This is a genomic window from Mycolicibacterium pyrenivorans (assembly GCF_025821625.1).
Lineage (GTDB): Bacteria > Actinomycetota > Actinomycetes > Mycobacteriales > Mycobacteriaceae > Mycobacterium > Mycobacterium pyrenivorans.
Genome location: NZ_JACKSH010000260.1, coordinates 1 through 57671, shown reverse-complemented (window position 1 = coordinate 57671; position 57671 = coordinate 1). Strand labels below are relative to the sequence as shown.

The following is a 57671-nucleotide window of genomic DNA, read 5'->3' as shown; positions in this document are numbered from 1 at the left end:
CGAAACCCCGGTACACAGCGATTATGGGATTCGCCTAAAATGAGAACGACACTATCTAGCACCATGCCCGACAGAGACCCCAGATAGAGCCGAAGCAGCGCTCCTGTTCGTCGCGCCAGCTCATCAGCCGAGGAGGACCATTGGCCATCGAGCCCGGAGAGCCCCAGTTCGCCGACCGCACCCTGGTCATCTCGGGGGGCAGTCGCGGGATCGGACTGGCCATCGCGCTGGGCGCCGCCCAACGCGGGGCCAACGTCGTGCTGCTGGCCAAGACCGCAGAGCCCCACCCGAAGCTGCCGGGCACCGTGCACACCGCCGTCGCCGAGGTGGAGGCGGCCGGCGGTCGGGGTCTGGCGGTCGTCGGTGACGTCCGTAAGGAAGAGGACGTGCAACGCGCGGTCGACGCCGCAGTCGAGCGCTTCGGCGGTATCGACGTCGTCGTGAACAACGCCAGCGCGATCTCGACCGAGCGCACCGAGGATCTGTCTGCCAAGAAGTTCGACCTGATGATGGACATCAACGTCCGCGGCACGTTCCTGCTCACAAAGGCGGCGTTGCCGCACCTGCAGAAATCCGGCAACGCGCAGGTGCTGACCATCTCGCCGCCGCTGAACATGAACCCCCACTGGCTCGGTGCGCATCCGTCCTACACGCTGTCCAAGTACGGGATGACGCTGCTGAGCCTGGGATGGGCCAACGAATACGGCGCTGCGCAGGACGGAACGGGAATCGGATTCAGCTGCCTGTGGCCCCAGACCTACATCGCGACGTCGGCGGTGACGAACCTGTCCGCCGGTGACGAACTCGTGCAACGGTCCCGCAGCGCCGACATCATGGCCGACGCGGCGGTGGCGATCCTGAGCAGGCTCGCCGCCGAGGTCAACGGCGAATGCTTCATCGACGCTGACGTCCTCACCGCTTCCGGCGTGACCGACCTGTCGCGGTACGGCGGTGGCGACGACCCCATGTGGGATATCTTCCTGGACAAATCATGAGTATCTCGCTGCTGCTGGAAATGGCCCTGTCGGCCGACCCCGACCGTACTGCGGTGGTCGACGACGACATTCGGCTCACCACCGACGAATTGAACGCGCTGGCCGACGGCGGCGCGGGCGTCATCGCGGCCTCCGGGTCGCAGCACGTCGCGTACGTGGGCACCGGCGGAGCGATGCTGCCCCTGCTGTTGTTCGCGTCGGCGCGCACGGCCGTGCCGTTCACACCGCTGAACTACCGGTTGTCGACCGACGGCCTGCGGGCGCTGCTGGACCGCCTGCCCGATCCGCTGGTGGTGGTCGACGAGGAGTACCGCGACGCGGTCGGCGGCGGGTACCGGACGCTGAATTCCGAGGAGTTCCTCACGCAGGCCCGCACCGCCGAACCCGCCGCCGAGTTCGCCGACCCGGACGCCGTCGCCGTCGTGCTGTTCACCTCGGGCACCACGTCCAAGCCGAAGGCCGTCGAACTCACGCACAACAACCTGACCAGCTACGTCACCGGCACCGTCGAGTTCGCCTCGGCCGACCCCGACGACGCCGCGCTGATCTGCGTGCCGCCGTATCACATCGCGGGGGTCGGCGCCGCGCTGTCGAACCTTTATGCGGGACGAAAGATGGTGTACCTGAGACACTTCGACGCGGCCGAATGGGTGCGGCTGGTGGTCGACGAAGGGGTCACGTCGGCGACGGTGGTGCCCACCATGCTCGACCGCATCGTCACCGTGCTGGAGGCGCGCAACGCCACCCTGCCGACCCTGCGCACGCTGGCCTACGGCGGGTCGAAGGTCGCCCTGCCGCTGGTACGCAAGGCGCTGTCGCTGCTGCCGGACGTCGGATTCGTCAACGCCTACGGCCTCACCGAGACCAGCTCCACCATCGCCGTGCTCACCCCGGACGACCACCGCGCCGCGTTGAGCACCACCGACGAGGCAGCGACCCGCCGCCTCGGCTCGGTGGGCCAGCCGGTGCCCGGTATCGAGGTCGAGATCCGCGCCGAGGACGGCACGGTCCTCGGCCCCGGTGAGCCGGGCGAACTGTTCGTCCGCGGCGAGCAGGTCTCGGGCAAGTACACCGACATCGGCTCGGTCCTCGACGAGCAGGGCTGGTTCCCCACCAAGGACGTCGCCTACCTCGACGCCAACGGCTACCTGTTCATCGGCGGCCGCTCCGACGACACCATCATCCGCGGCGGTGAGAACATCGCGCCCGCCGAGATCGAGGACGTCCTGGTCGAGCATCCGCACGTGCGTGACTGCGCGGTCGTCGGCGCCGAGGATCCCGAATGGGGCCAGATCATCGTCGCGGTCGTGGTGCCCCGACCCGACACCCAGCCAGATGTCGAAGACCTGCGCACCCACGTCCGCTCACAGCTGCGTGGATCCCGCACCCCTGACCGGGTGGTGTTCCGGGACGAACTGCCCGCAAACGCGACCGGCAAGGTGCTGCGCCGCGAACTCGTCGACGAACTCAACGCACCGTCAACCAAGGAGCCCGCATGATCAAGAACGGCACCCGCCTGCAGAGCCAGGTCTGCGACACCCAGGTCATCGTGGTGCGCAGCGCCGACAGCCTCGACGACCTGCGCGCCGGTGGAGCACCCATGGTGCCGATCGGCGACCCTGTGGACGGCGGCTTGTCGCTGGACGACGCGCTGTCGGACGGGAACCTGATGGGCAAGCGCTACGTCGACGACGGAGGCGCCGAGGTGCTCGTCACCAAGGCGGGCAAGGGAACGCTCAGCATCGGGTCGACACCGCTGGCACTCAAGGAGGCCAAGCCGCTGCCCGCCAGCGACTGACCTTGTCCGGGCCCGCCTCGCCGCGCCGGGTCGCGGTCGCGAGCTTCATCGGTACGACCGTTGAGTTCTACGACTTCCTGATCTACGGGACGGCTGCAGCACTGGTCTTTCCGAAGCTCTTCTTCCCCAACGCTTCTCCCGCGTCCGGGGTGTTGCTCTCGTTCGCCACGTTCGGCGTCGGGTTCTTCGCCCGGCCGCTCGGTGGTGTCGTGTTCGGGCACTTCGGCGATCGCGTCGGGCGGCGACGGATGCTGGTCTACTCGCTGGTGGGAATGGGCGTTTCGACCGTGCTCATCGGCCTGTTGCCGACCTACGCCCAGATCGGGCTGGCCGCACCGATCCTCTTGACGCTGCTACGGCTGGCGCAGGGGTTCGCGGTCGGCGGCGAGTGGGGCGGCGCAACGCTGATGGCGGTCGAGCACGCAACGGCCGCGCGGCGCGGGTTCTACGGCGCCTTCCCGCAGATGGGTGCGCCCGCGGGCACGGCCGCCGCGACACTGGCGTTCTACCTGGCCGCACAGCTGCCCGACGAGCAGTTCCTGTCCTGGGGGTGGCGCATCCCCTTCCTCGTCAGCGCGGTGCTCATCGTGATCGGTCTGGTGGTGCGGCTCACGGTGAACGAGAGCCCGGATTTCGCCAAGCTGCGGCGCCGTTCTGGGATCGCCCGCACCCCGATCGTCGAGGCCTTTCGCAAACACTGGCGACAGATTCTGCTGGTTGCCGGTTCGTACCTGTCCCAGGGTGTGTTCGCCTACATCTGCGTGGCATATCTCGTGTCGTACGCCACGACAGCGGTCGAGATCCCCCGTGAATGGGCGCTGTTCGGGGTGTTTGTCGGCGCCGTGGTGGCGGTGCTGACCTATCCGTTGTTCGGGGCGCTGTCGGACCGGATCGGGCGCAAGCCGCTCTACCTCCTCGGTGTCGTGACGATGGGGCTGGCCGTGGTGCCTGCCTTCGCGCTGATCAACACCGGCAGGCCTGCATTGTTCGTGGCAGCGCTGGTGCTCGTGTTCGGTCTGGCGATGGCTCCCGCCGCTGGAGTGACGGGGGCGCTCTTCTCGATGGCGTTCGACGCCGACGTCCGGTACAGCGGGGTCTCGATCGGCTACACCCTGTCGCAGGTGCTCGGGTCTGCGTTCGCCCCGACCGTCGCGGCCGCCCTGTACGCCGCGACCAAGTCGAGCGATGCGATCGCGGCGTATCTGATCGCCGTGTCGGCGGTGTCCGCCGTCGCGGTGTGCTTCATGCCGGGTGGGTGGAAGCGACCGGCCGACACAGGGCAGCCAGAAGCCGAGCCGGTCCCGGCACGCGACTGATACCTTCGGCCGTGTGAGGCCACGCAGCCTGCTCATCAGGTACGCCGCGGGTCTCACGTCGGCGTATGTGCTGACGCTCGCCGAGGTCGTCGCCATCGTGGTGTCGCTCGCCGGCCGCAGCGTGATCGCCGTCAGCAACGTGATCACGCTGACGGCGGTCGGCCTGGTGGGCACGGTCACGGTGGCGCTGGGAGCCGTGCTGATCGTCCGGCCGTCGCTGCGTTGGTTGGACTCCGGCAGACCGCCCGCCCCCGCCGAGATCCGGACGACGGCGAGGACGATGCGCCGCCAGGCCGCCATCACCCTCGCGCCGTGGCTGTTGACGGCGGCGATCCTGGTGCCGCTAAACCTGCATGCCCCGGCCACCGTGTTCGTGGTGCTCACCACGGCGTTGCTGTTCGGCGCGATCGCCACCGTCAGCACCGGGTTCCTGTTCACCCTGCGCACGATGCGGCCGTTGCTCGCCGGAGTGCCCGCCGACGCCGAACATCCCGTTGCACCGGGCGTGCGCACCCGGCTGCTGCTGATGTGGCTGGCCTGCACGGCGCTGCCGGGATTGGCGATCGCCGTTCTGGTGATGCTGCGGTCGCGGAACTGGTTGCTCAATGAATCGTCCCCGATCGAGCTTGCCCTTGTGGTGCTGGCTCTGGTCGCCGTGGTCCTCGGCCTGCGCTCGATGCTGGTGGTGTCGATGTCGATCTCCGATCCACTCGACGAGGTGGCCGACGCGATGGCCGACGTCGAGAAGGGGAAGCTCGACCGCACCATCGACGTCTACGAATGGTCCGAGATCGGGCGACTGCAAACGGGTTTCAACCGCATGGTCGCGGGCCTTCGGGAGCGTGACCGGCTCCGCGACCTCTTCGGACGGCATGTCGGCCAGGAGGTCGCTCGCCGCGCCGTCGAACAGAACGAATCGCCTTCGGGAGACGAGCGCGGCGTGGCGGTCCTGTTCATCGATCTGGCCGGTTCGACGCAACTGGCCCTCGTCCACCAACCCCACGAGGTGGCCCGGGTGCTCAACGACTTCTTCCAGATCGTGGTCGAAGCCGTCGACGAACGGCACGGGTTGATCAACAAGTTCCAGGGTGACGCGGCGCTGGCCGTGTTCGGCGCGCCGTTGCGGATCGCCGCACCCGCGTCGGCGGCATTGGCGACGGCGCGCGCATTGGCGATCGAATTACGCAGACTCCCGGTCGACTTCGGTATCGGTGTGTCGGCGGGACCGGTCTTCGCCGGGAACATCGGCGCCGAGAACCGCTACGAGTACACAGTCGTCGGCGACCCGGTGAACGAAGCGGCGCGATTGGCCGACTGCGCCAAGGAGTTCGACAACAGGGTGCTGTGTTCGGGGGCGGCGATCGCGCAGGCCGATGCCACCGAGCGGGCGCACTGGGCGCCCAGGGGGCAGGCCATGCTGCGCGGAAGGTCCGACGCCACCGACATCTTCGTGCCCGCGTCACACACTGACAGCCGACGGCGTGCGATCGATTCCTGACAACCAGTTATCTCAGCCGCGCAAATGGGAATGCACGCGTATGCACACGGCAACGGTTCGTGCCGGAAACGATGCCGCCGACGCCCGCAGTGGCATCCGCTCGGGCCTGAATACGGGCCCTACCAGTGATACTGCTCGCGCAGTGATGATGCTTCCACCAGTGGAGGAGGTAGACCATGACCGCCGAGCAGGCTGACCTGCACCGCAAGGCCGCACCCGGCGCGGTCAGGAAGGCGGTCAGGGGTGCCGCGATCGGCAACACCGTCGAGTGGTTCGACTTCGCGATCTACGGTTTCCTCGCCACGTATATCGCGGACAAGTTCTTTCCCCCAGGCGACGACACCGCCGCGCTGCTGAACACGTTCGCCATCTTCGCGGCGGCGTTCTTCATGCGCCCCCTCGGAGGCCTATTCTTCGGACCGCTGGCAGACCGCATCGGCCGCCAGCGCGTGTTGGCGTTGGTGATCCTGCTGATGTCGGCGTCGACGCTGGCGATCGGTCTGGTACCGAGCTATCAGTCCATCGGGGTGCTGGCGCCGATACTGCTGCTGTTGCTGCGGTGCCTACAGGGATTCTCGGCGGGCGGCGAATACGGCAGCGGCGCCTGCTTTCTGGCCGAGTACGCGTCGGACAGATACCGCGGGTTCGTGGTGTCGTTCCTCGTGTGGTCGGTCGTCGTGGGCTTCCTGCTCGGATCGGTCACCGTCACCGGCCTGGAGGCGCTGCTCTCCGAGAGCGCGATGAACTCCTACGGCTGGCGGATACCGTTCTTGATCGCCGGTGCGCTCGGGGCAGTGGGCCTCTACATCCGGCTGAAGCTGCGCGACACCCCCGAGTTCGAAGCGCTGCGCGACGAGGGCGAGGTATCGTCCTCACCGCTCAAGGAGGCGGTCACCACCTCCTGGCGGTCCATCCTGCAGATCATCGGCCTCGTCGTCATCCACAACGTCGGCTTCTACGTCGTGTTCACCTTCCTGCCAAGCTATTTCACTGAGACCCTCGAGTTCAGCAAGATCGACGCGTTCGTCTCCATCACGGTGGCCAGCGTGGTCGCGATCGTCCTGATCCCGCCGCTGGGCGCGCTGTCCGACCGGATCGGACGCAAACCGTTGCTGATCAGCGGCGCGATCGGATTCGCCGTGTTCGCCTATCCCCTGTTCCTGCTGCTCAACACAGGATCGTTGCCTGCGGCGATCACCGCTCACGCGGCGCTCGCCGCGATCGAATCCGTCTTCGTGTCCGCGTCGCTGGCGGCGGGTGCGGAGTTGTTCGCCACCAAGGTGCGCTCCAGCGGCTACTCGGTCGGCTACAACCTGTCGGTGGCGGTGTTCGGCGGAACCGCGCCCTACGTTGCGACGTGGCTGGTGGCTCGCACCGGCAATGAGCTGGCACCGGCGTACTACGTGATCGCGGCGGCGGTCGTCACGCTGCTGACCGTGATGACGATGCGCGAGACCGCGCGTCGTCCGCTGCGGAAGCTGTTGACCGCCTAAGCACTTCGACCAGGAATTGTCGTACCCCTCTGCGATGATGGCGACATGTCTTCGACCACCTCCTCTGTGGCCGCTGGGGTGCGTCCTGACCAGCGTCTTGAGGTGTTGTTCGAGGAGTTGGCGGAGTTGGCCGGTCAGCGCAACGCGATCGACGGGCGCATCGTGGAGATCGCCGCCGAAATGGAGCGCGACGAACTGTGCGGCGCCACGGGCGCGCGGTCGATCGCGGCGCTGCTGGCCTGGAAAACCGGCACCTCACCGAACAACGCCCAAACGGTCATCACCGTCGCGCGGCGCCTCGAACAGTTCCCGCGCTGCGTGGCCGGTTTGCGGGAGGGCCGGCTGTCACTGGATCAGGTCGGGGTGATCGCCGAGCTGGCCGGCGAGGGATCTGACGCCCACTACGCGCAGCTGGCCCAATCGGCGACGGTCAGCCAGCTGCGCACCGCGGTCAAACTCGAACCCCGACCCGACCCCGACCCCAAACCGCCANCACCGCCGTCGATCACCAAGACCAGCGAGGACGAGTTCACCTGCTACCGCATCAAACTCCCGCACGACGACGCGGCGAAGGTCGACGCCGCCCTGCAGGACGAGTTCACCTGCTACCGCATCAAACTCCCGCACGACGACGCGGCGAAGGTCGACGCCGCCCTGCAGTCTCATCACGATGCGCTGATCACCGAGTGGAAACACGACCACGACACCGGCGAGCNGGTATCCGATCAGGCGCCCCCGCTGCCGGGCACCGTCGAGGCGTTCATGAGCCTGGTCGAGGCGGGCTGGGACACCGAGGCCACCCGCCGCCCCCACGGGCAACGCACCACCGTGGTCGTGCACCTCGACATCACGCAGCGCATCGCCGCGCTGCACCTNGGCCCGCTGCTGACTGCTGCCGACCGCCGCTATCTGCTCTGCGACGCCACCTGCGAGGTGTGGTTCGAACGCGACGGCCAACCCATCGGTGCCGGGCGGGCGACCCGAACGGTCGGCCGCCGGCTGGCCACCTGCGAGGTGTGGTTCGAACGCGACGGCCAACCCATCGGTGCCGGGCGGGCGACCCGAACGGTCGGCCGCCGGCTGCGTCGCGCCCTGGAGCACCGCGACCGCANCTGCGTGGTCCCCGGCTGCGGNGCNACCCGCGGCCTGCACGCCCACCACCTGCNGCACTGGGAAGACGGCGGACCCACCGAACTGGACAACCTCGCGCTGGTCTGCCCTNACCACCACCGGGCACACCACCGCGGCGTCATCACCATCACCGGACCCGCCCACNACCTCACCGTCACCGACAACACCGGTCGAAAACTCAGCGCGGGATCACTGGCCCGCCCNCACCCACCACACCCCCACCCGCAGTACCCCCATACCCCGGGCCCACCGGCGAACGCGCCGACTGGTGGTGGTACCAACCCTTCCAGGCCCAGCCGATTAGCGACTAGCCACCTGAAGTCGAATCGGGCTCGGCCCTCCCCCATCGCCGCGGCGCTCACCCACGACGCACCGGCGACGAGTGCCCAGGGACCGTACATCTGCGCGAATGTCACGGGCCACCCACTGTCCGGACGAGCACCGTGGTGAACCGACGTCGCGCCAGACGCCACCCGTTGTCGGTGCGGACGAACTCGTCGTCGTAGAAACCGGCCGCGTTGACGCCGGAACTGTTGTCCTGCGCCATGATCAGCGCGTCGACGTAGGCACGCGAGGTGGCGGTGTCACACTCCACGGAGACGACCTGGTTGGTGATCCGGTGCATCGTATGCCCCGCCATCTCATGTGCCGCGACCATGAATTCGGTGACCGCGTCGACGCCGCTCCACGTGCCGATGTCGCCGTAGTCAAGTTCGCAGTCGTCGGTGAACACGGTGCGGAACAGCGTCCAGTCACGTCTGTCGATGCCGGTCGCGTAACGCACCAGCACATCGCTGATGTCCTGGATGTCGGATCGTTCGGTCATGTGATGTCTCCGTTCCCTCAGCCATGCGCCGGTCGATGTCTGCCCCTACGAGCCCTCAGCCGGCTCGTATCGCAACATCGTCACGTCGTGCTCGGGATAGTCGCAGAACACCGGCCTGACCCGCATACCGACCTCGATGTCCTCGGGCGCGACGTTGACCAGTTCGGTGGAGAAGCGCGGCCCCTCATCCCATTCCACGATGGCGAGCAGTTGCGGCACCGCGTCGACGAAGTGCGGTCCCACCGGGCGGCGCGCCACCGTGAACGAGTACACCGTCCCCATGCCGGAGATCTCCCGCCACTCCAGGTCGTCGGCGAGTGTCCTCGGCGCGCGCACCCGCGGATAGAAGACGTAGGACTGCGACGACGGCGAATACTGGATGACCACACGATGCTCGGCGAGGGCATCCCAGAACGGCGCGCTGGTGGGGGTCTTGACCGGCATCGGCCGCTGGAACATCGAACTGGTCAACGTCAGTCCCCTTCCAGGACGAGCGTGGTCTGTTCGGACAGGATTCCGCCGTTGCCCGAGACGAAGGCCCGGTCGCAGGCGTGGCCGTTCTTTCCTCCACGCGTGCGGGCCACCTGGGCGGCACCGGCGCGGCCCATGATCTGGCGGGTCGCGTCGCAGACGTGGTGCATACCGCCGGCGTTGGCTGCCTGTCCGAAACCGAGCTGACCGCCCGCGGTGTTGAGCGGGAAATCACCGCGGAACGTCAGGTCGTGCTGGGCGACGAACTCCATCCCCTTGCCCTTCTCGCAGAAACCCGCATCCTCGAGGCTCAACAGGACGGTGATCGTGTAGCAGTCGTAGATCGACACCATGTCCATCTGTTCGCGGGTGAGACCCGACATCGCGAACGCGGTCTCGGCTGCCCGGATGATCGGCGTCTGCAGCAGGTCCTCGGCGTACGTCGGCGTCTTGTAGGGCACCTGCTCACCGAAACCCTTGATCCACACCGGCCGATTCGCCGAACGGGCTGCGACATCAGCGCTCGCGACGACCACGGCCGCGCCGCCGACGCACGGCATGACGATCTCGAGCATGTGCAGCGGATCGGCGATGACGGGACTGGCGAGCACGTCCTCGATCGTGAGGGTCTTGTCCTTCCAGATCGCCCCGTCGGTGTGGTTGGCGTTGACGCGCTGATCCACCACGATCTTGGCCATCGCGCGCTCGTCGTAGCCGTACACCGAGGCGTAACGCTGGGCGACCTGACCATAGGGACCGTTCTGACCCAGGTTCCCGTAGGGGATCTCGAATTCCGCCTGCGGGGAACCGTACTGGTTGCTCGACGCCCCGAAGAACATCGCGTCGACCAACGGCCTCGGCTTCTTCTCCGACGTCGGAGTGATGTAGCGGGCGGGTATCGCACAAAGCACCACATCGCAGATCCCCAGCTCGATCGCCGCGGCCGCGCGCCACACCATGCCCACCGCGCTGGCGCCGCCGAGATCGACCAATTCGGCGAAGTTCGCCCGCACACCGAGGTATTCCGCCACCGTCGACGGGACGAAGATCTCCGACTCGGCCAGATGTGTGGTGACGATCCCGTCGACCGACTCGCCCGGAAGCCCCGCGTCGGCCAGCGCCGCCGCGCCTAGCTCGGCCCATTGCTCCAGCGTGAACGGAGCGGGGGTGGCCTTGTTCAGCCGCTCCGGGGGCAACTCGACATAGCCGACGATCGCGGCGTCACCGCGCAAACCCATGGTCACTCAGTCCTGTCGACGTGCATCACTTGCGGGGCAGCCCGAGAATCATCTGCGCGATGATGTTGAGCTGAATCTCCTTCGTTCCCCCGCCGATCAGCTCGGCAGGCAGATGGAAGTACGGCTCGATGATCGCCGGGTCGGAGTCCTCGATCAGTGCCGACGGCGCTGTCAACTCGAGGGTGGCCTTGAAGATCCGGCGCAGCATCACGTTCATCGCGACCTTGGCAATGCTGGAGGCCGGACCCGCCGCCTGCCCGTCGAGCAACCGCAGCACCTCGCGCACCGCCAGCACCTTGATGGCATTGGCGTACGCGTCGGCCTCCCCGAGCGCGCACAGCACCCGGCTGTGGTCTGGTCTCTCCTCGTCGGCCAGCCGCCGCAGGATGCTGGCACGGTCGAAGTTGACGTATCCGCTGATGGCCACCCGCTCCTGAGCCATCGTCGCGATCGCCTGGCTCCATCCATCGGTGGGCCCACCCAGCAGCATCTCGTCGGGGACGAACACATCGGTCAGGAACACCTCGTTGAAGTGCGCCTCCCCGGTGGCCTGCCGGATAGGTTGCAGCTCAATGCCTTCAGACCGCATGTCCACGATGAAGTAACCCAGGCCGCGATGCTTGGCGGCGTCGGGGTCGGTGCGCGCCAGCAACGCCCCGAAGTCGGCGGTGTGGGCCGAGGAGGTCCAGATCTTGTGGCCGTTGATCCGCCAGCCGCCGTCGACCTTCGTCGCCCGCGTCGTCAGCGAGGCGAGGTCGGACCCGGCCCCGGGCTCGCTGAACAGCTGGCACCAGCCGAGTTCACCGCGCTGCGTCGGCGGGATGAACCGCTGCTGGAGGGTCTCGGGGGCCGAGCTGATCAGCGTCGGCAGAATCCATTCGGCGATGCCGAGGGACGGTCGGACCAGATCGGGCCTGCGGGCGAACTCCTCGTCGATGATGAGCAGCTGCAGTTGCGAGGCGTTCACGCCCCACGGTCGCGGCCAGTGCGGGGCGATCAGGCCGGCTTCGGCGATCAGCGTGCGTTGCGGCCCGGTGGCGAGGTTCTCGTAGTCGCCCTGCCGGCCGGGCCGGTCGTTACGCAGAGTCCCAGCCTCGTCGAGCAAGGCCGCCACACTGCGCCGGAACTCCGCGTCGACGTCGCCCAGTTTTACTGCGACGTCGCGGTTTTCGGTGCGGGTGAGATCTCCGAGTGCCTCAGCGAACCGCCCAGCCGGACCGATCGACGCCGCCAGACTGGTGGTCTTGCGCCAGTAGAGGTGTAGATCGTGCTCCCAGGTGTAGCCGATCGCCCCGAACATGGTGAGCGCGTCGAGGACGAGTTCGGGTGCCGGGGACACCGCCATCAGCGCAGCACCCGCCGCGGCGATCCTGTTCTGCACCGGCCCCTCGGACGCCGACCTCACCGCATCCCAGGCCGCCGAGGTCGCCAGCTCACTGTTCACCAACAGCATGGCCGCCTGGTGCTGCAACGCCTGAAAGGCACCGATCGGCCTGCCGAACTGCTCCCTGGTGCGCAAATGAGCGGTGACGGCGTCGACGCACCACCGGACCGCCCCGGAGGCCGCACTGGCCGTCAGCGCCACCGCAAGGCTTCGTGCTCGGTCGTCGTCGATACCTGTGAGCACCGAATCCCGGGCGCAGCGATATCCGTCCAGTCTCAGCACCCCGACATCAGTCGTCTTGTCGGTGCCGTTGAGGACATCGATGCCGACCTCTGGGCGGGACGGGTCCAGCGCAAACCACACGGTGCCGTCCCCCAAGGCCTTGGCGCCGTCGTCGGCGGTGGCCGCGGCCACCAGGATCACCTGCGCCGAGCACAGCCCGAGCGTCGCCGTCGACGCACCGCTCACCACCCACCCGGCATCCGTCGACGTTGCGCGAAGGCCACGGTCATCGGGCAGGATCACCGCGGCGGAGACGCCGTCGGCCAGTCGCCCCCACAACGTTCGGGTGTCGGGCGTGTCGTCGGCCAGCATCGCGACCGCACCCGCTGTCACCGTGGGCACCACAGGGCCGGGCAGCAACGCTGTCGCCGCCGCCTCGACCACGCAGGCGGTGTCGGTCAACGTGCCGCCCTGGCCACCCACATCCTCGGGCAGGTGCACCGCGTGAAAGCCGTTGGCGACGAAGTCATCCCACCACAGGGGCAGGTCGCCCGCAGCGAGCGCGTCGAAGGTCTTGCGCGTCTTCTCGATCGGCGCGTGCCTGGCGGCGAACTGCGCGACGGCTTCGGCCAGCTGCCGCTGCTCGGGCATGAGTCCGATCGTCATCGGCGCTCCTGAGCGGACACCGGCCTGCGGTGGCCTTCGCGGAAGAAATGCGCCGCTGCAACGATCGACTCGGGGGTGGGTCGTGGTTGCCAGCCCAGCTCCCGGACGGCCTTGGAATGGTCGAGCGGGGTCATGATGTGCATCAGGCGGATGTTGAGCGGCGTCAGCTTGGTGTCCGTGCCCCGCAGGCGTGCGAAGACCCCGTTGACGTGGGCGGCCACCGACAACAGCCGGATCGGTATCCCCCACTTCGGTGGTGCGACACCGACTGCCGTGCAGCCGATCTCGTATACCTCGCGGGTGCTCATGAATCGCTCGGACACGATGTAGCGTTCACCGATCCGCCCCCGTTCGCCGGCGAGGACCATCGCCTGTGCCGCGTCCTCGATGCCCACCACCTCAGCCTCGTAGCCGTCGATGTAGAACGGCACTTTTCCGCGCACGGCGGCTCTGAGCAGGCCCCCGTGGGGCGTCGGCAGCCAGTCGCCGGGACCGTAGGTGTTCGCGACGCACATCGCCACGCCGGGCAGGCCTCTCTGACGGCAGGCGCGCAACACCAACTCCTCGGCCGCCACCCGGGAACGGATGTAGTCGCCGCCGACGTCGAGCCAGTTGTGGACGGTGCCCTCGTCGGCGAACCCCTCCTCGGACCGACCGATGGTGCCGATCGAGCTGGTGAACACGAAGCGCTTCAGATCGGCCTCGACCGCCACATCGAGGACATTGGCAAGGCCCTCGACATTGGTGCGCCACATCGGCGCGGTGTCCAGCAGCCACGGACGCGCGTCGACCACGCAGTAGTGGACGACATCGCATCCGTCCATGGCGGCGCGAAGCGCGGGGGTGTCGAAGATGTCGCCGTGGCGGATGTCGACGGGCAGCCCGTCGATGCCGCGCGTCGAGCTGGTGGCGCGAATCAGCACGCGCACGTCGTCGCCCTGCGCGACGAGCTGCTTGGTGACATGGGATCCGAGGAAGCCGCTGGCTCCGATCACCAGCTTCGTTCCCGCCATCAGCCGAACACCAGTTTCGTCCTCCGCAGGTCTTTACGAGACGCAACGTCTCGTCTTGTGGCAGACTACGGGCGATGTCCCAGCGTGTAAAGCCGGGGGTCCGCTGATGGCCACCCAGATCACGACGCCCAGGAGGCGCAGTGAGAAGTCACGCATGGCCATCGTGCGCGCCACCCGGGAACTGCTGCTGGAACGCGGCTTCGACAAGCTCAGCATCGAGGCGGTCGCCGCCCGCGCCGGCGTCGGCAAGCAGACCATCTACCGCTGGTGGCCGAGCAGGCACGCGCTCGTCGCCGATGTCATCCTGGAGGACGCCGACAGGATCCTGCGGCCCATCACACCGACCGACGACGTCGCCGCCGACGTCTGTAGGTGGGCGGTCGACCTCGCGGCGGCCTTGACGACCGCTCGCGGGAACGCCATGTTGCGAATCCTCACCACCGCCGGGATGGAGCATCCCGACACCGCAGCCCGCTTGCGCGCGGGGTTCAGCACGCCGCTGCACGAAACCGTGCGAAGCCGGTTGCTGGCCGCGGGTTTCGACCCTGCGGTGGCCAAGGACGCTGCCGATGCGATCGTCGGCGGTGTCGTCTACGCGATCCTGAGCGAGGGGCGATCCTTCGCACGCGGGCGGGCCGAGTCGATCACCCGCACCGTCATCGGCGGCGTCCGCACACCATGACCTGGCGGCGCCGTACCCGACGGGGTTGGATGGGGTGATGTCCGACGTCAGCCACTCCCGAACGATCGCAGCCGAGCCCGAAGCGATCTGGGAGGTGCTGGCGGACTTCGGTTCGCTCAGCGCGTGGGCCGACGGCGTCGACCATTCCTGCGTGATCCACAACGGCGAGGGCGTCGACCCGCTCGGCATGACCCGCCGCGTGCAGATCGGCCGCGACGCGTTCGTCGAAACGATCGTGGCGTTCGCCCCGCCGAGGCTTCTCGCCTACGACATCTCCGGCCTGCCCAGGGGGATCTCGGCGTCCAACCGGTGGAATCTGAGACCCCAGCGCGCCGGCCGGACTACCGTGACGCTCACCAGCACCGCCCGGACACGCACGGGGCCACTGCGACCGATAACCGACCGAATCGCCGCACGCCTGGTGGCGAGGCGCTCCTTGCCCCTGCTCGACTCGCTGGCCACGCACTGTGAGGAGACCCGATGAGTTCCCCTTCGAGCGCCGACCGCCCCGACATCGTCATCGTCATGACCGACGAGGAACGCGCCACTCCGCCCTACGAGACCGCGGCGGTCAGCGCGTGGCGGGACCAGACCCTGCCCGGCAGAAGGTGGTTCGACCAGCACGGCGTCAACTTCGTTCGGCACTACACCGGCTCACTGGCCTGCGTGCCCAGCCGCCCGACCATCTTCACCGGGCACTACCCCGACCTGCACGGGGTCACCCAGACCGACGGCCTCGGCAAGGCCGCGGACGACTCACGGTTGCGCTGGCTGCGTCGCGGCGAGGTCCCCACACTCGGCAACTGGTTCCGCGCCGCGGGTTATGACACCCACTACGACGGCAAGTGGCACGTCTCTCACGCCGACCTGATCGATCCGGCCACCGGGAAACCATTGGCCACCAACGACGACCACGGGGTCATCGACGCTGAGGCGGTACGCCGCTATCTGGTGGCAGATCCGCTTGCGGCATACGGCTTCTCGGGATGGGTGGGCCCGGAACCGCACGGCGCAAGCCTGGCGAATGCCGGCATCCGCCGCGACCCGCTGATCGCCGACCGGGTGGTCGCGTGGCTCGAGGACCGCTATGCGCGACGTCGCGCAGGAGACGCCGACGCACTCCGGCCGTTCCTGTTGGTGGCCAGCTTCGTCAACCCGCACGACATCGTGTTGTTCCCGGGCTGGGTGCGGCGCAATCCGGTCAAGCCGTCCCCACTGGACCCGCCCCACGTCCCGCCCGCTCCGACAGCCGACGAAGATCTGACCACCAAACCGGCCGCACAGATCGCCTTTCGCGAGTCGTACTACTCCGGTTACGGTCCGGCGCGGGCCATCGAGCGGACCTATCGGCGAAGCGCGCAGCAATACCGGGATCTCTACTACCGACTGCACGCCGAGGTCGACACCCCCATCGACCGGGTGCGTCGCGCGGTCACCGACGGCGGATCGGGCGAGGGACCCGATGACACCGTCCTGGTGCGCACCGCCGACCACGGCGACCTGCTCGGCGCACACGGCGGACTGCATCAGAAGTGGTTCAACCTGTACGACGAGGCGACCCGCGTCCCGTTCGTCATCGCCAGGATCGGGCAGCACCCGACCCCCGCGCGCACGGTGACCGCGCCGACCTCGCACGTGGACCTCGTCCCGACGTTGCTCTCGGCGGCGGGTGTCGATGTCGACGCCGTCGCGGCCGAACTGGGCCGGTCGTTCTCGGAGGTGCACCCCCTCCCGGGATGTGATCTGATGCCCGTCGTCGACGGCGCGCCCGCCGACGACGAACGCGCGGTGTACCTGATGACGCGCGACAACGTACTCGAGGGCGATACCGGCGCCTCGGGGATGGCGCGGGCACTCAAGCTGACGACCAACCCGCCTGCGCCACTACGTATCCGGGTACCCGCCTATACCGCCGCCAACTTCGAGGGCATGGTCTTGCGGGTCGACGAGGACACCGCGGCCGGTGGCGCCGGGCACCTGTGGAAGCTGGTGCGCACGTTCGACGACCCGGGAACCTGGACCGAGCCCGGAGTGCGTCACCTCGCCGCCGACGGGTTGGGCGGGCCGATGTACCGCAGCGATCCCCTCGACGACCAATGGGAACTCTACGATCTCACCTCCGACCCCGTCGAGGCGCGGAACCGATGGACCGATCCCGACCTCCACGAAGTGCGCGCCCATCTGCGGGCGCAACTCAAATACGTTCGCACCGAATCGATTCCCGAGCGCAACCAGCCCTGGCCGTATGCGGTCCGGCGGCCGCCGAACGCCTCGCGGTGGTCACCGCTGCGAGCACTCCGCAGCCGATTCGACTGAGCCTCAGGTGCGGGCCAACTGCTTCTCGTTGTAGAGGCGGGCCCACTCGGCGCGCGGCCGGATCGAGACGTCGACGTCGGCGCCCTTGGCGCGCAGCGCGGCGACGGTGGCCTGGTCCTTCGGCGTCAACTTGAACGGGTCCCAACCGAAGAACCGGCAGGAGTTCTCCCAGGTGATCTTGTTGATGTCCGATGCGTCCGCGCCTGCGGCGTTCAGTTCGGCCAGAACCTGCTCGGGGGCGTCGGGCCAGAAGCAGTCGGAGTGCGGGTAGTCGCACTCCCAGGCGATGATGTCGATGCCGATCTCGTGCCGCAGTTTCAGCGAGGTCTTGTCGGTGACGTAGCAGGCCAGCGAATGCTCGCGGAAGACGTCGCTGGGCAGTTTGTCGCCGAAGTCGCGGCGCAGCCACTTCTGGTTGGTGTAGTGCCGGTCGCTGCGGTCGAGATAGAACGGGATCCAGCCGATGCCGCCCTCGGAGAACGCGAATTTGAGGTCGGGGTACTTGCGCATCGCCGGACCCCACAGCAGATCCTGTGCACACATGGCCGACACCTGAGTGGCCAGGATGATGAGGTTGTCGATCGGCGCGTCGGGCGCCATGCTGATCGCGCCGAAGCCGGTGCCGATGTGCAGGCACATCACCACGTTCTCCTCCGACAGCGTCTGGAACACCGGGCCCCAGTACCCGTCGTCGTGGTAGCTCGGCAGGCCCTCGAGGTGCGGCAGTTCCGGCATGGTCACCGCGCGGCAGCCCTTGGCGGCCACCCGGCGGATCTCGGCGCACATGGCCTCCGGGTTCCACGTCGGCAGCACCGCGATGGGGATGAAGCGATCCGGGTAGGAACCGGCCCATTCGTCGATGTGCCAGTCGTTGTAGGCCGACACCATGACCAGCGTGACCTCTTCGCGGTGCATGTTGAGGTGGCGTGCGGAGAACCCGGTGAACGTCGGGAAGCACATCGACGCGAGGATGCCGTTGCGGTTCATGTCACGCACCCGCTCGTGGACGTCGTACACACCGGGCCGCATCTCGGCGAAACCGGCGGGGTCACGGCCCCACTCCTCAGGCGGCCAGGACACCACGGCGTTGAGTCCGCTGACCCCCTGCGGCCGGCCCTGGTACATCCACTGGTCGACGCCCTTGTCGTCGGTCACGACGACGGGCGCCTCCGCCTTGTACTTGGCCGGAACATGGTTGAGGAACATGTCGGGCGGCTCGACCACGTGGTCGTCGATGCTCACCAGAATCAGGTCATCAGGGGTCATGTCTGCGCTCATAACCAAGTAGTACCGTGTGACGGCATGACCGTCTCTGCGTCTTCGGACAGACTCTTGTCCGAAACGGCCAACATGGCGGCCCGCCCCGCCGGTGTTCCTTCCCACCGCCCCGCCGGTGTTCCTTCCCACCGCCCCGCCCGCAGAACGATCGACCTGCGCCGGGGCGGATCGGCGCTCGGCGGCAGCTACCTGTACGAGGGCGATGCGCTGATCACCGGCTGGCACTCCCACGACGTGCACCAGATCGAGTACGCGCTGCACGGGGTCGTCGAGGTCGAGACCGACTCCGCGCACTACCTGCTCCCACCGCAGCAGGCGGCATGGCTTCCGGCGGGGCTCGCGCACCAGGCGGTGGTGAACCCTGACGTCAAGACCGTGGCGGTGATGTTCGACCCCGCGTTGATCGCCGACGCTGGTGACCGGGCGCGAATCCTGGCCGTCTCCCCGCTGATCCGCGAGATGATGATCTACGCGCTGCGCTGGCCGATCGACCGACGCCGAGGCGCCGCCCAGGATGAGGATGTCTCCGACGGCTTCTTCCGCACGCTGGCCGCCCTCGTCTGCGAGGCACTCGAGCACGAGGCGCCGTTGAGCCTGCCGACGTCGGACCACCCGATCGTCGCCGCGGCGATGGCCTACACCAAGCAGCACCTCGATACCGTGACCTGCGAGCAGGTCAGCCGCGCGGTCTCGGTGTCGGAGCGCACGTTGCGTCGGTTGTTCGCCGACACCCTCGGGCTGCCGTGGCGGACCTACCTGCTGCACGCCCGCATGCTGCGGGCGATGGCGCTGCTCGCCGCCCCGATGCAGTCCGTACAGGAGACGGCCACCGCGGTCGGGTTCGACAGCGTCAGTTCGTTCACCCGCGCATTCGCCCAGTTCTGCGGCGAGACACCGTCGGCCTACCGCAAAAGGGTTGCCGGCGTACCGGATTGACTCAGCTGGTGCCGGGTTGTCGAAACAGCCCTTCGCGCAGCAGAGAGTCGACGGAGGCCTGCCATCGGCGCAGTTGCGCGGGCGTGATGAGCGACTCGGGCAGGTGGCGTTCGATGTGCGTGCGCAGGCTTACCCCGCCGAGACCGAGCACCAGGGCGTTCAAGGCCGCCCACGTCAGATCGATGTCGGGGCGGGTCTCGCCGCGCTCGGCACGCAGTCGCCAGCGGGCGTAACCGACCTCCATCAAGGTGTCGAAGATCGTCGCCCCCAGCGGGCTGCCGTCCACCAGTGCCCTGCCCACGTACGCCGCCACGTCCGGCTGCTCGGCAAATATCCGGGTCACCCGGTTGCCGATTTCGGAGACCGAGTCCGCGACACGCTCTGGGATCGGTTGCGCCAGGGGTGTGACCACCTGATCCAGGACGTAGTCGTCGACGGCCTTGATCAGACCCGCCTTCGTGGCGAAGTGGTGCTGCACCAGCCCGAGAGAGACACCTGCTGCTGCGGCGACTCCGCGCAGCGTCGTCGCCGACGTCCCGTGAGCTGCGAAGCTCTGCAGCGCCGCCGCACGGATTCTCTCGATATTGCGCGGCTCTTCCGCACCCGTCCGACCAGATTCCGCCCTCACATGGCCACCGTAGACAACGTCGCACCACAAACCCGAGTCGACAATACGTTCGTATCGTCATTACGATACAAACGTATTGTTGCCGGCGAAGGGAGGTGCGGTGTATCCGATCACGATCGACGAGGAACCGTGGACCGCGCCGTGCACGCGCGATCCCGACCGGTGGACCACCGCAACAGCCGACGACGGCGCCAAGGCGCTGTGCAGAGCCTGCCCACGCCGTTGGCAATGCGCTCGAGAGGCGTGCACGACACCGGGCGCAGAGGGCTTGTGGGCAGGGATCGTGCTACCGCAGAGCGGCCGCAGCCGCCAGTTCGCCCTCCGGCAGTTGCGCTCCCTGGCCGAGCGCAACGGCTTCTCGGTCCGCACGGGATGAGCCGAACGGCGGGTTGAACAGGGCCGACACGGTTCGGAGGTTTCAGAGCGGTACGGGTGGGTAACAACGACGCATCACGCCGGTACGCCCACTAGGAGAACCCATGGCCACGATGGCCGAGAGCACCCTCACCTCCGACGATCCGTTCAACGAGGCCGTCGCCACGACCGGTCTGTTCCTCATCATCACCGCGATCATCGCCGTCGTGGTGGCCTTCGCGAGTTGGGGAGCCGATGAGCCGCTGATCGCCGCCGTCGCCGGGATCGCGGCGCTGGTCGGTTTCGCGGCGAGCATCATGTGCTTCAAGTCCGAGGCGCCCGACCGCACCCCGGCCGAGGTAGCTGCCTGATCGCCACGACTCCCTCGGCGTAGCCAACGAGGTCACGCCGACCGGGCATATGACGAGCGCAGCCTGTCGCAGGCCTGCACGAAGCGGACCCACTCGTCATCGGTCGGACGGGTGAGACCATCGAGCACCGCGTCGGCCGACACCGTGAATCCCGGGGCTGCCCGTGAGAGCGCCTCCGCCAACGACAGCGCCTCGGCCGCCGGGCCGTCCCAGCGACAGTGGAAGATCCGCTCGCGGATCAGCTCCCGCGCATCGCGGATCGATGCGTCGATGTCCAGGGCGGGCACGCGCAGTGCGGCCTCGCAGCGCGCCACCTGCTCCTCGTAGCGGTCGTCCCAGTTTTCGACCGCCCACCCGCTCCACAGCTGCGGCAGCCCGTCCAAAGCAGCCGTGGGTTCTCCAGTTGTCCACACACCCAAGGCCTTTCGGGGGACGTCCACGTGCACGCCGCCGGTGGGGAACGCGCGCAGGACCACTTTTTTGGATCCTCGCCCCGGAAGCGAGTCGATGAGCGCGGGCCCGCGTGAGGCCGGGAGCGAGTACGGGGTCAGCGGCCAGATCCGTGGACTCCCGTCGCCGGCGACGACGGACACCAGCTGACAAGGCCAATGCCGGCCCCGGGACAGTGCGAGAGGCGCGGCGCGATCCCACACCTCCGGCGCAGGGTCGACGCCGACATATCCGGCGATCTCGGGCATCCCGCCGTAGGCCCAACCGACCTCGAACCCGGTCCAGACGTCGGGCAGTACTTTGAGCATCGCCCTGCGGTGCGGTATCTCGGCCATCAGGTCGTCCCCGAAGAACAGGAGCCGCGATCGGTCGAAGTCGATGACCGCTCCGCTGTAAGACGGGTACACCCCTGCCCACTCGCCCTCGGTGCACCGTTGGAAGGTGGCTACGTGTCGCCGGGCCAACTCCGGGCCACCGATGAGCATGTCGAGAATGCGGCGATCCGCCCAATGCCAGTAGTACCGATGCCAGTCGCCGTTTTCGACGACGACCACATTCCCCTCAGGATCCATTTCGCTCCCCTTGTCCTGGACACACCGTGGAGTGCATCCCTTTGACCGCAGTGTGCGACAACGGTCCGACACGTTCGGGTGTGCGAGGGTCTCCCGAGCGACAACCGAGCGTCGCACGGCACTCGCCGGCGGCAGCGGGGACGACTGGGGCGCCGAGTGTGGATCTCCCAGCGGTCGACGCAGATGTGCTGCGCCACAATCACAGTCGACTATCAGATGGTGCGGGCGGGGGGATTCGAACCCCCACGCTCTTTCGAACACGGACACCTAAAGACCGCGCGTCTACCCTTCCGCCACGCCCGCAACGGGGTTGATCGTACCAATCTCAACACGTCGGACTCCGTCGCTGCTTTGCCCGCAGCGCGGGGCTCCAGTGATCGGTCCGACGACGAGTTCATCAGGGCCAAGGGCCGCGCGGTACCGTGGGAAGGTGTCCACTACGCGGCGTAGGAGGCCGGCGCTCATCCTTCTGGTGACCGCCGCTGCCGCCGGCTGCCTCGCGTTGGCGTGGTGGCAGTGGACCCGGTTCGAGTCGACCTCGGGCAGTTTCCAGAACCTCGGCTACGCGTTCCAGTGGCCGCTGTTCGCCGGCTTCTGCGTGTACGCCTATTACAAGTTCGTCCGCTATGAGGAGGCCCCACCGGCGCCCCATCCAGGGGACACTGTCACCGAGATCCCTGCCGGACTTCTCCCCGAGCGGCCGAAGCCGGCGACGCAATCGGAGGGTGACCAGACACTGCGTGAGTACAACGCTTATCTGGCCGAACTCGCCGAGGCCGACAAGACGACTCGAGACACTGACCCGAGACCGACACGAGACGGACAGGAACCCGGTACGTGACCGCACCCGAGACCCCTTCGCCCATCACACCTGTCGAGACCATCCGCAAGGCGCTCCTCGGTTACCGGGTGCTCGCCTGGGCGACAGGCCTCTGGTTGATCGCCCTCTGTTACGAAATGGTGTTGAAGTACGCGTTCAACGACGACTCCCTCGGCTGGATCGCGGTCGTGCACGGCTGGGTCTACTTCATCTATCTGCTGTTCACCGCCAACCTCGCCGTCAAGGTCCGCTGGCCGATCGCCAAGACCGTCGGCGTGTTGCTCGCGGGCACGATCCCGCTGGTCGGGATCATCGTCGAGCACTTCCAGACCAAGAGCATCAAGGATCAGTTCGGGCTCTGAGTAGCTAGACTCGGTTCCGTGTCAGCCAGCCTCGGGGTGCGCTGCGGCGCCGGCCCGGAGGGTCGTCCGAGCGCGGCGTCGTCCCGCCTTCCCGCCCTCACCGGCCTGCGTGCCGTCGCCGCGTTTCTGGTCGTCGGCACCCACGCAGCGTTCGCCACCGGCTACCTCACTCACGGCTACCTCGGGGCCATGTCCGCCCGCCTGGAAATCGGCGTCGCGGTCTTCTTCGTGCTGTCCGGATTCCTGTTGTTCCGACCGTGGGTGCGCGCGGCCAGGGACAAGGCACGGGGCACGCCCGCGCCGTCGGTACGCCGCTACGTCAAACATCGGGTGCGACGTGTCGTGCCGGCCTACGTGGTGGTGGTGATCGCCACATTCGAGATCTACACCGTCTTCACGCCCGGCCCCAACCCCGGGCAGACCTGGCACGGATTGCTCCGCTACCTCACCTTCACTCAGATCTACACGACCGACTACCTGGCGACGATGCTGCACCCCGGCCTCTCGCAGATGTGGAGCATGGCGGTCGAGGTCGCTTTCTACGCGGCGCTTCCCGCGTTGGCCTACGTGCTGCTGCGGGTGCTGTGCGGCGGCGAGTGGCGACCCCGCCGGGCGCTGGCCGGGCTTGCCGTCCTCGCGGCGGTGACCCCGGCGTGGCTGGTCCTCGTCACCCTCAGCGATGCGCTGCCGAACTCCGCGGGCATGTGGCTGCCCGCCCACCTCGCATGGTTCGTGGGCGGGATGGCGCTGGCGGTCCTGCGGGCACTCGGCACCCGCTGCCCCGCCAGGGTCGCGCTCCCCGTCGCGGCGGCCCTGTACCTGGTGGTGTCGACGCGGGTCGGCGGCGCCATCCTCGGCCCGGACCCGGCATGGGTGCCGGTGGCGAAGTCGCTGCTGTACGCCGCGATCGCGACGCTCGCGGTCGCCCCGCTGGTACTCGGCAGCCAGAACCGGTACTCGCGCTTCCTGGCCAGCAGGCCGATGGTGTGGCTCGGTGAGATCTCCTACGAGATCTTCCTGCTGCACGTCGTGATCATGGCGCTGGTGTTGCATCTGGTGCTCGGATGGCCACTGTTCACCGGATCCATGCCGGGGCTGTTCGCCACCACGCTGGCCCTGACGATCCCGGCCGCGTGGGCGCTGCACCGGGTGACGAGGCCTCAGAGGCCTCAGACCAGCGTTCGCAGAGAGGGCACCAGCGCCGCCAGCGCCCTGGCCCGGTGCGACGCCGCGTCCTTCTCCTCCGGCCCGAGCTCCGCGGCGGTTCTCACGTCGTCCGCAGGCAGGAACACCGGGTCGTAGCCGAATCCCCCGTCGCCGCGGGGTTCGCGCACGATGCTGCCCGCCCACTCGCCGCGCACCACCGCGCTGTCACCCTCGGCTGCGCCGAAGACCAGCGCGCACGCCGACACGAAGGCCGCGCCGCGGCGCTCCTCGGGGATGTCGCCGAGCTGGGCCAGCAGCAGCGCGGTGTTCGCGGCGTCGTCGCCGTGCCGCCCCGACCAGCGCGCGCTGAGCACCCCCGGCATCCCGTTGAGCGCATCGACTTCCAGACCGGAGTCGTCCGCGACGGCGGGCAGGCCGGTGGCCGTGAACGCGTCGCGGGCCTTGGCCAGCGCATTGTCCTCGAAGGTCGCCCCCGTCTCGGGAGCCTCGTCGAAGGGCGGCACATCGTCGAGCGACAGCAACGTCAGGCCCGACAGTCCAGCGGCGTCGAGCACCCGGTGCAACTCGGCCAATTTCTTCCGGTTGCGCGTGGCCACCAGCAGCCGCGGCATCCGACTCAGCTTCCGAAGGACTTCTTGGCCGATTCGCCGGACTCGGGCAGCACACCGGGATACGGCAGTTCCAACGCCTGTCGCTGAATGTCGAACAGCTGGTCGCAGGCCACCATCGCGACGTCGAGCATCTTGTCCAGCGTCGACCGGGGGAACGTCGCGCCCTCGCCGGTGCCCTGGATCTCGACGAGGGTGCCGGTGTCGGTGGCCACGACGTTCATGTCGACCTCGGCGCGGGAGTCCTCGGTGTAGGGAAGGTCGACACGGATGCGCCCGTCGACGACGCCGACGCTGACCGCGGCGATCGCGCAGGACAGCGGTCGCGGATCCGAGAGCCTGCCGGCAGCGGACAGGTAGGTGACGGCGTCGGTCAGCGCCACGTACGCGCCGGTGATCGCCGCGGTCCGGGTGCCACCGTCGGCCTGCAACACGTCGCAGTCGATCGCGATGGTGTTCTCGCCCAGCGCGCCCAGATCGATGCAGGCGCGAAGTGACCGGCCGACCAGTCGGCTGATCTCCTGGGTCCGGCCGCCCACGCGCCCCTTCACCGACTCCCGATCGGACCGGTCATGGGTAGCGGCGGGCAGCATCGCGTACTCGGCGGTCAGCCAGCCCTGACCGGAACCCTTACGCCAGCGCGGTACGCCCTCGGTCACGCTGGCGGTGCACATCACGCGGGTTTCACCGAACTCCACGAGCACCGATCCGGCGGGATGGGAGGTGAAACCGCGGGTGATGGTGACCGGTCGCAGTTCGTCGTCGAGCCGGCCGTCTTCTCGTCTGGACACGGGCCAACACTAGCCGGTCGCCCGGTCGGCACAGGGCCGCGGTTGGGGACTCTACGAGGTCAGGAGTGTGTGACGTCGAAGGACTCGTTGCAGACCACGGCGTGCACCGGCCCGTCGAACTCGGCCTTCGCCTCGCTGATCACATCCTCGCGCGACGTCCACGGCGGAATGTGGGTCAGCAGCAGTTCGCCGACGCCCGCGCGGGCGGCGGCCCGCCCGGCCTCGGTGCCCGAGAGGTGAAGCCTCGGGGGCCGTGACGGCGAATGCGTCCACGACGCCTCGCACAGGAAGACGTCGGCACCGCGGGCCAGATCGATCAGGGCGTCGCAGTACCCGGTGTCGCCGCTGTACACCAGCGTCGCGTCGGACGGATCGGTGATCCGCATGCCGTAGGACTCGGTCGGATGGCACACGAGGCGGGGCACCACGGTCAACGAACCGATCTCCACCGGTTGGTTGTCCACCCAGTGCCGGACCTCGAAGATGTCGGTGAAGTCGTCGATCTCACCGCCTTCCGGCGATGACGCCGCGCCCAGCCGGGCCCAGGTGTTCGCCGGGCCGTAGACCACGCCGCGTTTCTGTGCGGGGCTCGGGTGGTAGCGCCGCCAGACGAACAGGCCCGGCAGATCCAGGCAGTGGTCGGCGTGCAGATGCGACAGGAGGACGTGCACCGAGTTGGGGTCGGCGTGGCGCTGAAGTGCGCCGAGCACCCCGCCGCCGAAGTCCAGGACCAGCGGGGGTGTGCCGGGGGCGGTCACCAGGTAGCCCGAGGCAGGCGAATCAGGACCGACCACACTGCCGGAGCAACCCAGTACGGTGATTCGCACGCCCACTAGCTTGCCATGCCCACGATCCGCGTGACGAAAACATCGCAGCTTTCGGCGACCAACGTCATGTTCGCGCGCCGAGGTGACGCTGAACAGGCCGGACGCCCTCGACGGTGGGGCCGAGAAATCGTGCCGCCAGCGCGGTGAACGCCTCGGGATCGCCGGTCGCCTCGAACACCCGCCGCGGCGGCGGTGCCGTCGGTTCGGGATGCGGCCTTAGCAAGTCCTCCTCGGTGAGCACGCGCAACAGATCCTTTGCTGTCTCCTCAGCGCTGGACACCAACGTCACGCTGTCGCCCATCGCCAGCTGGATCAGACCCGACAGCATCGGGTAGTGGGTACAGCCGAGCACCAGCGTGTCCACCTCGGCGCGCTGCAGCGGCTCCAGATAACCCTCGGCCAAACCGAGCACCTGTCGGCCGCTGGTCACGCCCCGTTCGACGAAGTCGACGAACCGGGGACACGCCACCGCCGACACCTCGACGTCCCGCGCTGCGGCGAACGCGTCCTGATAGGCGCCGGAGGCGATCGTGGCGGCCGTGCCGATCACCCCGATGCGCCCGCTGCGGGTGGCCCGCACCGCGCGGCGCACCGCGGGCAGGATCACCTCGACCACCGGAATCGGCGCATAGCGCTCCCGGGCGTCGCGCAGGCAGGCCGAGGACGCCGTGTTGCAGGCGATCACCAACGCCTTGACCCCGCGCCCCGCCAGGTCGTCCCCGATCGCCAGGGCATGGGCCCGGATCTCGGGGACACTCAGCGGGCCGTACGGGCCGTTGCCGGTGTCGCCGACGTAGATGATCTCCTCGTCGGGCAACTGGTCGATCACGGCGCGCGCCACCGTCAGCCCGCCGACGCCAGAATCGAAGATCCCGATCGGGCGTGATGCCGCGGACTTCACGTGTTCAGCGAGGGCGGCCGCACCGGGCGCCGCAACGCGCGCGTCTTGCGCTCCGGTCCGGACAACAGATAGGCGGCGAACAGACCCGCGATCGCTCCGCACAGGTGCCCCTGCCAAGAGACTCCGAACGTCCCCGGCAGGACGCCGAGCAGGATGCTTCCGTAGATGAAGAGCACCACGATGCCGATGGTGATCTCCCAGACGTTGCGGGTGAAGAACCCGAACACGATCAGGAAGGTCAACCAGCCGAAGATCAGGCCGGAGGCCCCGATGTGGTTGGTCTCGACCATCATCCCGTTGTACGTCTGCGCCCCCACGTTGCCGATCAGCCAGGTGCCGAGTCCGCCGAGGATCCAGATGATGGCGGTCGCGTAGACGAACCGGGACAACCCCGCCAGGGTCACCAGGAATCCGAGCACCAGCGCCGGCCCGGTGTTGGCCATCAGGTGTTCCCAATTCGAGTGCAGCAGCGGCGCCGTCAAGATGCCCGTCAGGCCGTCGGTCTCCAACGGACGAATGCCGTTGCTGTCGAGTCGATGCCCGGTCAACGAGTCGAAAAGCTCGATGACCCACAGCAACACGACGAACGTCACGATCGTGGCACCGCCGACGAGCCACGCCGGACGTTTCTTGGGCCGTGCGGGCGGCCCCGTCATACCGGGGTAACCACCCGGCAGATTCATGTGTGAACCCTCAAGCCCATAGCTGCCCTTCCAGCGCGTCCTCCGCGTCATCCAGGCTACCGGCGTACGCGCCGGTCGACAGATACTTCCAGCCTGCGTCGCACACCACGAACGCGATGTCGGCACGCTCACCGGCCTTCACCGCCTTGGCGGCCATCCCCAACGCCGCATGCAGGATGGCTCCGGTGGAGATGCCCGCGAAGATCCCCTCGACCTGGACGAGCTCGCGGGTGCGCTTGATCGCGTCGAACGAGCCGACCGAATAGCGCGTGGTGAGCACCTCGGGGTCGTAGAGCTCGGGGATGAAACCCTCGTCGATGTTGCGCAGCGCGTACACACCCTCGCCGTAGCGCGGTTCGGCGGCCACGATCTGCACGCCGGGAACACGCTCACGCAGATAGCGTCCGGTGCCCATCAACGTGCCCGTCGTGCCGAGACCCGCGACGAAATGCGTGATCTCCGGCAGGTCCGCCAACAGCTCGGGACCGGTTCCGTCGTAGTGCGCGGCCGCGTTGGACGGGTTGCCGTACTGATACAGCATCACCCACGACGGGTGTTCTGCGGAAAGCTCTTTGGCGTGCGCAACGGCCGTGTTGGATCCTCCCTCGGCGGGCGAGAAGATGATCCGGGCACCGTAGAGCTCCAGCAGCTGACGCCGTTCGACCGACGTGTTCTCCGGCAGCACGCAGATCATCTGGTAGCCCTTGAGCAGCGCGGCCATCGCCATCGAGATGCCGGTGTTGCCGCTCGTCGGCTCCAGGATGGTGGCACCAGGCTGCAGCACGCCGCTGCGTTCGGCGTCCTCGATCATCCGCAGCGCGGGCCGGTCCTTGATCGACCCGGTCGGGTTCCGATCCTCGAGCTTGGCCCACAACCGGACATGGGGTGAGCCGTCTTCGCCACCGTTCCAGGAGGGCGAGAGCCGCTGCAGCCCGACCAGCGGCGTGTTGCCGAGGGTCTCCAGCAGCGAGTCGTATCGAGTCATAGGACTCCCACTCACCCGCCGGCGACGGCGGGCAGGATCGTGACCGAATCTCCTTCGGAGATCGTGGTCTCCAGCCCGCCGGAGAACCGCACGTCCTCGTCGTTGACGTAGACGTTGACGAAACGGTGCAGTTTGCCCGGGTTGTCCTTGTCGACCAGCCGCTCGGTGATCCCCGAGAAGTTGGCCTCGAGATCGTCGATGACCGCGCCCAACGTGTCGCCGGAGGCGCTGACGCGCTTCTCGCCGCCGGTGTGGGGACGCAGGATGGTCGGGATCGAGACGGTCACAGCCATGTGCAGGCTCCTTTGCTAGTACTGCTCGACGATGTTGACGGGCTCTTCGGTGACGACGCCGTCCACGATGCGGTAGCTGCGCACCTCGTGCGCCTCCGGGTCGCGCGTAGACACCAGTACGTAGTGGGCATCGGGTTCGGAGGCATACGAGATGTCGGTGCGGCTCGGGTACGCCTCGGTGGCGGTGTGTGAGTGATAGATCACAACCGGTGCGTCGCCTGCCTCCTCCAAGGACCGCCACACCTTCAGCTGCTCCATGGAGTCGAATCGGTAGAACGTCGGCGAGCGCTCCGCGTTGACCATCGCGATGAACCTCTCGGGACGATCCGACCCCTCAGGTCCAGCGAGGATGCCGCACGCCTCGTCCGGATGATCGGCGCGGGCATGACCGACCATCGCGTCGACCAGGTCAGCACGGATCGTCAGCACACTCGTTCCCTTTCACTCGAACGCTCCCGGCAACAGGCCACGGTATGTGGGTATTCCGGCAACGCCCTCGGCGGCCAGCACGCCCACGAGCACGGCGCGGGCCAGACAGTCCGCAGCGGCCGCCCCGACGGCCGTGATGAGCGGCACCTCGGGCGACATCGACGCCGGGGTCGTCGGGTCCGGATTCACCTCCACTGCACCGGTGGCCAGCGCGAACACCGTATCGCCGTCCAGCGGGGTGTGGCACGGGCGGATGGTCCGCGCCAGGCCGTCGTGCGCGGCCACCGCCACCCGGCGACAGCCGGCGGGGCTGAGCGCCGCGTCGGTGGCCACGACCGCGATGGTGGTGTTCAACGGGCTGAGCTCACCGCGCCGGTCGGCGTAGGCGGCCAGCTGCGCGGCCGGCGGGTGCACGAGGCCGAACTCCTCGATCTGATAGGCCAGCCACGGCAGACCGGTGTCCGGATCGACGACGTCGCCCGCCGAGTTGACGACGACGACGGCGCCGACGGTGACACCCGAGTCCAACGTCACCGAGGCGGTGCCCACCCCGCCCTTGAGCACCCCGGCCCGCGCGCCGACGCCCGCGCCGACGGTGCCGATGCCGACATCGGTGCCCGCGCCCGCTGCCGCGAGATAGCCGAACTCCGCGTTCGGCCGACACTTCCACCCTCCGACCGGCAGGTCGAAGATCACTGCGGCGGGAACGATGGGCACCACACCGCCGTCCATCGCGACGCCGCGGTCACGCTCCTCGAGCCAGGTCATCACGCCGTCGGCAGCGGCGAGTCCGAAGGCGCTGCCGCCGGAGAGCACCACCGCATCGACATGGCGCACCGAATTGCTCGGATCCAGCAGGTCGGTCTCCCGGGTTCCCGGAGCCCCGCCGCGGCCGTCGACCGCGCCCACGGTCCCCGGGGGCGTCAGCACGACGGTCGTGCCGGTCGCCCACCCGGAGCCCAGTTCCGCGTCGGGATCGATCTTGTGGTGATGACCGACGCGGATCCCACCCACATCGGTGATCGCGCCGCTCACGCTGCCCTGTTCTTCGCGCAAGCGCTCATCACGACGATCCGTTCTTCGCGCACGCGCTCATCACGACCCCCGCATCAGGCTGAGCACCAAGTACTCCTGCAAGACGGTCAGCCACTGGTAGACGTCGAGATGCCCGGCCATCGGATGGTCGGAGGGCAGACGGTCGGGCCCGTCGGCGCCGATGTCGAGCATCGTGCCGAGAGCCAGGCGCACGTCGTTGACGGCCGACGCCCAGGCGTGCGCGTCGTCCTCGGTCAGCTCGAACTTCCCGCCGCCCTGCGGAACGGTGTCCAGTACGCGTTGCGCTGCTTGGCATTTCGCATCGATGATGGCCGGCTCATGCAGCCCCCGCAGCGCGCTGTTGAGGCTCTCGGCGGTACCCGACCCTGCCGGGTGGTCGGTTGCCGGACGGTAGAAGTCGGGCAACAGGCGCTTCATCGTATCGTCTTGCGGCGGAACAGAATTGCCGGGCCTGATGCCGGTGATGTCGGCGAGTTCGTCTGCCGGGGCCGACGACTGCCGATCCTCGAGCATCCCGAGCAGCGACGTGACCAGACTGCTCAACAGCTCCGCCTCGTGAGCGGCCAGCGCCGACCGGAACCGCGGACCGTCGGAGGCCTCGACCCGCTTCCACTTACGCACCGCGGGGTCAGCGGTCCTGTTGCAGCGTCGCCCACAACCCTGCGGCGTGGAGCTTGGACACATCGACCTCCATCGATTCCCGGCTGCCCGCCGAGACCACCGCCTTGCCCTCGTTGTGCACCTGGAGCATCAGCTTGGTCGCGTGCGGTTCGCTGTAGCCGAAGAGCTTCTGCAGCACGTACGTCACGTAGGTCATCAAGTTCACGGGATCATCCCAGACGAGGGTCACCCACGGGGCATCGGTGGCGACGTCGTCTTCGGGCACGGTGGCGACGTCGGTGTCTTCGCGGGTTCCCGGTCGGGACTTCGCCGGCGTAACCATGTGGGCAAGAATACCGGGGCCGTCGTGCTGCTTCGAACGCGCTCCGAACCGATACGGTTGGCCTGTGACTGGATCGTCCCGGGCGTCGTCTCTCGGTCAGCCCGTGTCCCTGCTGACCGACAAGTACGAACTGACGATGCTCGCCGCGGCGTTGCGGGACGGCACCGCGCACCGGCGGGCCACGTTCGAGGTGTTCGCCCGGCGCCTTCCCGAGGGCAGGCGCTACGGGGTCACCGCGGGCACTGCCCGCTTTGTGGAAGCGTTGCCCGAGTTCAGATTCGACGCCGCGGAGCTGAGCTCACTCGCCGAGTTCCTGGACGCCGACACCCTCGACTACCTGGCGGGGTACCGCTTCGCCGGCGACGTCGACGGCTACCCCGAGGGCGAGCTGTACTTCCCGGGGTCGCCCGTGCTCTCGGTGCACGGGACATTCGGCGAATGTGTGCTGCTCGAGACGCTGGCGCTGTCGATCTTCAATCACGACAGCGCCATCGCCTCCGCCGCCGCCCGCATGGTCGGCGCCGCCGACGGCCGCCCGCTGATCGAGATGGGTTCGCGGCGCACGCACGAGTGGGCGGCCGTCGCCGCGGCGCGTGCCGCCTACATCGCGGGTTTCACCGGGTCATCGAACCTCGAGGCCCAGCGCAGCCACGGCATCCCGGCGCTGGGCACCAGCGCACACGCCTTCACGCTGCTGCACACCGTCGACGGCCAGTCGGCGTCGGATTGGGAGAAAGCGGCGTTCCGTGCCCAGGTCGACGCGCTGGGTGTGGACACCACGCTGCTCGTGGACACCTACGACATCACCGCGGGCGTCGCCAACGCGGTGGCGGTCGCGGGCCCGCACCTGGGAGCGGTGCGCATCGACTCCGGCGACCTCGGCGTGCTGACCCGGCAGGTCCGCGAACAGCTGGACGGTCTCGGCGCGACCGGCACCGGCATCGTGGTCTCCGGCGACCTGGACGAGTTCGCCATCGCCGCGCTGCGCGCCGAACCCGTCGACACCTACGGCGTCGGCACCTCGGTGGTCACCGGATCAGGAGCACCGACCGCGGGCATGGTGTACAAGCTGGTCGAAGTGGACGGCATTCCCGTCGAGAAACGCAGCAGCCGCAAGGAATCCCACGGCGGGCGCAAGCACGCCGCCCGGCTGGCCAAGCCGTCGGGAACCATCCTCGAGGAGGTCGTCTACCCGGCAGCCGAACCGCCGCAGACACCACCGGATCTCGACTCGCGGCAACTGACGGTCGCGCTGGTACGTCAAGGTGAGCCGGTCGCCGATCTCGGCCTGGAACCGGCACGCCAACGCGTCCGCCAGGGTCTGCGCAGCCTGCCCTGGGACGGCCTGAAGCTCTCCAAGGGTGACCCCGCGATCCCGACGCGGATGATCGCCCCGACGCGCACAGCGGGTGGCCGTCCGGGTGGCTGACGTCACCGAGTTGCTGGCCACTGCGGTGGCGGCGCTGGGCGGCGCCGAGCGCGACGGCCAGATCGAGATGGCGCAGGCGGTGGCGCACGCATTCGAGCGCGGCGAGCACCTCGCCGTCCAGGCCGGGACGGGCACCGGCAAATCGCTGGCCTATCTGGTGCCGGCGATCGCCCACTCGCTGAACGACAACCGCCCCGTCGTCGTCTCGACGGCGACGATCGCGCTGCAACGACAGCTGGTCGACCGCGACCTGCCGCGGCTCGCGGACTCACTGGCTGCGGCATTGCCCCGCAGGCCCGAGTTCGCGCTCCTCAAGGGTCGCGGAAACTACCTGTGCCTGAACAAGATCCACAACGGCGCCCAGGCCGGATCCGAACCCGACGACCGGCCGCAGGAGGAACTCTTCTCACCTGTCGCGGCCAGCGCCCTCGGGCGCGACGTACAGCGTCTCGTCGAATGGTCGTCGAACACCGAGACCGGCGACCGTGACGAACTCACCCCGGGGGTCCCGGACCGGTCCTGGTCGCAGGTCAGCGTGTCGGCGCGGGAGTGCATCGGGGTGTCCCGGTGCCCGTTCGGCACCGATTGCTTCGCCGAACGCGCCCGCGACCGTGCCGGCCGCGCAGATGTCGTCGTGACCAACCATGCACTGCTGGCCATCGACGCCATCGGGGAGGCGAACGTCCTCCCCGAACACGACCTGCTGGTCGTCGACGAGGCACACGAGCTGGCGGACAGGGTCACCGGCGTCGCGACCGCAGAGCTGTCGGCGACCTCGCTGGGCATCGCGCAGCGCCGCGCCGCCCGACTGGTGGAACCCGAGCTCGCCCAGCGGCTCGAAGGGGCGGCCGCGACCTTCGCGTCGGCGATCTTCGATGCCCGCGCGGGCCGCATCGACGTTCTCGGCGAGGAGATGGCGAGTCACCTGACGGTGCTGCGCGACGCCGCGAGCAGAGCCAGGTCCGCGATCGACACCGCACCCAACGACCCGAAGACCGCGGCCGCACGCACCGAGGCCGCCAACGCGCTCACCGATGTCAGCGACACCGCGTCCAGGATCCTGAGCTCGTTCGTTCCCGCGATCCCCGACCGCACCGACGTCGTGTGGGTCGAGCACCCCGAAGCGTCCCGGCCGGCCGCCGAAAGTCGCAGCGTGCTCCGCGTCGCGCCGCTGTCGGTGGCAGGTCTGTTGCGCGCCAGCCTGTTCGGACGCTCCACGGCGGTGTTGACGTCGGCGACGTTGACGATCGGCGGCAGCTTCGACGCGATGGCCGCGGCGTGGGGACTGGACCGCGTCGGCGACCGCGCCGACACCGAAGTCACCTGGCGCGGGCTCGACGTGGGGTCGCCGTTCGACCATGCGCGGTCGGGCATCCTGTACGTCGCCGCCCATCTGCCGCCGCCGGGCCGCGACGGCACCGGGTCCGCCGAGCAACTCGACGAGATCGCCTCGCTGATCGCCGCCGCCGACGGGCGGACGCTCGGCCTGTTCTCGTCGATGCGGGCAGCCAAGGCCGCCGCCGAGATCATGCGGGATCGCCTGGACACCCCGGTGCTGTGCCAGGGTGACGACAACACCTCCACCCTGGTGCAGCGCTTCGCAGCCGACGAGCAGACATCACTGTTCGGGACGCTGTCTCTGTGGCAGGGCGTCGACGTTCCCGGTCCGTCGTTGTCGCTCGTGCTCATCGACCGGATTCCGTTCCCGCGCCCCGACGACCCGTTGCTGACCGCGCGGCAGCGCGCCGTCGCGGCGCGGGGCGGCAACGGCTTCATGGCCGTGGCCGCCAGCCACGCCGCGCTGCTGCTCGCCCAGGGCGCGGGGCGCCTGCTGCGCCGTGTCGATGACCGCGGCGTCGTGGCTGTCCTCGACTCTCGGATGGCGACGGCCCGCTACGGCGGGTTCCTGCGCGCCTCACTGCCGCCGTTCTGGGCGACGACCGACGGGGCGTCGGTGCGGGCCGCGCTGCAGCGGCTTCGGGCGCCGGATCGAGAGCCCTAGCGTGCAATCCCCGCGCGATCGGCCCGGCCGACCGTGCCGGTCACTATCCTGACAGCGGAGTTCCGGTGCGCGCCGCCCAGGCCGCTGAGTGACCACCGAAAGGCGGCGTCCATGAGACGGTCCACGGGTCCGTCAGCGAAGCGGCGTCAGCTCGTCAGCGCCACGATCGCGACCTTCTCGGTGCTCCTCGGCACGGCGTGCTCGACGACGCTGCAGGGCAACCCGGTGTCGGTGTTCGACGATCCGTTCAGCGTGGCTGGCATGCCCGCCACCGACGGCCCCACCGGGTTGCGGCCCAACGCCGAAGGACCCACCCGCGACGTCGAGGGAACCGACGGCGGCGACATCGACCAACTGGCCGGAAGTGCGATCAGCGACATCGAGCAGTATTGGGAGACCTACTACCCGGAGACCTTCGGTGACGATTTCAGCCCGGCGAAAGCGCTGGTCTCCTGGGATGCCGAGGGCTTCGACGGTGAGTTCTGCGGGGACGACACCTACGGGCTGGTCAACGCGGGATTCTGTTACTCCGACAGGACGATCGGCTGGGACCGCGGCGAGTTGCTGCCGAGCCTGAAGCGCGCACACGGTGACATCGGCGTGGTGATGGTCCTCGCCCATGAGTACGGCCACGCCGTCGCGCGGCAGGCCGGCCTGTCCAGCAAGAGCACGCCGACCCTGGTCGGGGAGCAGCAGTCCGATTGCCTCTCGGGCGCCTACATGCGCTGGGTGGCCGAGGACGATTCACCGCGGTTCACCCTGAGCACCGGCGAGGGCCTCAACAATGTGCTCGCCGGTGTCATCTCGTTCCGCGATCCGCTGCTCAACGAGGGCGATCCCGACGTCGGGCTCGACGAGCACGGCTCCGCGTTCGAGAGGGTCTCGGCGTTTCAGAGCGGTTTCACCGACGGGCCCTCGGCGTGCGCGGGAATCGACCTCCGCGAGATCGGGCAGCGGCGCGGCGACCTGCCGGTGCTGCTGCCCGAGGACCAGACGGGCGAGCTGCCGGTCACCGAGGAATCGGTACGGTCGATCGTCGACGCGATGGAGGTCCTGTTCGCGCCCACCGATCCCCCGGCCCTGAGCTTCGACACCGCCGACGCCGAGGATTGCGCCGATGCGCGGCCAAGCCCGCCCGCGTCGTTCTGCCCGGCGACCAACACCATCGTGGTCGATCTCCCCGGCCTCGAGGAGTTGGGCACCCGGGACGATCGCCAGGACGTCAGCAGCCTCGCGACCGGCGACAACGTCGCGTACTCGGCGCTGGTGTCCCGCTACATGCTGGCCGTCCAGCAGGAACACGGCGGCGTGGAACTGAACACCGCAGGGGCGGCGTTGCGCACGGCCTGCCTCACCGGGGTCGCGACGGCCAAGATGACCAGAGAGGTCACCACCCCTGACGGCAACACCGTCGCTCTCACCGCGGGCGACGTCGACGAGGCGGTGTCGGGCATCCTCACCAACGGGCTGGTGGCCAGCGACGTCAACGGTGAGTCGGTGCCGTCGGGCTTCTCCCGGATCGACGCGTTCCGGGTCGGCGTCCTCGGCGACGCGGAGCGCTGCTTCAAGCGTTTCCGCTGAGCGTCACGCCAGAGCGACGAGTCCGAACTCGTTGTCGCCGGCCAGTAGCCGGTGGTGCGGCAGCACCCGGACCGTGTACCCGACCGGACCGGTGATGGGCAGCGGCGTTGTCGCGGTGAAGATCTCGTTGCCGCTGTCGGAGGTTCCGGCGTGCGTCATCGCCACTTTGACGGGATCGATGAGCCTGTCGCCGGCGTCGACCCGGCCGAGCACCGCCTGCACGGTGACCTCGTCCGCCTGCAGCCCGGCAAGATGGACCTGCGCGGTCAGCGTCAGCTCCGAACCCAACAGCGGTATGTCGGGCAACCCGTAGCTGTCGACGTCGGTGATCGCGATGTGCGGCCAGGCGCGCGCGACGCGGTGTCGGTAGTCCGCGAGTTCGCGGGCGGCCCCGCACGGCGCATCGAACCCTTCGGCGCTGGACCGCCCCGGCTCGATCGACCGCCGCAGCGACTGTGCCGCAGGCACGTAGTACTTCTCGGTGTAGTCACGCACCATCCGCGAGGCCAGTACCTTCGGCCCGAGCACCTGCAGGGTGTGCCGGACCATCTCGACCCACCGCGTCGGAACGCCGCGTTCGTCGCGGTCGTAGAACTTGGGCGTCACCGACCGCTCGAGCAGGTCGTAGAGCGCCGACGCCTCGAGGTCGTCGCGCCGGTTCTCGTCGGCCAGCCCGTCGGCGGTCGGGATCTCCCATCCGTTCTCGCCGTCGTACCACTCATCCCACCACCCGTCGCGGATCGACAGATTCAGCCCGCCGTTGAGCGCGCTCTTCATGCCGGAGGTGCCGCACGCTTCGAGGGGCCGCAACGGGTTGTTCAGCCAGACGTCACAGCCGTAGTAGAGCTGGCGGGCCATCGACATGTCGTAGTCGGGCAGGAACGCGATGCGGTGACGCACTTCCGGGCGGTCGGCGAAGCGCACCACCTGCTGGATCAGCGCCTTCCCCCCTTCGTCGGCGGGGTGCGCCTTGCCAGCGACGATCAACTGGAGCGGTCGTTCGTCGTCGAGCAGCAGCTTGGTCAACCGATCCGGATCGCGCAGCATCAGGGTCAGACGCTTGTAGGTCGGCACCCGGCGGGCGAATCCGATCGTCAGGACACCAGGATCGAAAGCGGTTGCGATCCAACCCAATTCGGCGTCAGCAGCGCCACGCTCGTGCCACGAGCGCCGCAACCGGGCGCGGACGTCCTCGATCAACGCCTGGCGCAGTTGCGAGCGAATCGACCAGATGCGCTCGGGGTCGATCTCGTGCATCCCCTCCCACGTCTCGGGCTCACGCAACGAGGTCAGATCCGCACTGCCGAGCACCTCGCGCCCCAATTCCAGCCATTGCGGCGCCGCCCAGGTGGGCGCGTGCACACCGTTGGTGATCGAGCCGATCGGCACCTCCGCCTGATCGAACCCGGGCCACAGGTCGTTGAACATCCCGCGGCTGACCTGCCCGTGCAGCAGCGACACGCCGTTGGCGCGCTGAGCCAGCCGCAACCCCATGTGAGCCATGTTGAACTTCGTCGGGTCGTCCTCGTCGCCGAAGGCCACGATGCGCTCGAGCGGCACCCCGGGCAGCAGCCGGGAACCGGCCCCGCCCGGCTCGGGACCGAAGTAGCGCTCCACCATCTCCACCGGGAACCGGTCGATGCCGGCAGGCACCGGGGTGTGGGTGGTGAAGACCGTCGACGAGCGGACGACGGTCAGCGCGGTGTCGAAGTCGAGTCCGACCTCGATCAGTTCGCGGATGCGTTCGGCGCCGAGGAATCCCGCATGACCCTCGTTCATGTGAAACACCTCGGGCGACGGCAGACCCTCGATCTCGGTGAACGCCCGGATCGCCCGCACCCCACCGATGCCTGCAAGGATCTCCTGCCTCATCCGGTGCTCCTGGTCGCCGCCGTAGAGGCGGTCGGTGACCCCGCGCAGCTCGTGGTCGTTCTCCGGGATGTCGGAATCGAGCAGCAGCAACGGGATTCGGCCCACCTGTGCGATCCAGATGCGTGCGGAAAGCTGCGCTCCGTCGGGCAACGCCAGCCCGACCAGAACCGTCTCGCCCCCGGAGTCGGTGAGCAGGCGCAGCGGCTGGCCCTGCGGATCCAGCGACGGGTAGGTCTCGTGTTGCCATCCGTCAGCGGTCAGGGACTGCCGGAAATATCCGGACCGGTACCAGAGCCCGACGGCGATCAACGGAAGCCCGAGATCCGAAGCGGACTTCAGGTGATCACCGGCGAGGATCCCCAGACCACCGGAGTAGTTCGGCAGGACCTCGGCGACCCCGAACTCCATCGAGAAGTAGGCGATTCCGTTGGGCAGACCGTCGGGTTCGACACCGTCGTTGCCGGCAGGCTCGCCGGTCCCGGCGGCGCGCTGCTGGTACCACAACGGCCTGGTCAGGTAGTCGTCGAGTTCGGCAGCGAGGGCGTCGAGACGCTGGACGAACGATTCGTCGCGGGCGAGCTCCTCGACCCTCGTCGGGCTGACCTGCCCGAGCATCGCGACGGGATCGCATCCGACGTGCTTCCAGATCTCGGGATCGACGGCCTCGAACAGGTCCTGGGTCGGTTTGTCCCATGACCACCGCAGATTGATCGAGAGCCGCTCCAGAGCGGACAGCCGCTCGGGGAGATGGGCGCGGACGGTGAACCGGCGGAGAGCTTTCACGCGAGTTCACCTTACTGACCGCCGCCCCGGAACAGCGCGGTGCGCGCAATCCCGCGTCCGTGACGGTGGACGCAACGACCTGCCGGGGGGTTGAGCCTGACACTACGGTGGGTATAGGCGCGAGAGGGCTGAAAAATCCGGGCAGTTGAGCGAGACCAGACAACGGCTCGCGCGGCATCCGCCGCACAGGGTGTAGTGAGTGATCAGGACTATTAGGAGTGTTGTGGTGACCGCCGGTCGTATCGAGATCGATGACGTACAGCCCGTGGTGTCCGGTGGACGGTTCCCGGCGAAGGCGGTCGTCGGCGAGGTGGTCCCGGTGACCGCGACGGTGTGGCGGGAGGGCCACGACGCGGTCTCGGCCACCTTGGTCGTGCGCTATCACGGCACCACTTATCCACCGTTGGCCGACGAACCACCGGGGCGGGTGCGCCCCGCCGAACCCGTGCCCATCCAGCAAGTGGTCAGCCCCACCCAGCGAGTCCGGCCCCTCACCACGCCCATGCTCCAGGGCCGCACCCCCGACGTCTTCCACGGCCAGTTCAGCCCGGATGCGGTGGGCCTGTGGACATATCGCGTCGACGGGTGGGGTGATCCGATCGCCACCTGGCGCAAGAACGTCGTCGCCAAGCTCGAGGCCGGCCAGAGCGAGGGCGAACTGTCCAACGATCTGTTGGTGGGAGCGCGGCTGCTGGAACGTGCGGCGACCGGGGTGCCGCGTCAGATGCGGTACCCGGTGATCGCCGCCGCGGACAGGCTGCGCGAGCCGGGCGATCCGTTCTGGCGGGCAGGCGCGGCACTGGCGCCCGAGGTCACCGAACTGATCGACCAGTACCCGCTGCGCGAACTCATCACCCGGGGCGAGCAGCACGGCGTGTGGGTGGATCGACCGCAGGCGAAGTTCAGTTCCTGGTACGAGTTCTTCCCCCGGTCCACGGGCGGCTGGGACAGTGCAGGCAACGCGGTGCACGGCACCTTCGCGACCGCGACCAAGGCGCTGCCGCGGGTTGCCAGGATGGGCTTCGACGTCGCCTATCTGCCGCCCATCCATCCGATCGGCTACGTGCACCGCAAGGGGCGCAACAACAGCGTCACCGCGGCCCCCGACGACGTCGGTTCACCGTGGGCGATCGGCAGCCACGAGGGGGGTCACGACGCTGTGCATCCCGCCCTCGGGACCATCGACGATTTCGACGACTTCGTCGCCGCCGCCCGCGACGAGGGCCTCGAGGTGGCCCTCGACCTGGCGCTGCAATGCGCGCCGGATCATCCGTGGGCGCGCGACCACCCGGAGTGGTTCACGGTGCTGCCCGACGGCACCATCGCCTACGCCGAGAACCCCCCCAAGAAGTACCAGGACATCTACCCGCTGAACTTCGACAACGACCCCGCGGGCATCTACGAGGAGGTCCTTCGCGTCGTACGGTTCTGGATGTCCCACGGCGTCAAGATCTTCCGTGTCGACAACCCGCACACGAAGCCGCCCAACTTCTGGGCCTGGTTGATCGGCGAGGCCAAGAACATCGACCCCGACGTCCTGTTCCTGGCCGAGGCCTTCACCCGGCCCGCGCGGCTCTACGGCCTGGCCAAGCTCGGGTTCACGCAGTCCTACACGTACTTCACGTGGAGGACCGCCAAGTGGGAGATCACCGAGTTCGGGCAGCAGATCGCCGAGCACGCTGACCACGCGCGCCCCAACCTGTTCGTGAACACGCCCGACATCCTGCACGAGAGCCTGCAGCACGGCGGGCCGGGTATGTTCGCGATCCGCGCGGCCCTGGCAGCGACGATGAGCTCGGTGTGGGGGGTGTACTCCGGATTCGAACTCTTCGAGCACCGGGCGGTCCGGGAGGGCAGCGAGGAATACCTCAACTCGGAGAAGTACGAGTTGCGGCCCCGCGATTTCGACGCCGCGCTGGCCGATGGGGAATCCCTCGAACCATTCCTGACCCGGCTCAACGAGATCCGACGCCTGCACCCCGCGCTGCAACAGCTGCGCACCATCACGTTCCACGACGTCGACAACGACGCACTGCTGGCCTTCAGCAAGTTCGACCCGGTCACCGGGGACCAGGTTCTGGTGGTGGTGACGCTCAACCCGTTCGGCACAGAGGAAGGCACCGTGTGGCTGGACATGAGCGCGCTGGGGATGGACCAGCAGGATCACTTCTGGGTGCGCGACGAGATCACCGGGGACGAATATCACTGGGGCCAGAGCAATTACGTGCGACTCGAGCCCGCCCGGGCGGTGGCACACGTGCTGAACATGCCCCAGGTACCCGCCGACGAACGACTGAACCTACTGCGTAGGGAGTGACGACATGACCAAAGCGTCCAACCTGACCCACCAGGCCGAGAGCCCGCACCTGCGGCCGCACACCGCCGACCTCAACCGCATCCTGGCGGGCGACCACCACGATCCGCACTCGGTGCTCGGCGCCCACGAGTACGGCGACCACACGGTCATCCGTGCCTATCGCCCGCACGCCGTGGCGGTGGACGCGGTGATCGGCGGCAAGCGCCACCGCTTCGAGCACGTCGAGGCCGGATTGTTCGCCGTCGCGTTGCCGTTCACCGACCTGGTGGACTACCGCCTGGAGATCAGCTACGACACCGGTGGCCAGAGCCCGCACGTGCACACCGTCGCCGATGCCTACCGGTTCCTGCCCACCCTCGGCGAGATCGACCTGCACCTGTTCTCCGAGGGGCGACACGAACGCCTCTGGGAGGTGCTCGGTGCCCATCCACGGAGTTTCACCACCCCCGACGGTGTCGTCGAAGGTGTGTCCTTCGCGGTCTGGGCACCGAATGCCAAGGGCATCAGCCTGATCGGGGAGTTCAACCACTGGGACGGTGTCGAAGCGCAACTACGCGCGCTCGGCTCGACGGGAGTGTGGGAGCTGTTCTGGCCCGGCTTCCCGGTGGGCGGGCTCTACAAGTTGCGGGTGCACGGCGCCGACGGCGTGGTCACCGAACGCGCGGACCCGATGGCGTTCGCCACCGAGGTGCCGCCGCAGACCGCGTCGAAGGTCACCCGCAGCGAGTACACCTGGGCCGACGACGACTGGATGGCCGGCCGCACGTTGCGCAACCCGGTGTTCGAGCCGATGAGTACCTACGAGGTCCACCTCGGGTCGTGGCGACCCGGGCTCAGCTACACCGAACTGGCCGACCAACTCACGCAGTACGTGGTCGAGCACGGTTTCACCCATGTCCAGATGCTGCCCGTCGCAGAGCACCCGTTCGGCGGATCGTGGGGTTACCAGGTCACCTCCTACTACGCACCGTCGTCACGGTTCGGCACGCCCGACGAGTTCCGCCATCTCGTCGACACCCTGCACCGGGCCGGTATCGGCGTGCTGGTGGACTGGGTGCCTGCGCACTTCCCGAAGGACGCGTGGGCGCTCGGCCGCTTCGACGGCACCGCGCTCTACGAGCACGCCGACCCGCGACGTGGCGAGCAGCTGGACTGGGGCACTTATGTTTTCGACTTCGGTCGGGCGGAGGTCCGCAACTTCCTGGTCGCCAACGCCCTGTACTGGTTGCAGGAGTACCACATCGACGGTCTACGGGTGGACGCCGTGGCGTCGATGCTGTACCTGGACTACTCGCGGCCCGAGGGTGGCTGGACAGCGAACATCCACGGTGGCCGGGAGAACCTCGAGGCGGTGCAGTTCCTGCAGGAGATGAACGCCACCGTCCACAAGATCAACCCCGGCATCGTCACCATCGCCGAGGAGTCGACCTCCTGGCCGGGCGTCACTCGCCCGACCAACCTTGGCGGCCTTGGCTTTTCGATGAAGTGGAACATGGGCTGGATGAACGACACGCTCGAATTCATCAAGCGTGATCCGATCCACCGCAGTTACCATCACCACGAGTTGACGTTCTCCCTGCTGTACGCGTTCAGCGAGAACTTCGTGCTCCCCATCAGCCACGACGAGGTGGTGCACGGCAAGGGCACGCTGTGGGGCCGGATGCCCGGCAACGACCACATGAAGGCCGCCGGTATCCGCAGTCTGCTCGCTTACCAGTGGGCGCACCCCGGAAAGCAGTTGCTCTTCATGGGCCAGGAGTTCGGTCAGCGTGCCGAGTGGTCGGAGGAGCGTGGGGTCGACTGGTATCAGCTCGACGAGGGGGGTTTCTCGGACGGGATTCTGCGGATGCTGTCGGACGCCAACGGTGTCTACCGCCGCAGCCGGGCGCTGTGGTCGCGGGATACGCAGCCGGAGGGCTACTCCTGGATCGACGCCAACGACTCGGCCAACAACGTGTTGAGCTTCCTGCGGTTCGGCGATGACGGCTCGATGATGGCGTGCGTCTTCAACTTCTCCGGCTCCGAGCACTCGCGCTACCGGCTGGGCCTGCCGCACGCGGGTATATGGCGTGAGGTGCTCAATACCGATTCCGACAGCTACCACGGTTCGGGCATCGGCAACTACGGCGCCATCGAGGCGACCGACGAACCGTGGCATGGCAGGCCGGCATCGGCGGTGATGGTGTTGCCGCCGCTGTCCGCGCTGTGGTTCGAGCCCGAGAGGCCCTAGGCCCCCACCGCCGAACGGTCAGTACAGCGCGTTGGCCAGATTGCGGCGGCCCGCGATCACCTCGGGATCGGCGGGGTCGAAGAGGTCGAACAGCTCGATCAGGCGGGTCCGCACCTTCGTGCGGTCGTCGCCCGCAGTGCGCTTGACCAGGGCGGTCAGCCGCCGAAAGGCGGCTGCGACGTCCTGCGCCAGGATCTCGACGTCAGCGGCGGCGAATGCCGCGTCGATGTCGTCCGGTGCGGCATCGGAGATCGCCACGGCATCCGTGGGATGAGTGGTCGCCCGCTGGAGGAAACCGATCTGGCGGACCGCGCCCTTGGCCTCGGCGTGGTTGGGATCGGCGTCCAGGATCGCCTGGTATGCGGCGCGGGCGGCGTCGAAGTCGCCGTTGTCGAGATGCGCGCGGGCCTGCTCGACCTCCGGGTCGAGTTGTTCGGGCTGGTCGGTTTCTCCCCCGCCGCTGAGCTTCCCGGCTGTCGCATCGAGCAGTGAGTCGATCCACCGTCGCAGCTGGTCGGGCGGTTGCACCCCCTGGAAGCTCGACAGCGGTTGGCCGGCCGCCAGCGCCACCACAGTCGGAACCGCCTGGACGCCGAACATCTGGGCCACCCGCGGCACGGTGTCGACGTTCACCGTCGCCAGCGACCACTTCGGTCCATCGGCGGCGGCGAGACCGGCGAGCACCTCGACGAGCTGGATGCTCGAGTCGCTGCGCGGCGACCACAACAGCACCACCACGGGTACCTCGTTGGAGCGGGCCAGCACCTCGGCTTCGAGGTTCGCCTCGGTGATCTCGACGCCGCCGGGGGTGCCCGAGCCGGCACCGGGCGGTGCTGGGCTGTGAGCGGGAGCGGCGGCCCGCTGCTTGAGTGCCGACAGGTCGACTGCACCGGCCATGGCAGGCGCAATTGGGGGTCGAGGACGAGTCACGCGGACAAGTCTGTCACGTTGTTTCGGGTACCGGCCGCCCTGGTTGCGCGGTGCCTGGCACCGCGCCTGCGCGATTGGCCGCCACGACCCCCGCGGGGACCGCAGCAGGTTCCATTCGTCCGGTCCGATCAGCCCATATGAGGAAAATCACACTGCCGAGGGGCACGATACTGCCCAGCAACGCCAGCAACCATGTGCCGATTCCCCACCGGTGCGCGATACCGACCAGTAGGGCCGCGGCGACGAAGGCGACGAAGATCCCCCCGTGCACGGGACCGAACACCTTCACCCCGACCTCGGTGGGCCGGGAGGCCAGGTACTTGAAGTACATGCCGATCAGCAGACCGACCCAGCTGACCGCCTCCGCGAACGCGATCAATCGAAACCAACTCGCCGCGCTGCGAACGTCGAATGTGCTTGTCATGGCTGCCATTGTGCCCGACCGCCCGGCTGGCTACTACGCCGCGTCGTTGATCGATGCCGCTGTCAGGGGCGCCGGAGAATCAGGGCGTCGCCCTGACCGCCTGCACCGCAGAGCGCGGTCACCGCGTAACCGGAGCCGCGGCGCGCCAACTCGAGCGCCGCATGCAGGGTGATCCTGGCGCCGGACATGCCGATCGGGTGTCCGATCGCGATGGCGCCACCGTCGGTGTTGACCTTGGCCTCCATCGTCTGCTCGTCCAGACCCAACTCCCGGGCCGAGGCGAGCGCGACGGCCGCGAATGCCTCGTTGATCTCGATGACATCGAGGTCGTCGAGACTGATGCCTTCCTTGGCCACGGCCTTGCGGATCGCGTTGGCAGGCTGGCTCTGCAGTGTCGAATCGGGCCCGGCAACCACACCGTGGGCACCGATTTCGCAAAGCCACGACAGTCCCAGCTCTTCGGCTTTCGCCTTGTTCATCACCACCACGGCGCATGCACCGTCCGAGATCTGGGAAGCCGAGCCCGCGGTGATCGTGCCGTCCTTACGGAATGCGGGCTTGAGCCCCGCCAGTGAATCCGCGGTGGTGTCGGCCCGGATGCCCTCGTCCTCGGTGAACTCGATGGGATCGCCTTTGCGCTGCGGGATCTTCACCGGGACCACCTCGTCGGCGTAGACGCCGTTCTTCCAGGCGGTGGCCGCCTTCCGGTGCGACGCCGCGGCGAACTCGTCCTGCTCGGCGCGGGTGAACTGATCGACGTCGTTGCGCTGTTCGGTCAACGCCCCCATGGGCTGGTCGGTGAACACGTCGTACAGGCCGTCGTACGCCATGTGGTCGAGCACGGTGACGTCCCCGTACTTGTAGCCTGACCTGCTGTTCATCAGCAGGTGCGGCGCCTTGGTCATCGACTCCTGGCCGCCGGCCACGACGACGTCGAACTCCCCCGCACGGATCAGCTGGTCGGCCAGCGCGATCGCGTCGATGCCGGAAAGACACATCTTGTTGATGGTCAGCGCCGGCACGTCCCAGCCGATCCCGCCCGACACCGCGGCCTGCCGCGCGGGCATCTGCCCGGCTCCGGCGGTGAGCACCTGACCCATGATCACGTACTCGACCAACGACGCCGGATCTTCGACATCCGGGAAGGCCTTCTCGAGCGCGCCCGCGATGGCGACGCCCCCCAGATCGCTGGCGGAGAAGTCCTTCAGCGAACCCATCAGCTTGCCGACCGGCGTACGGGCTCCAGCAACAATCACAGACGTCGTCATGCCTACCTCCAAGCGGGTTTCAATCGGCTCCCGTCAGGCTATACATCCGCACCGATCTATTCGAAACCGATCTCGTTAGGTTACCTTTGCGATATGACCGCCGAGCAGACTGATGCCCGTCCTGTGCTGGCCACCGCGCTGGTCACCGCCATCGACCACGTGGGCATCGCCGTGCCCGATCTGGACGCGGCGATCAAGTGGTACCACGACCACCTCGGCATGATCGTGCTGCACGAAGAGGTCAACGAGGACCAGGGCATCCGCGAGGCGATGCTGTCGGTGCGCGGCGCCCCGGTCGGCAGCACCCAGGTGCAGCTGATGGCCCCGATCGACGACAGCTCGACCATCGCGAAGTTCCTCGACAAGCGCGGCCCGGGCTTGCAGCAGTTCGCCTACCGGGTCAGCGACCTCGACGCGCTGTGCGATCGACTGCGCGAGCAGGGCGTCCGGCTGATCTACGACGCACCGCGGCGCGGCACCTCGAACTCCCGGATCAACTTCATCCACCCCAAGGACGGCGGCGGTGTGCTGATCGAGCTGGTCGAGCCCGCCGACCACGGCGCAGACCACTAGGACCATCTGCGGGTCGGACCACGCGTAGCCCGGTGCGTCCAACACGGGCTGTGCCAGTGCCGCCGCTCCTCGACGTTGTCCGGGCCCTCCGCCGGCCAGGCCACCACATGCGCTGTGCCAGGCCTGATCTCGTGGTCGCATCCGGGACACCGGTAGGCCTTGCTCGCTCTCGACGCAGGCACCGGCCGGACCTCGTAGTCGAAGCCGTCGGCGCCCACCTCGATGCGCCGCGTCGCGGGCAGCGGGCTTTCACTGTGCCTTTTCGGCCCCGCGGCCCCCGACCGACGACGCCTCGCCATCAGAACAGCCGGAACTCGTCGCTGTCCATGCCGCGCATCTTGTCGTAATCGAGGATCAGACAACGTATCCCGCGATCGAGGGCGAGCGTGCGCGCTTGCGGCTTGATCTGCTGGGCGGCGAACACACCGGCCACCGGTGCGAGCACGCTGTCCCGGTTGAGCAGTTCCAGGTAGCGGGTGAGTTGCTCGACGCCGTCGATCTCGCCACGCCGTTTGATCTCCACCGCGACCGAACGGCCCTGTTCGTCGCGGCAGAGCAGATCCACTGGGCCGATCGGCGTCATGTACTCGCGACGGACCAGCGTGTAACCGGTGCCGAGCAATTCCACGTGCTCGGCGAGCAACGCCTGCAGATGGGCCTCGACACCGTCCTTCACCAGTCCCGGGTCGACACCGAGCTCGTGGCTCGAGTCGTGTTCGATGCCCTCGACCGTGATGCGGAGTTGTTCGCCCGCCTTGTTCTCGACGACCCACACCCGGGCGGCGCCGTCGCCCTCCTCGACCACCCAGCAGGGCGGGGACATCCAGTTCAACGGTTTGTAGGCCCTGTCGTCGGCATGCACGCTGACCGAACCGTCGGCTTTGAACAGCAGAAGCCGGCGGGCCGTGGGCAGATGGGCGGTCAGCCGACCGATGTAGTCGACGGTGCACTGGGCGATCACGAGACGCACCCGAACCACCTTAAAGGTCGAACAAGCTTGTAGATCCCACACGGTTACTAGGCTGGCGCCACGATGACCGCGAACAGGACGGCACAGCGGTTGGGCCGCGTGTTGGAACGGGTGACCAAGCAGAGCGGCAAGGTGCCGGCGACCCCCGAATACGGTTCCTGGATCCTCGGCCGCGTCTCCGAAAGCCAAGACCGCCGACGGGTCCGGATCCAGATCATCCTGACCGTCTTCGTGGTGATCGCCAATCTCATCGGTATCGGCGTGGCGATGCTGGTGGTCACCGTCGCGTTTCCCACTCCGAGTGTCTTCGATCCCTCGGTCGCCAAGATCACGTTCATCGCGGTGCCGATCTACTTGGTGACCGCGCTGGTGGTCGGCGTGTTCTGGGCCACCCGCCGGGTGATGAACAACGTCCGATGGGCCATCGAGGAGCGCGCCCCGACCCGCGAAGACCAACGCAACACCTTCCTGGCGCCATGGCGCCTGACCCGGGTCCTGTTGGCGCTATGGGGTCTCGGGACGGTGGTGCTGACGACCCTGTACGCGGCGCAGAACACCCTGTACATCCCGAAGTTGCTGCTGGGCGTGAGCTTCCCCGGCATCGTCGTCTCGGCCAGCTGCTATCTGTTCACCGAGTTCGCGCTGCGGCCGGTGGCAGCTCAGGCGCTGGAGGCGGGTAAACCGCCGCGGCGGTTCGCCGAGGGGTTGATGGGCCGCACGATGCTGGTGTGGGCGCTCGGATCGGGCGTCCCCGTGCTCGGCATCTTCCTGGCGGCGGCCATCACGTTGGCGCAGCGCAATCTCACACCGACGCAGTTCACCGTCGCGGTGATGATCCTGGCCGCGTTCGCCCTGTTGTTCGGGGCCATCCTGATGTGGATCCTGGCCTGGCTCACGGTGACACCGGTCCGCGTGGTGCGCTCGGCGCTGAATCGGGTCGAGCGCGGTGACCTGGACACCAACCTGGTCGTCTTCGACGGCACCGAACTCGGCCAGTTGCAGCGGGGCTTCAACGCGATGGTCCACGGACTCCGCGAGCGTGAGCGGGTGCGCGATCTGTTCGGGCGTCACGTGGGTCGGGAGGTCGCGGCGCTGGCGGAGAAGGAGCGGCCCGAGCTGGGCGGCGAAGACCGCTACGCCGCAGTCATTTTCGTCGACATCATCGGCTCGACAAAGCTCGTCACCAGCCTGCCGGCGGCCGAGGTCGTCGAACTGCTGAACCGCTTCTTCGCCGTGATCGTCGAGGAGGTCGACCGGTACCACGGTCTGGTGAACAAGTTCGAAGGCGATGCCGTGCTGGCGGTGTTCGGGGCGCCGGTGTCCTTGCAGCATCCCGAGGACGAGGCGCTGGCCGCGGCGCGCGAGATCAGCCGACGCCTCCGCGAGGCGGTACCCGAGTGCGAGGCGGGCATCGGCGTCGCGGCGGGAACTGTGGTCGCGGGCAACGTCGGTGCGCGGGAACGCTTCGAGTACACGGTCATCGGTGAACCGGTCAACGAGGCCGCCCGGCTGTGCGAACTGGCCAAGGACGTGCCCGCGCGACTGGTGGCCTCGGCGGAGGCGGTGCGCAATGCGACCGAAACCGAGCGTGCGCACTGGACTCTGGGCGAGACCGTGACGTTGCGCGGCCACGACGAGCCGACCCGGCTCGCCACCCCCGTCAACGCGGACTGACGCGCTGCCCTCTCGTCTTCGACGTGCCGCCTCGGCTAGCGGGGCGCCGGCCACACCGGGGCACCGAGTTCGCGCGACACCGTGCGTGCAGCGTCGCGCAGCGCGTCGATGTCGGCGGGCTCCATCGGCCACCTGGCGGCGGGAACGACAAGGCCGATCGCTCCGATGGCCTCACCCGAAGAGTCGAACACCGCGGCAGCACAAGCACATTCACCGATCACCGCTTCCTCGACCTCGTCGGCGATGCCGGTGGCGCGCACGGTGGCGAGTTGCGCGGCCAACACCGCGTGGTCGGTGATCGTCTCACCGGTCATGCTGCGCAACGGCCCCGGGGGGACGTCCTCGGCGGCGAACGCCAACAGCGCCTTGCCCAGCGCGCTGGCATGGGCGGGGATCACGATGCCGACCTCGGGCATCTGGCGGGTCCCATCGGGTCGGGGTTCGTGGGCGACGACGACGATCTCGTCGAACAGCAACACGGCCGTCCGCACCGCACAGCCGGTTCGCCGCGCCAGCCCCTCGGCCCAGATCGCCACCCGCGCGCGCAGTTCCAGCGTCTCCAGGTAGACGTTGCCCAACCGCAGCGTCGCCGGACCGAGACGGTAACGCCCCGAATCGACTTCCTGCTGGACCATCCCATGCGCGAGCAGGGTGCGGATCAGCCCGTGCACGGTCGACGGTGCCAGGTCGATCGCCGCCGCGATCTCCCCCAGGCTCATCCTCCGCCCACCCTGCAGCACGGTGAGGATGCGTAGCGCCCGATCGACCGCCTGGATCATCTACTCCCGCTTTCTGTCGAGCGCACCCCTTGTGCCCCTCGAAGCATAAGCGTATGGTCCAGATCACATTCGACATTATCGAATGCAATCCGATATCGCCGACAGGTGAACGGCAGTTGTCACAGTTCCGGCGACTCGTGCCGACTCAGAGGAGAGCAAGTATGGACGAGCCTTCACTCCCGCAGATGCTCGTGGCAGAAGCACTCGGCACCGCCTTCCTGGTGTTCATCGGCGTCGGTGCCGTGCCCGCCACCCTCATCGTCAACGGTGACGCCCCGTTCACGATGGCGGACCTGGGGATGATCTCCTTCGCGTTCGCCACCATCGTGGTGGCGACGATCTACGCGCTGGGCCACATCTCCGGCAACCACATCAACCCCGCGGTCACCATCGGCCTGGCCGTCACCGGTAAATTCTCCTGGGCGCGGGTACCCGCCTACATCGGCGCGCAGGTCGTCGGCGCCATCGCCGGTGCGGCCGCGATCATCGGGGTACTCGGCATGGCCGCCAGCGATGTCGGCCTCGGCGTGGCCGCCTACTCCGGTGAAACCCCGGCAATCCAGGCCTTTTTCGCCGAGTTCGTGGGTACGTTCATTCTCGTGTTCACCGTGTTCGGCGTGATCCATCGCAAGGCGTCGGCGGGGTTCGCCGGGGTGGCGATCGGCCTGGTGGTCTTCGCCGCGATCATCCCCGTCGCGCCCACGACCGGAGCCTCGATCAACCCGGCCCGCACCTTCGGGCCGATGTTCATCCAGCAACTCGCCGGCGGGGAGGTGTCGTGGGGCCAGCTTCCGGTCTACCTCGGCGCGGAGTTCCTCGCCGGCATCGTCGCCGCCCTGACCTACGTCGCGATCTCCCGCACCCGCACCGATTCCGCATCCGCGGACCCGGTCACCGTGCCCGCCGAGCCCACCCCCCAGACCACCAGCGCAGCCTGAGGAGCCACCGCCATGAAGAAGCTCATCAACGACCCCGGTGATGTCGTCGCAGAAGCATTGCGCGGCATGGCACTTGCCCACCCGGGTCTGCGCGTCGACCACACCAACCGGATCATCTATCGCGGTGACGCCCCGGTGTCGGGCAAGGTCGCGCTTGTCTCCGGCGGCGGTTCGGGCCACGAACCGCTACACGGCGGCTTCGTCGGCGCGGGCATGCTGGACGCGGCATGCGCAGGCGAGATCTTCACCTCGCCGGTGCCCGACCAGATGCTGGAGGCGACCAAGACCGTCGACGGCGGCGCCGGCGTCCTACACATCGTGAAGAACTACACCGGCGACGTGATGAACTTCGAGATGGCCGCCGAACTGGCCCAGGACGAAGGCATCGACGTCCGGTCGATCATCGTCGACGACGATGTCGCGGTGCAGGACAGCACGTACACCGCCGGCCGCCGCGGCGTCGGGGCGACGGTGCTGGTGGAGAAGCTGGCCGGAGCCGCGGCCGATGAGGGCCGCAGCCTCGCCGAAGTGGTGGGCGTCGCCCGGCGGGTCAACGACTCCGCCCGCAGCATGGGAGTGGCGCTCACGTCGTGCACGGTCCCGGCCGTCGGCCATCCCACTTTCGATCTGCCCGAAGACCAGATCGAACTCGGCATCGGAATCCACGGCGAGCCCGGCCGGCAGCGGCTCCCACTGCAATCGGCGCGGGCGGTCGCCGAGCTGCTGCTCGAGCCCATCCTCGCGGATCTCGACTTCGCCGACGGCGCCTCCGGCACGGGTGTCATCCTGTTCGTCAACAGCATGGGCGCGACGCCGCCGCTCGAGCTCTACGTCATGTACTCCGAGATCGCGGCGATCCTGGAGAAGGCCGGCGTGACGGTGGCCCGGTCGCTGGTCGGGCCCTACATCACCAGCCTGGACATGGCGGGCTGCTCGGTCACCCTGCTGCGCACCGACGACGACCTGTTGCGCCTGTGGGATCACCCGGTCAACACCCCCGCACTGCGAAAGGGCTGCTGAATGAGCGCCGACCAGGACATCGACACCACCGTCGTCACCGAATGGCTGCGCGAGTTCGCGCGGGTGATCGCCGAGAACGCCCAGTACCTCAGCGATCTCGACGCGGCGATCGGTGACGCCGACCATGGAATCAACATGGACCGGGGAATGTCCGCCGTCATCGCAGCGCTCGACGAAGCGCCGCCCGCCGACCTGCCCGCGCTGTTCAAGAAAGTCGGCATGACATTGGTAAGTTCGGTCGGCGGCGCCAGCGGACCGCTGTACGGGACGCTGTTTCTCCGGATGGCGACGGCCTTCGGTGCCGGCTCCGCGGGCGCAACCGAGTTGGCGAAGGCACTGCGTGCCGGCGTCGACGGCGTGGTCGCACGCGGCCGGGCCGAGGCAGGCGACAAGACGATGTTCGACGCGCTGGCACCCGCGCTGGACGCCCTCGACGGTGCGCTGGCGTCGGGCGCAGCCCTCGCGACCGCCCTGCGCGAGGCAGCGGCGGCCGCCGACCAGGGTCGCGAGGCCACGGAATCGATGGTCGCGCGCAAGGGCAGAGCGAGCTACCTCGGGCAGCGCAGCGTCGGACACATCGATCCGGGCGCGACCTCCTCGGCGATGCTGATCACCGCTGCGGCAAAAGTTTTCGGAGTGGGCGGATGACCGCCGCCGGGTTGGTCGGACTCGTCGTCGTCTCCCACAGCCGAGCGCTGGCGCGAGCGGCCGTCGGGCTTGCGCAGGAGATGGTGCACGGCAGACAGTTGAAGATCACCATCGCCGCCGGACTCGACGACACCACCTTCGGTACCGACGCCACGCAGATCGTCGAGGCCATCACCGCGGCCGACCAGGGCGCCGGCGTGGTGGTGCTGATGGACCTCGGAAGTGCCGTGCTGTCGGCCGAACTCGCCCTCGACCTGCTCGACGACGACCTCCGTGAGCGCGTGGTGCTGTGCCCGGCCCCGTTGGTGGAGGGTCTGGTGGTCGCAGCCGTCGCGGCAGCCGGCGGGTCGTCGGCCGCCGAGGTCGTGGCCGAGGCGACCGGCGCGCTGGCCGGCAAGATCGGCCATCTGGATCCGGCGCCGGCGACCGTTTCAACCGTCGAAGCCCCCGCCGAGGCCGGTGAACTGACCGGCAGCTTTGTTGTCGCCAATCCGCACGGGCTACATGCCAGGCCCGCGGCCCGCCTCGTCCAGGAGGCGCGCAGGCGAGATGCCCGGGCGTTCATCCGCAACCGCTCGACGAACTCGGAATGGGTTGGTGCGGGAAGTCTTTCCAAGATCGCGACGCTGGGCGTGCGAAGCGGTCACGAGGTCGAGGTGCGTGTCTCCGGCAGCCAGGCCGCCGAGACACTCGACCACATCCTCGCGCTGGCGGCCCGGCATTTCGATGAGCCACTCAGCGAGCCCTCGGTCACCACCGCCGAGCCCGTTGGAGCTCAGGCTCCGATCGGCGCCTCCCCCGGTCTCGGGATCGGGCCGGCCCGCTCCGCGCAAAAGCGGCCGATCGCGATTCCGGACACCGCCGCCGAAGACCCGACCGCCGAATGGCGACGGGTGAGCAAGGCCATCGCGGGTGTTCGGCGCACCATCGGCCAGCTGCGCACCCGGACCGCGCGAGAGGTCGGCGAAGCCGAGGCGTCGATCTTCGACGCGCACCAACTGCTGCTCGACGACACCGAGCTGCTCGACGGGGTCCGCGCCCGCATCAACGCCGGCGAGTCGGCGGTGGCGGCCTGGTCGGCGGCGGTGACCGACGTGGCGGCGGAGTTCACGGCGCTGCCCGATCCGTATCTGAAGGCCAGGGCCGAGGATGTCACCGCGGTGGGTGACCAGGTGTTGCGGGCCATGCTCGGCTCGGCGGTCGCGGCGGTGGACACCACCGGGATTCTCGTCGCGGCCGACCTCACGCCGGCCGAAGCCGCCGAGCTCGTGCCCGACCAGGTGGCCGCCGTCGTGCTGGCCTTCGGCAGCCCGCACTCGCACAACGTCATCCTGCTGCGCGCCAAGGGCATTCCCGCTGTCGTCGGCGCGGGCCCCGCCCTCCTCGGCATCGCCGAGGGCACCGTGGTCGCGGTGGACGGCACCAGCGGTGAGTTCATCGTCGACCCACCCGAGGACATCCGGCGGCAGTTCGGTGACCGGGTGGCGGCGCTGGCGCTTCGGCAGCGCACCGCCAGGGCGAGGGCGACCGAACCGGCGATCACCACCGATGGGGTGATCGTGCCGGTCGGGGCGAATCTCGGTTCGGTGGACGACGCGAGGGCCGCCGTGGCGGCCGGCGCCGATTACGCAGGCCTGATCCGTACCGAGTTCCTGTTCCTCGGCCGGCCGGTTGCGCCGGACGTCGAGGAACAGACCGCGGTGTACCGCAAGATCGCCGAATCGATGGACGGCAGGCGAATCACGCTGCGCACCTTGGACGTCGGTGGGGACAAGCCGTTGGACTTCCTGCCCACCCCGGCAGAGATGAACCCGTTCCTCGGGGTGCGCGGCATCCGGCTGTCCCTGCACCATCCGCAGCTACTGTCCGATCAACTGGTGGCGATAGCCCGGGTGGCGCAGCAGACTCCGGTCAGCGTGATGTTCCCGATGGTGAGCACCCTCGACGAGTTGTTCGCCGCCCGCCGCCTGCTCGACGAGGCGCTCGCGGCGACCGGGCGGCCCTGTCCGGCGGATCTGGAGGTCGGGATGATGGTCGAGGTGCCCGCCGCGGCGCTCAAGGCCGCCGCCTTCGCCCGGCACGTCGACTTCCTCTCGATCGGCACCAACGACCTCACCCAGTACGCACTGGCCGCGGACCGCAACAACGATGCGGTGGCCGGGATCGGTGACACGTTCGACCCGGGCCTGCTGGCGCTGATCCGCAGCACCTGCCGAGGTGCGGCCGGCCACGCGTCGGTGTCAGTGTGCGGTGAGTTCGCCGCCGACGAACGTGCGACGGGGCTGTTGATCGGGTTGGGCGTCGACGCGCTGTCGGTCACCCCGCCGGCGATCGCGACCACCAAGGAGGCGGTCCGCGCACTGGACAGTCGTCGAGCGACCGCGGCCGCGGGGTGGGCGTTGACGGCCGACAGTGCGTCGGCGGTGCGGCAGCACCTGGATCCTAGAACAGGGGCCTGACCGCCGCCGTTTCTGATGAAGATCCGGGGTGGGCAGCCGCCGCTGCTCCGTTGGCCGGGGACATCGCGACGACCATGTCGGTTTTCCGCCAGTGATGTCGGAGGCCACGTGTAATTGTCGATGTCATGCACACCGACTTCGACCGCTGCTACCGAGCCGTGCAGGCCAAGGACGCGCGGTTCGACGGCTGGTTCGTCACCGCGGTCCTCACCACGAGGATCTACTGCAGGCCCAGCTGCCCGGTCCGGCCCCCCTACGCCCGCAACATGCGTTTCTATCCCACGGCGGCGGCTGCCCAGCGCGCCGGGTTCCGCGCGTGCAAACGATGCAGGCCGGACGCCTCACCAGGTTCCCCCGAATGGAATGTGCGCGGCGACGTCGTCGCCCGGGCGATGCGCCTGATCGCCGATGGCACCGTGGACCGCGAGGGCGTCACCGGGTTGGCGGGCCGGGTGGGATACACCGTGCGCCAGCTCGAGCGGCTCATGCACGCGGAGGTCGGGGCGGCCCCGCTGGCGCTGGCCAGGGCACAGCGGAGCCAGATGGCACGCGTACTGATCGAGACCACCGACATGCCATTCGGCGACGTCGCCTTCGCGGCAGGCTTCTCCAGCATCCGCCAGTTCAACGACACCGTACGCACGGTGTGCGACCTCACGCCGACATCGCTACGCCAAAGGGCTCGAACACGATTCGACCGCGACGACACCGTCCGCACCGGCGTGATGTCGTTGCGGCTTCCGGTGCGGACTCCGTTCTCCTACGAGGGGCTTTTCGGCCATCTCGCGGCCAGCGCCGTCCCGGGCGTCGAGGAAGTGCGTGGCGGGGCGTATCGGCGGACGCTACGACTGCCGCACGGCACCGGAATCGTCAGCCTGCGACCTCACCCCGATCACGTGCGGTGCCGTCTGGTGGTGGACGATTTTCGCGACCTGTCGGCGGCGATCGCCCGATGTCGTCGGCTGCTCGACCTGGACGCCGACCCCGAGGCCATTGTCGACGCCCTCAGCGCCGACGAGGGACTCGGCGTGCTGATCGCGAAGGCACCCGGGCAGCGCATTCCGCGGACCGTCGACGAGCACGAGCTCGCCATCCGGGTGGTGCTGGGCCAACAGGTGTCGATGGAGGCGGCGCGCACCCACGCCGGACGGATCGTGACGGCCTACGGCAGCACGATCAACGACGCTGATGGGGGACTGACACACGTATTTCCCGCGGCCGCCGACCTTTCCGACATCGACGTGCGGCACCTGGCGTTCCCGAAATCCCGGCAGCGGTCGCTGGCTTCGCTGATCGCCGCGTTGAACGACGGGGACGTCGTGCTCGATTCCGGGTGTGACTGGAACGCGGCGCGGAACCAACTGCTCGAGCTGCCCGGGATCGGCCCCTGGTCCGCGGAGATGATCGCGATGCGGGGCCTCGGCGATCCGGACGCATTCCCGGTGACCGACCTGGGTGTGGCGGTCGCCGCACGGCAGCTCGGACTGCCGGCGACACTGAGGCTTCTCGTCGAACGCAGTAGCAGCTGGCGGCCGTGGCGCTCCTATGCCACCCAACACCTTTGGACCGCACTCGACCACGCGGTCAACCACTGGCCACCCAAGGAGAGATGATGCAACACCTGCGCTATCGGACGATGCACAGTCCCGTCGGCAAGCTGACGCTCGCAGGCACGGCGGGACGGCTGAGGCACCTGCGGATGGTCGATCAGACTTACGAACCGAATCGGGACGATTGGCAACGCGATGACGCCGCGTTCCCCGACGCCGTCGAGCAGCTCGAGGAGTACTTCCGCGGGGAGCGCACCGAGTTCGACCTGGAGCTGGACCTGGTCGGGACGACGTTCCAGCGCAGGGTGTGGTCGGCATTGCTGACGATCCCCTACGGCGAGACTCGTTCGTACGGGCAGATCGCAGGCCAGCTGGGCGCCCCCAACGCATCGCGCGCCGTCGGCCTGGCGAACGGCCACAATCCGATCGGCATCGTCGTGCCTTGCCATCGGGTCATCGGGGCGAATGGCAGCCTCACCGGATATGGCGGTGGATTGGAAAGAAAGCGGGCACTTCTCGATATGGAGAGGCAGAAAGCCTCGGTTTGCCCGACATTGTTCGACTGATCTATTTGCCCCGGAAATGCCTTTGCCCCCCAATAGAATTGGGGGGCAAAGGACTTCAATTTGTGTTCGGCGGTGTCCTACTTTTCCACCCGTGTGGGTAGTATCATCGGCGCTGGTAGGCTTAGCTTCCGGGTTCGGGATGGGTCCGGGCGTTT

53 protein-coding genes, 1 tRNA gene, 1 rRNA gene and 2 pseudogenes are annotated in these 57671 nt (G+C 68.3%); 29 read left to right on the top strand and 28 right to left on the bottom strand.

The annotated features are described in order from the left end of the window. Positions 1-140 precede the first annotated feature (140 nt). The 7 genes and pseudogenes from H7I57_RS29050 to H7I57_RS29020 all read left to right on the top strand — a co-directional run bounded on the left by H7I57_RS29050 (position 141) and on the right by H7I57_RS29020 (position 8542). Entirely contained in the window at positions 141-995 is an 855-nt protein-coding gene (locus H7I57_RS29050) for an SDR family oxidoreductase (RefSeq protein ID WP_264027984.1), read from the top strand. Continuing rightward, positions 992-2494 (top strand): class I adenylate-forming enzyme family protein, encoded by a 1503-nt coding sequence (locus H7I57_RS29045; RefSeq protein WP_264027982.1) that lies wholly within the window; start codon positions 992-994, stop codon positions 2492-2494. Before H7I57_RS29050 ends, H7I57_RS29045 begins: the two co-directional genes overlap by 4 nt. Continuing rightward, entirely contained in the window at positions 2491-2793 is a 303-nt protein-coding gene (locus tag H7I57_RS29040; RefSeq protein ID WP_264027980.1) for a hypothetical protein, read from the top strand. The genes H7I57_RS29045 and H7I57_RS29040 overlap by 4 nt, the downstream gene beginning before the upstream one ends. Continuing rightward, positions 2790-4109: an MFS transporter gene (locus H7I57_RS29035; RefSeq protein WP_372510488.1), complete on the top strand. Its 1320-nt coding sequence runs from the start codon at positions 2790-2792 to the stop codon at positions 4107-4109. Before H7I57_RS29040 ends, H7I57_RS29035 begins: the two co-directional genes overlap by 4 nt. Before the next feature lie 13 nt (positions 4110-4122). After that, on the top strand, positions 4123-5607 hold the full coding sequence (locus H7I57_RS29030; protein ID WP_264027977.1) for an adenylate/guanylate cyclase domain-containing protein: 1485 nt from the start codon (positions 4123-4125) through the stop codon (positions 5605-5607). A gap of 176 nt (positions 5608-5783) precedes the next feature. Continuing rightward, on the top strand, positions 5784-7100 hold the full coding sequence (locus H7I57_RS29025; RefSeq protein WP_264027976.1) for an MFS transporter: 1317 nt from the start codon (positions 5784-5786) through the stop codon (positions 7098-7100). A 45-nt stretch (positions 7101-7145) separates the two neighbouring features. Further along, positions 7146-8542 (top strand): annotated as a pseudogene (locus H7I57_RS29020) (HNH endonuclease signature motif containing protein). A 101-nt stretch (positions 8543-8643) separates the two neighbouring features. Here the strand turns inward: H7I57_RS29020 and H7I57_RS29015 are convergent. The 5 genes from H7I57_RS29015 to H7I57_RS28995 are packed head-to-tail and all read right to left on the bottom strand — an operon-like array spanning position 8644 to position 14051. After that, positions 8644-9057, bottom strand: a complete 414-nt coding sequence (locus H7I57_RS29015) for a nuclear transport factor 2 family protein (RefSeq protein ID WP_264027975.1) — start codon at positions 9055-9057, stop codon at positions 8644-8646. A 45-nt stretch (positions 9058-9102) separates the two neighbouring features. Further along, complete coding sequence (locus H7I57_RS29010) at positions 9103-9516, bottom strand: Zn-ribbon domain-containing OB-fold protein (protein WP_264028043.1); 414 nt, start codon at positions 9514-9516, stop codon at positions 9103-9105. Between the two features lie 14 nt (positions 9517-9530). Then, complete coding sequence (locus tag H7I57_RS29005) at positions 9531-10766, bottom strand: thiolase family protein (protein ID WP_264027972.1); 1236 nt, start codon at positions 10764-10766, stop codon at positions 9531-9533. A 25-nt stretch (positions 10767-10791) separates the two neighbouring features. Next, positions 10792-13038, bottom strand: a complete 2247-nt coding sequence (locus tag H7I57_RS29000) for an acyl-CoA dehydrogenase family protein (protein ID WP_264027969.1) — start codon at positions 13036-13038, stop codon at positions 10792-10794. After that, the gene (locus H7I57_RS28995) at positions 13035-14051 is read right to left on the bottom strand and encodes an NAD-dependent epimerase/dehydratase family protein (protein ID WP_264027967.1); all 1017 of its coding nucleotides are present in this window, start codon (positions 14049-14051) and stop codon (positions 13035-13037) included. The genes H7I57_RS29000 and H7I57_RS28995 overlap by 4 nt, the downstream gene beginning before the upstream one ends. 106 nt (positions 14052-14157) lie before the next feature. On the opposite strand from H7I57_RS28995, the gene H7I57_RS28990 reads away from it, so the two are divergent. Genes H7I57_RS28990 through H7I57_RS28980 form a run of 3 tightly spaced genes read left to right on the top strand, consistent with a single transcriptional unit; the run spans position 14158 to position 17049 of the window. Then, on the top strand, positions 14158-14733 hold the full coding sequence (locus H7I57_RS28990; RefSeq protein ID WP_264027965.1) for a TetR/AcrR family transcriptional regulator: 576 nt from the start codon (positions 14158-14160) through the stop codon (positions 14731-14733). Positions 14734-14770: 37 nt separating this feature from the next. Beyond that, positions 14771-15217, top strand: a complete 447-nt coding sequence (locus tag H7I57_RS28985) for an SRPBCC family protein (RefSeq protein WP_264027963.1) — start codon at positions 14771-14773, stop codon at positions 15215-15217. After that, entirely contained in the window at positions 15214-17049 is a 1836-nt protein-coding gene (locus tag H7I57_RS28980; RefSeq protein ID WP_264027961.1) for a sulfatase-like hydrolase/transferase, read from the top strand. The genes H7I57_RS28985 and H7I57_RS28980 overlap by 4 nt, the downstream gene beginning before the upstream one ends. 3 nt (positions 17050-17052) lie before the next feature. On the opposite strand, the gene H7I57_RS28975 is transcribed toward H7I57_RS28980, so the two are convergent. Continuing rightward, positions 17053-18315 carry an amidohydrolase family protein gene (locus H7I57_RS28975; RefSeq protein WP_264028042.1) on the bottom strand — a complete coding sequence of 421 codons (1263 nt, stop codon included), beginning with the start codon at positions 18313-18315 and terminating at the stop codon, positions 17053-17055. Positions 18316-18351: 36 nt separating this feature from the next. Between H7I57_RS28975 and H7I57_RS28970 the strand changes: the two genes are divergently transcribed. Further along, on the top strand, positions 18352-19263 hold the full coding sequence (locus H7I57_RS28970) for an AraC family transcriptional regulator (RefSeq protein WP_264027960.1): 912 nt from the start codon (positions 18352-18354) through the stop codon (positions 19261-19263). A 1-nt stretch (position 19264) separates the two neighbouring features. Here H7I57_RS28970 and H7I57_RS28965 read toward each other — a convergent pair whose 3' ends face one another. Beyond that, positions 19265-19891: a TetR/AcrR family transcriptional regulator gene (locus H7I57_RS28965; RefSeq protein WP_264027959.1), complete on the bottom strand. Its 627-nt coding sequence runs from the start codon at positions 19889-19891 to the stop codon at positions 19265-19267. A 100-nt stretch (positions 19892-19991) separates the two neighbouring features. Here H7I57_RS28965 and H7I57_RS28960 point away from each other — a divergent pair, with 100 nt between their 5' ends. Together H7I57_RS28960 and H7I57_RS28955 are read left to right on the top strand one after the other, a co-directional pair. After that, positions 19992-20267 (top strand): WhiB family transcriptional regulator, encoded by a 276-nt coding sequence (locus H7I57_RS28960; RefSeq protein ID WP_264027957.1) that lies wholly within the window; start codon positions 19992-19994, stop codon positions 20265-20267. A gap of 103 nt (positions 20268-20370) precedes the next feature. Beyond that, entirely contained in the window at positions 20371-20616 is a 246-nt protein-coding gene (locus H7I57_RS28955) for a hypothetical protein (RefSeq protein ID WP_264027956.1), read from the top strand. A gap of 32 nt (positions 20617-20648) precedes the next feature. Here the strand turns inward: H7I57_RS28955 and H7I57_RS28950 are convergent, their stop codons facing one another. Then, positions 20649-21638 carry a hypothetical protein gene (locus H7I57_RS28950; RefSeq protein ID WP_264027954.1) on the bottom strand — a complete coding sequence of 330 codons (990 nt, stop codon included), beginning with the start codon at positions 21636-21638 and terminating at the stop codon, positions 20649-20651. Positions 21639-21855: 217 nt separating this feature from the next. After that, positions 21856-21941 (bottom strand) — tRNA-Leu (locus tag H7I57_RS28945). 127 nt (positions 21942-22068) lie between these two features. Here H7I57_RS28945 and H7I57_RS28940 point away from each other — a divergent pair. From H7I57_RS28940 to H7I57_RS28930, 3 genes and pseudogenes are all read left to right on the top strand, one after another. Beyond that, on the top strand, positions 22069-22479 hold the full coding sequence (locus tag H7I57_RS28940) for a hypothetical protein (RefSeq protein ID WP_264027952.1): 411 nt from the start codon (positions 22069-22071) through the stop codon (positions 22477-22479). Further along, positions 22476-22820, top strand: a complete 345-nt coding sequence (locus H7I57_RS28935) for a DUF3817 domain-containing protein (protein ID WP_264027950.1) — start codon at positions 22476-22478, stop codon at positions 22818-22820. Before H7I57_RS28940 ends, H7I57_RS28935 begins: the two co-directional genes overlap by 4 nt. A gap of 18 nt (positions 22821-22838) precedes the next feature. Then, positions 22839-23987, top strand: a pseudogene (locus H7I57_RS28930) (acyltransferase family protein); the annotation flags it as partial. 2 nt (positions 23988-23989) lie between these two features. On the opposite strand, the gene rdgB reads toward H7I57_RS28930, so the two are convergent. The 11 genes from rdgB to clpS are packed head-to-tail and all read right to left on the bottom strand — an operon-like array spanning position 23990 to position 31503. Continuing rightward, positions 23990-24598, bottom strand: coding sequence for an RdgB/HAM1 family non-canonical purine NTP pyrophosphatase (gene rdgB / locus H7I57_RS28925; protein ID WP_372510484.1), 609 nt, complete (start codon positions 24596-24598; stop codon positions 23990-23992). 5 nt (positions 24599-24603) lie between these two features. Further along, entirely contained in the window at positions 24604-25386 is a 783-nt protein-coding gene (gene rph / locus H7I57_RS28920; protein ID WP_264027948.1) for a ribonuclease PH, read from the bottom strand. Between the two features lie 59 nt (positions 25387-25445). After that, complete coding sequence (locus H7I57_RS28915) at positions 25446-26219, bottom strand: cyclic nucleotide-degrading phosphodiesterase (RefSeq protein WP_264027947.1); 774 nt, start codon at positions 26217-26219, stop codon at positions 25446-25448. A gap of 58 nt (positions 26220-26277) precedes the next feature. Beyond that, positions 26278-27114, bottom strand: coding sequence for a glutamate racemase (murI, locus tag H7I57_RS28910; RefSeq protein WP_264027946.1), 837 nt, complete (start codon positions 27112-27114; stop codon positions 26278-26280). Continuing rightward, on the bottom strand, positions 27111-27797 hold the full coding sequence (locus H7I57_RS28905) for a rhomboid family intramembrane serine protease (RefSeq protein ID WP_264027943.1): 687 nt from the start codon (positions 27795-27797) through the stop codon (positions 27111-27113). Before H7I57_RS28905 ends, murI begins: the two co-directional genes overlap by 4 nt. A gap of 10 nt (positions 27798-27807) precedes the next feature. Then, the gene (locus H7I57_RS28900) at positions 27808-28782 is read right to left on the bottom strand and encodes a cysteine synthase (RefSeq protein ID WP_264027941.1); all 975 of its coding nucleotides are present in this window, start codon (positions 28780-28782) and stop codon (positions 27808-27810) included. Between the two features lie 11 nt (positions 28783-28793). Further along, positions 28794-29075: a MoaD/ThiS family protein gene (locus H7I57_RS28895; protein WP_264027940.1), complete on the bottom strand. Its 282-nt coding sequence runs from the start codon at positions 29073-29075 to the stop codon at positions 28794-28796. A 15-nt stretch (positions 29076-29090) separates the two neighbouring features. Beyond that, positions 29091-29504 (bottom strand): M67 family metallopeptidase, encoded by a 414-nt coding sequence (locus tag H7I57_RS28890; RefSeq protein ID WP_264027939.1) that lies wholly within the window; start codon positions 29502-29504, stop codon positions 29091-29093. Positions 29505-29516: 12 nt separating this feature from the next. Continuing rightward, complete coding sequence (locus tag H7I57_RS28885) at positions 29517-30539, bottom strand: P1 family peptidase (RefSeq protein ID WP_264027937.1); 1023 nt, start codon at positions 30537-30539, stop codon at positions 29517-29519. A 60-nt stretch (positions 30540-30599) separates the two neighbouring features. Beyond that, entirely contained in the window at positions 30600-31181 is a 582-nt protein-coding gene (gene aosR / locus H7I57_RS28880; protein ID WP_264027936.1) for an oxidative stress transcriptional regulator AosR, read from the bottom strand. Between the two features lie 7 nt (positions 31182-31188). Further along, on the bottom strand, positions 31189-31503 hold the full coding sequence (clpS, locus tag H7I57_RS28875; RefSeq protein WP_264027934.1) for an ATP-dependent Clp protease adapter ClpS: 315 nt from the start codon (positions 31501-31503) through the stop codon (positions 31189-31191). Here clpS and H7I57_RS28870 point away from each other — a divergent pair. From H7I57_RS28870 to H7I57_RS28860, 3 genes are all read left to right on the top strand, one after another. Next, positions 31502-32932 (top strand): nicotinate phosphoribosyltransferase, encoded by a 1431-nt coding sequence (locus tag H7I57_RS28870; protein WP_372510483.1) that lies wholly within the window; start codon positions 31502-31504, stop codon positions 32930-32932. The genes clpS and H7I57_RS28870 overlap by 2 nt on opposite strands. Next, a complete protein-coding gene (locus H7I57_RS28865) occupies positions 32925-34934 on the top strand; it encodes an ATP-dependent DNA helicase (RefSeq protein ID WP_308204412.1) in 2010 nt (669 codons plus the stop codon). The genes H7I57_RS28870 and H7I57_RS28865 overlap by 8 nt, the downstream gene beginning before the upstream one ends. Positions 34935-35045: 111 nt before the next feature. Further along, on the top strand, positions 35046-36515 hold the full coding sequence (locus tag H7I57_RS28860; RefSeq protein WP_264027929.1) for a neutral zinc metallopeptidase: 1470 nt from the start codon (positions 35046-35048) through the stop codon (positions 36513-36515). A 3-nt stretch (positions 36516-36518) separates the two neighbouring features. Here H7I57_RS28860 and glgP read toward each other — a convergent pair whose 3' ends face one another. Further along, positions 36519-39170 carry an alpha-glucan family phosphorylase gene (glgP, locus tag H7I57_RS28855; protein WP_264027927.1) on the bottom strand — a complete coding sequence of 884 codons (2652 nt, stop codon included), beginning with the start codon at positions 39168-39170 and terminating at the stop codon, positions 36519-36521. 226 nt (positions 39171-39396) lie between these two features. Between glgP and H7I57_RS28850 the strand changes: the two genes are divergently transcribed. Both H7I57_RS28850 and glgB read left to right on the top strand, forming a co-directional pair. Next, positions 39397-41487 carry an alpha-1,4-glucan--maltose-1-phosphate maltosyltransferase gene (locus H7I57_RS28850; protein WP_264027918.1) on the top strand — a complete coding sequence of 697 codons (2091 nt, stop codon included), beginning with the start codon at positions 39397-39399 and terminating at the stop codon, positions 41485-41487. Between the two features lie 4 nt (positions 41488-41491). Beyond that, positions 41492-43717, top strand: coding sequence for a 1,4-alpha-glucan branching protein GlgB (gene glgB, locus H7I57_RS28845; protein WP_264027917.1), 2226 nt, complete (start codon positions 41492-41494; stop codon positions 43715-43717). A gap of 18 nt (positions 43718-43735) precedes the next feature. On the opposite strand, the gene H7I57_RS28840 is transcribed toward glgB, so the two are convergent. From H7I57_RS28840 to H7I57_RS28830, 3 genes are read right to left on the bottom strand one after another with little or no spacing between them, the layout of a single operon-like run. Further along, a complete protein-coding gene (locus tag H7I57_RS28840) occupies positions 43736-44647 on the bottom strand; it encodes a tetratricopeptide repeat protein (protein WP_264027916.1) in 912 nt (303 codons plus the stop codon). 13 nt (positions 44648-44660) lie between these two features. Continuing rightward, a complete protein-coding gene (locus tag H7I57_RS28835) occupies positions 44661-45080 on the bottom strand; it encodes a DUF3817 domain-containing protein (RefSeq protein ID WP_264027915.1) in 420 nt (139 codons plus the stop codon). 53 nt (positions 45081-45133) lie between these two features. Then, a complete protein-coding gene (locus tag H7I57_RS28830; RefSeq protein WP_264027914.1) occupies positions 45134-46339 on the bottom strand; it encodes an acetyl-CoA C-acetyltransferase in 1206 nt (401 codons plus the stop codon). 93 nt (positions 46340-46432) lie between these two features. Here H7I57_RS28830 and mce point away from each other — a divergent pair, with 93 nt between their 5' ends. Then, positions 46433-46912 carry a methylmalonyl-CoA epimerase gene (gene mce, locus H7I57_RS28825; protein ID WP_264027913.1) on the top strand — a complete coding sequence of 160 codons (480 nt, stop codon included), beginning with the start codon at positions 46433-46435 and terminating at the stop codon, positions 46910-46912. On the opposite strand, the gene H7I57_RS28820 is transcribed toward mce, so the two are convergent. After that, positions 46909-47211, bottom strand: a complete 303-nt coding sequence (locus tag H7I57_RS28820) for an Rv1322 family protein (RefSeq protein ID WP_264027912.1) — start codon at positions 47209-47211, stop codon at positions 46909-46911. The two genes, mce and H7I57_RS28820, sit on opposite strands and share 4 nt — an antisense overlap. Next, positions 47211-47882 (bottom strand): endonuclease NucS, encoded by a 672-nt coding sequence (gene nucS / locus H7I57_RS28815; protein WP_264027910.1) that lies wholly within the window; start codon positions 47880-47882, stop codon positions 47211-47213. Before nucS ends, H7I57_RS28820 begins: the two co-directional genes overlap by 1 nt. Positions 47883-47945: 63 nt before the next feature. Between nucS and H7I57_RS28810 the strand changes: the two genes are divergently transcribed. Further along, complete coding sequence (locus tag H7I57_RS28810; protein WP_264027909.1) at positions 47946-49556, top strand: adenylate/guanylate cyclase domain-containing protein; 1611 nt, start codon at positions 47946-47948, stop codon at positions 49554-49556. A gap of 35 nt (positions 49557-49591) precedes the next feature. Here H7I57_RS28810 and H7I57_RS34005 read toward each other — a convergent pair whose 3' ends face one another. After that, the gene (locus H7I57_RS34005) at positions 49592-50335 is read right to left on the bottom strand and encodes an IclR family transcriptional regulator (protein ID WP_264027908.1); all 744 of its coding nucleotides are present in this window, start codon (positions 50333-50335) and stop codon (positions 49592-49594) included. Positions 50336-50496: 161 nt separating this feature from the next. Here H7I57_RS34005 and H7I57_RS28800 point away from each other — a divergent pair, with 161 nt between their 5' ends. From H7I57_RS28800 to H7I57_RS28775, 6 genes are all read left to right on the top strand, one after another. Continuing rightward, on the top strand, positions 50497-51273 hold the full coding sequence (locus H7I57_RS28800; protein ID WP_264027907.1) for an MIP/aquaporin family protein: 777 nt from the start codon (positions 50497-50499) through the stop codon (positions 51271-51273). 12 nt (positions 51274-51285) lie between these two features. Next, positions 51286-52293 carry a dihydroxyacetone kinase subunit DhaK gene (gene dhaK, locus H7I57_RS28795; protein ID WP_264027906.1) on the top strand — a complete coding sequence of 336 codons (1008 nt, stop codon included), beginning with the start codon at positions 51286-51288 and terminating at the stop codon, positions 52291-52293. Continuing rightward, positions 52294-52941, top strand: a complete 648-nt coding sequence (dhaL, locus tag H7I57_RS28790) for a dihydroxyacetone kinase subunit DhaL (RefSeq protein ID WP_264027905.1) — start codon at positions 52294-52296, stop codon at positions 52939-52941. Beyond that, a complete protein-coding gene (gene ptsP / locus H7I57_RS28785) occupies positions 52938-55400 on the top strand; it encodes a phosphoenolpyruvate--protein phosphotransferase (RefSeq protein ID WP_264027903.1) in 2463 nt (820 codons plus the stop codon). Before dhaL ends, ptsP begins: the two co-directional genes overlap by 4 nt. A 125-nt stretch (positions 55401-55525) precedes the next feature. Next, the gene (locus H7I57_RS28780) at positions 55526-57013 is read left to right on the top strand and encodes a DNA-3-methyladenine glycosylase 2 family protein (protein WP_264027901.1); all 1488 of its coding nucleotides are present in this window, start codon (positions 55526-55528) and stop codon (positions 57011-57013) included. Continuing rightward, the gene (locus tag H7I57_RS28775; protein WP_264027899.1) at positions 57013-57516 is read left to right on the top strand and encodes a methylated-DNA--[protein]-cysteine S-methyltransferase; all 504 of its coding nucleotides are present in this window, start codon (positions 57013-57015) and stop codon (positions 57514-57516) included. Before H7I57_RS28780 ends, H7I57_RS28775 begins: the two co-directional genes overlap by 1 nt. Positions 57517-57580: 64 nt before the next feature. Here the strand turns inward: H7I57_RS28775 and rrf are convergent. Continuing rightward, a 5S ribosomal RNA gene (gene rrf / locus H7I57_RS28770) occupies positions 57581-57671 on the bottom strand; the annotation flags it as partial.

Bases quoted from the DNA above. Each gene is read 5' to 3' on its own strand.
- H7I57_RS28995 (WP_264027967.1), bottom strand. From the start codon at position 14,051: ATGGCGGGAACGAAGCTGGTGATCGGAGCCAGCGGCTTCCTCGGATCC.
- H7I57_RS28780 (WP_264027901.1), top strand. From the start codon at position 55,526: ATGCACACCGACTTCGACCGCTGCTACCGAGCCGTGCAGGCCAAGGAC.
- H7I57_RS28800 (WP_264027907.1), top strand. From the start codon at position 50,497: ATGGACGAGCCTTCACTCCCGCAGATGCTCGTGGCAGAAGCACTCGGC.
- H7I57_RS29005 (WP_264027972.1), bottom strand. From the start codon at position 10,766: ATGGGTTTGCGCGGTGACGCCGCGATCGTCGGCTATGTCGAGTTGCCC.
- H7I57_RS28860 (WP_264027929.1), top strand. From the start codon at position 35,046: ATGAGACGGTCCACGGGTCCGTCAGCGAAGCGGCGTCAGCTCGTCAGC.
- H7I57_RS29040 (WP_264027980.1), top strand. From the start codon at position 2,491: ATGATCAAGAACGGCACCCGCCTGCAGAGCCAGGTCTGCGACACCCAG.
- H7I57_RS28810 (WP_264027909.1), top strand. From the start codon at position 47,946: ATGACCGCGAACAGGACGGCACAGCGGTTGGGCCGCGTGTTGGAACGG.
- H7I57_RS28990 (WP_264027965.1), top strand. From the start codon at position 14,158: ATGGCCACCCAGATCACGACGCCCAGGAGGCGCAGTGAGAAGTCACGC.
- H7I57_RS28835 (WP_264027915.1), bottom strand. From the start codon at position 45,080: ATGGCAGCCATGACAAGCACATTCGACGTTCGCAGCGCGGCGAGTTGG.
- H7I57_RS28985 (WP_264027963.1), top strand. From the start codon at position 14,771: ATGTCCGACGTCAGCCACTCCCGAACGATCGCAGCCGAGCCCGAAGCG.
- H7I57_RS29000 (WP_264027969.1), bottom strand. From the start codon at position 13,038: ATGACGATCGGACTCATGCCCGAGCAGCGGCAGCTGGCCGAAGCCGTC.
- H7I57_RS28895 (WP_264027940.1), bottom strand. From the start codon at position 29,075: ATGGCTGTGACCGTCTCGATCCCGACCATCCTGCGTCCCCACACCGGC.
- glgB (WP_264027917.1), top strand. From the start codon at position 41,492: ATGACCAAAGCGTCCAACCTGACCCACCAGGCCGAGAGCCCGCACCTG.
- rdgB (WP_372510484.1), bottom strand. From the start codon at position 24,598: ATGCCGCGGCTGCTGGTGGCCACGCGCAACCGGAAGAAATTGGCCGAG.
- H7I57_RS28900 (WP_264027941.1), bottom strand. From the start codon at position 28,782: ATGACTCGATACGACTCGCTGCTGGAGACCCTCGGCAACACGCCGCTG.
- dhaK (WP_264027906.1), top strand. From the start codon at position 51,286: ATGAAGAAGCTCATCAACGACCCCGGTGATGTCGTCGCAGAAGCATTG.
- dhaL (WP_264027905.1), top strand. From the start codon at position 52,294: ATGAGCGCCGACCAGGACATCGACACCACCGTCGTCACCGAATGGCTG.
- H7I57_RS29045 (WP_264027982.1), top strand. From the start codon at position 992: ATGAGTATCTCGCTGCTGCTGGAAATGGCCCTGTCGGCCGACCCCGAC.
- H7I57_RS28970 (WP_264027960.1), top strand. From the start codon at position 18,352: ATGACCGTCTCTGCGTCTTCGGACAGACTCTTGTCCGAAACGGCCAAC.
- H7I57_RS29015 (WP_264027975.1), bottom strand. From the start codon at position 9,057: ATGACCGAACGATCCGACATCCAGGACATCAGCGATGTGCTGGTGCGT.
- ptsP (WP_264027903.1), top strand. From the start codon at position 52,938: ATGACCGCCGCCGGGTTGGTCGGACTCGTCGTCGTCTCCCACAGCCGA.
- H7I57_RS28980 (WP_264027961.1), top strand. From the start codon at position 15,214: ATGAGTTCCCCTTCGAGCGCCGACCGCCCCGACATCGTCATCGTCATG.
- clpS (WP_264027934.1), bottom strand. From the start codon at position 31,503: ATGGTTACGCCGGCGAAGTCCCGACCGGGAACCCGCGAAGACACCGAC.
- mce (WP_264027913.1), top strand. From the start codon at position 46,433: ATGACCGCCGAGCAGACTGATGCCCGTCCTGTGCTGGCCACCGCGCTG.
- H7I57_RS28905 (WP_264027943.1), bottom strand. From the start codon at position 27,797: ATGAATCTGCCGGGTGGTTACCCCGGTATGACGGGGCCGCCCGCACGG.
- H7I57_RS28955 (WP_264027956.1), top strand. From the start codon at position 20,371: ATGGCCACGATGGCCGAGAGCACCCTCACCTCCGACGATCCGTTCAAC.
- H7I57_RS34005 (WP_264027908.1), bottom strand. From the start codon at position 50,335: ATGATCCAGGCGGTCGATCGGGCGCTACGCATCCTCACCGTGCTGCAG.
- H7I57_RS28775 (WP_264027899.1), top strand. From the start codon at position 57,013: ATGCAACACCTGCGCTATCGGACGATGCACAGTCCCGTCGGCAAGCTG.
- H7I57_RS29025 (WP_264027976.1), top strand. From the start codon at position 5,784: ATGACCGCCGAGCAGGCTGACCTGCACCGCAAGGCCGCACCCGGCGCG.
- H7I57_RS28975 (WP_264028042.1), bottom strand. From the start codon at position 18,315: ATGACCCCTGATGACCTGATTCTGGTGAGCATCGACGACCACGTGGTC.
- H7I57_RS28950 (WP_264027954.1), bottom strand. From the start codon at position 21,638: ATGGATCCTGAGGGGAATGTGGTCGTCGTCGAAAACGGCGACTGGCAT.
- H7I57_RS29010 (WP_264028043.1), bottom strand. From the start codon at position 9,516: ATGTTCCAGCGGCCGATGCCGGTCAAGACCCCCACCAGCGCGCCGTTC.
- H7I57_RS28870 (WP_372510483.1), top strand. From the start codon at position 31,502: ATGTGGGCAAGAATACCGGGGCCGTCGTGCTGCTTCGAACGCGCTCCG.
- H7I57_RS28830 (WP_264027914.1), bottom strand. From the start codon at position 46,339: ATGACGACGTCTGTGATTGTTGCTGGAGCCCGTACGCCGGTCGGCAAG.
- H7I57_RS28820 (WP_264027912.1), bottom strand. From the start codon at position 47,211: ATGGCGAGGCGTCGTCGGTCGGGGGCCGCGGGGCCGAAAAGGCACAGT.